The organism is Clostridium sp. MCC345, from assembly GCF_018785345.1.
Taxonomy (GTDB): Bacteria; Bacillota; Clostridia; order Lachnospirales; family Anaerotignaceae; genus Anaerotignum_A; species Anaerotignum_A faecicola.
Genome location: NZ_WQPP01000064.1, coordinates 57,336 through 112,444, shown reverse-complemented (window position 1 = coordinate 112,444; position 55,109 = coordinate 57,336). Strand labels below are relative to the sequence as shown.

At 48.1% G+C, this 55,109-nt stretch carries 61 protein-coding genes and 1 other annotated feature (2 of these 62 cut by a window edge); of the genes, 46 read left to right on the top strand and 15 right to left on the bottom strand.

Features of this window, described 5'->3' with window-relative positions:
* Together GPK49_RS11665 and GPK49_RS11660 are read right to left on the bottom strand one after the other, a co-directional pair.
* Positions 1–870, bottom strand: the 5' portion of a protein-coding gene (locus GPK49_RS11665) for a mechanosensitive ion channel family protein (protein WP_016407555.1). Its footprint begins 45 nt before the window's first position; the window shows 870 of its 915 coding nt (coding positions 1–870); it begins with the start codon at positions 868–870; its stop codon lies beyond the left edge, outside the window.
* Positions 871–875: 5 nt separating this feature from the next.
* Positions 876–1,580, bottom strand: coding sequence for a gamma-glutamyl-gamma-aminobutyrate hydrolase family protein (locus GPK49_RS11660; protein ID WP_215678066.1), 705 nt, complete (start codon positions 1,578–1,580; stop codon positions 876–878).
* Between the two features lie 199 nt (positions 1,581–1,779).
* Here GPK49_RS11660 and GPK49_RS11655 point away from each other — a divergent pair, with 199 nt between their 5' ends.
* From GPK49_RS11655 to GPK49_RS11605, 11 genes are all read left to right on the top strand, one after another.
* On the top strand, positions 1,780–2,481 hold the full coding sequence (locus tag GPK49_RS11655) for a 5'-methylthioadenosine/adenosylhomocysteine nucleosidase (protein ID WP_215678063.1): 702 nt from the start codon (positions 1,780–1,782) through the stop codon (positions 2,479–2,481).
* 160 nt (positions 2,482–2,641) lie between these two features.
* Entirely contained in the window at positions 2,642–3,103 is a 462-nt protein-coding gene (locus tag GPK49_RS11650) for a hypothetical protein (protein WP_016407552.1), read from the top strand.
* A 601-nt stretch (positions 3,104–3,704) separates the two neighbouring features.
* The gene (locus GPK49_RS11645; RefSeq protein ID WP_215678061.1) at positions 3,705–4,256 is read left to right on the top strand and encodes a hypothetical protein; all 552 of its coding nucleotides are present in this window, start codon (positions 3,705–3,707) and stop codon (positions 4,254–4,256) included.
* A gap of 60 nt (positions 4,257–4,316) precedes the next feature.
* Positions 4,317–5,615 (top strand): tRNA (N(6)-L-threonylcarbamoyladenosine(37)-C(2))-methylthiotransferase MtaB, encoded by a 1,299-nt coding sequence (gene mtaB / locus GPK49_RS11640; RefSeq protein WP_215678058.1) that lies wholly within the window; start codon positions 4,317–4,319, stop codon positions 5,613–5,615.
* A gap of 163 nt (positions 5,616–5,778) precedes the next feature.
* Positions 5,779–6,039, top strand: a complete 261-nt coding sequence (locus tag GPK49_RS11635) for an IreB family regulatory phosphoprotein (RefSeq protein ID WP_016407549.1) — start codon at positions 5,779–5,781, stop codon at positions 6,037–6,039.
* A 27-nt stretch (positions 6,040–6,066) separates the two neighbouring features.
* On the top strand, positions 6,067–6,495 hold the full coding sequence (ruvX, locus tag GPK49_RS11630; RefSeq protein ID WP_215678055.1) for a Holliday junction resolvase RuvX: 429 nt from the start codon (positions 6,067–6,069) through the stop codon (positions 6,493–6,495).
* 17 nt (positions 6,496–6,512) lie between these two features.
* Positions 6,513–6,818, top strand: coding sequence for a DUF1292 domain-containing protein (locus GPK49_RS11625; protein WP_016407547.1), 306 nt, complete (start codon positions 6,513–6,515; stop codon positions 6,816–6,818).
* A 415-nt stretch (positions 6,819–7,233) separates the two neighbouring features.
* Positions 7,234–8,955 (top strand): ribonuclease J, encoded by a 1,722-nt coding sequence (locus tag GPK49_RS11620; RefSeq protein WP_412207672.1) that lies wholly within the window; start codon positions 7,234–7,236, stop codon positions 8,953–8,955.
* Between the two features lie 508 nt (positions 8,956–9,463).
* Complete coding sequence (locus GPK49_RS11615) at positions 9,464–10,348, top strand: LysR family transcriptional regulator (RefSeq protein ID WP_215678040.1); 885 nt, start codon at positions 9,464–9,466, stop codon at positions 10,346–10,348.
* A gap of 68 nt (positions 10,349–10,416) precedes the next feature.
* Positions 10,417–11,415: an aldo/keto reductase gene (locus GPK49_RS11610; protein WP_215678037.1), complete on the top strand. Its 999-nt coding sequence runs from the start codon at positions 10,417–10,419 to the stop codon at positions 11,413–11,415.
* A gap of 135 nt (positions 11,416–11,550) precedes the next feature.
* Positions 11,551–12,378 carry an alpha/beta fold hydrolase gene (locus tag GPK49_RS11605; protein WP_215678034.1) on the top strand — a complete coding sequence of 276 codons (828 nt, stop codon included), beginning with the start codon at positions 11,551–11,553 and terminating at the stop codon, positions 12,376–12,378.
* A gap of 67 nt (positions 12,379–12,445) precedes the next feature.
* On the opposite strand, the gene GPK49_RS11600 is transcribed toward GPK49_RS11605, so the two are convergent.
* On the bottom strand, positions 12,446–13,315 hold the full coding sequence (locus GPK49_RS11600; RefSeq protein WP_118579875.1) for a methionyl aminopeptidase: 870 nt from the start codon (positions 13,313–13,315) through the stop codon (positions 12,446–12,448).
* A 271-nt stretch (positions 13,316–13,586) separates the two neighbouring features.
* On the opposite strand from GPK49_RS11600, the gene cysK reads away from it, so the two are divergent.
* The 3 genes from cysK (at position 13,587) to GPK49_RS11585 (ending at position 15,873) form a co-directional block, all read left to right on the top strand.
* On the top strand, positions 13,587–14,513 hold the full coding sequence (cysK, locus tag GPK49_RS11595; protein ID WP_215678030.1) for a cysteine synthase A: 927 nt from the start codon (positions 13,587–13,589) through the stop codon (positions 14,511–14,513).
* Entirely contained in the window at positions 14,513–15,148 is a 636-nt protein-coding gene (locus GPK49_RS11590; protein ID WP_215678028.1) for a TraX family protein, read from the top strand. Before cysK ends, GPK49_RS11590 begins: the two co-directional genes overlap by 1 nt.
* A 71-nt stretch (positions 15,149–15,219) precedes the next feature.
* Positions 15,220–15,873, top strand: a complete 654-nt coding sequence (locus tag GPK49_RS11585; protein WP_215678025.1) for a hypothetical protein — start codon at positions 15,220–15,222, stop codon at positions 15,871–15,873.
* A 64-nt stretch (positions 15,874–15,937) separates the two neighbouring features.
* Here GPK49_RS11585 and ytvI read toward each other — a convergent pair whose 3' ends face one another.
* Positions 15,938–17,005, bottom strand: a complete 1,068-nt coding sequence (gene ytvI, locus GPK49_RS11580; protein WP_215678022.1) for a sporulation integral membrane protein YtvI — start codon at positions 17,003–17,005, stop codon at positions 15,938–15,940.
* Between the two features lie 221 nt (positions 17,006–17,226).
* On the opposite strand from ytvI, the gene ispE reads away from it, so the two are divergent.
* The 4 genes from ispE (at position 17,227) to GPK49_RS11560 (ending at position 21,527) form a co-directional block, all read left to right on the top strand.
* Positions 17,227–18,156 (top strand): 4-(cytidine 5'-diphospho)-2-C-methyl-D-erythritol kinase, encoded by a 930-nt coding sequence (ispE, locus tag GPK49_RS11575; protein ID WP_118579864.1) that lies wholly within the window; start codon positions 17,227–17,229, stop codon positions 18,154–18,156.
* Positions 18,122–18,796, top strand: coding sequence for a GntR family transcriptional regulator (locus tag GPK49_RS11570; RefSeq protein WP_016407536.1), 675 nt, complete (start codon positions 18,122–18,124; stop codon positions 18,794–18,796). Before ispE ends, GPK49_RS11570 begins: the two co-directional genes overlap by 35 nt.
* 181 nt (positions 18,797–18,977) lie before the next feature.
* A complete protein-coding gene (locus GPK49_RS11565) occupies positions 18,978–20,084 on the top strand; it encodes a G5 domain-containing protein (protein ID WP_215678019.1) in 1,107 nt (368 codons plus the stop codon).
* 114 nt (positions 20,085–20,198) lie between these two features.
* Positions 20,199–21,527, top strand: coding sequence for a glucose-6-phosphate isomerase (locus GPK49_RS11560; RefSeq protein WP_215678017.1), 1,329 nt, complete (start codon positions 20,199–20,201; stop codon positions 21,525–21,527).
* Positions 21,528–21,586: 59 nt separating this feature from the next.
* Here GPK49_RS11560 and GPK49_RS11555 read toward each other — a convergent pair whose 3' ends face one another.
* Positions 21,587–21,847, bottom strand: a complete 261-nt coding sequence (locus GPK49_RS11555; RefSeq protein WP_016407533.1) for a hypothetical protein — start codon at positions 21,845–21,847, stop codon at positions 21,587–21,589.
* Between the two features lie 184 nt (positions 21,848–22,031).
* Here GPK49_RS11555 and yycF point away from each other — a divergent pair, with 184 nt between their 5' ends.
* From yycF to yycI, 5 genes are all read left to right on the top strand, one after another.
* The gene (gene yycF, locus GPK49_RS11550) at positions 22,032–22,727 is read left to right on the top strand and encodes a response regulator YycF (RefSeq protein WP_215678014.1); all 696 of its coding nucleotides are present in this window, start codon (positions 22,032–22,034) and stop codon (positions 22,725–22,727) included.
* 26 nt (positions 22,728–22,753) lie between these two features.
* The gene (locus GPK49_RS11545; RefSeq protein WP_318283914.1) at positions 22,754–24,544 is read left to right on the top strand and encodes an ATP-binding protein; all 1,791 of its coding nucleotides are present in this window, start codon (positions 22,754–22,756) and stop codon (positions 24,542–24,544) included.
* 215 nt (positions 24,545–24,759) lie between these two features.
* On the top strand, positions 24,760–25,188 hold the full coding sequence (locus GPK49_RS11540) for a hypothetical protein (protein ID WP_016407530.1): 429 nt from the start codon (positions 24,760–24,762) through the stop codon (positions 25,186–25,188).
* Positions 25,189–25,233: 45 nt separating this feature from the next.
* Positions 25,234–26,646, top strand: coding sequence for a hypothetical protein (locus GPK49_RS11535; RefSeq protein WP_215678009.1), 1,413 nt, complete (start codon positions 25,234–25,236; stop codon positions 26,644–26,646).
* Positions 26,647–26,697: 51 nt separating this feature from the next.
* Complete coding sequence (gene yycI, locus GPK49_RS11530) at positions 26,698–27,558, top strand: two-component system regulatory protein YycI (protein ID WP_215678007.1); 861 nt, start codon at positions 26,698–26,700, stop codon at positions 27,556–27,558.
* A gap of 47 nt (positions 27,559–27,605) precedes the next feature.
* Here yycI and GPK49_RS11525 read toward each other — a convergent pair whose 3' ends face one another.
* From GPK49_RS11525 to GPK49_RS11515, 3 genes are all read right to left on the bottom strand, one after another.
* Positions 27,606–28,835: a DUF2812 domain-containing protein gene (locus tag GPK49_RS11525; protein WP_215678004.1), complete on the bottom strand. Its 1,230-nt coding sequence runs from the start codon at positions 28,833–28,835 to the stop codon at positions 27,606–27,608.
* Between the two features lie 27 nt (positions 28,836–28,862).
* The gene (locus GPK49_RS11520; RefSeq protein ID WP_215678001.1) at positions 28,863–30,029 is read right to left on the bottom strand and encodes a DUF2812 domain-containing protein; all 1,167 of its coding nucleotides are present in this window, start codon (positions 30,027–30,029) and stop codon (positions 28,863–28,865) included.
* A gap of 151 nt (positions 30,030–30,180) precedes the next feature.
* Positions 30,181–30,594, bottom strand: a complete 414-nt coding sequence (locus GPK49_RS11515; RefSeq protein WP_215677999.1) for a Fur family transcriptional regulator — start codon at positions 30,592–30,594, stop codon at positions 30,181–30,183.
* Between the two features lie 182 nt (positions 30,595–30,776).
* Between GPK49_RS11515 and trmL the strand changes: the two genes are divergently transcribed.
* Positions 30,777–31,265 (top strand): tRNA (uridine(34)/cytosine(34)/5-carboxymethylaminomethyluridine(34)-2'-O)-methyltransferase TrmL, encoded by a 489-nt coding sequence (trmL, locus tag GPK49_RS11510; protein ID WP_215677996.1) that lies wholly within the window; start codon positions 30,777–30,779, stop codon positions 31,263–31,265.
* 44 nt (positions 31,266–31,309) lie between these two features.
* On the opposite strand, the gene GPK49_RS11505 is transcribed toward trmL, so the two are convergent.
* Both GPK49_RS11505 and GPK49_RS11500 read right to left on the bottom strand, forming a co-directional pair.
* On the bottom strand, positions 31,310–32,986 hold the full coding sequence (locus tag GPK49_RS11505) for a sensor histidine kinase (RefSeq protein ID WP_215677993.1): 1,677 nt from the start codon (positions 32,984–32,986) through the stop codon (positions 31,310–31,312).
* Entirely contained in the window at positions 32,983–33,681 is a 699-nt protein-coding gene (locus GPK49_RS11500) for a response regulator transcription factor (RefSeq protein WP_016407522.1), read from the bottom strand. Before GPK49_RS11500 ends, GPK49_RS11505 begins: the two co-directional genes overlap by 4 nt.
* Before the next feature lie 230 nt (positions 33,682–33,911).
* Between GPK49_RS11500 and GPK49_RS11495 the strand changes: the two genes are divergently transcribed.
* Positions 33,912–34,091: a hypothetical protein gene (locus tag GPK49_RS11495; protein ID WP_016407521.1), complete on the top strand. Its 180-nt coding sequence runs from the start codon at positions 33,912–33,914 to the stop codon at positions 34,089–34,091.
* Between the two features lie 34 nt (positions 34,092–34,125).
* Here the strand turns inward: GPK49_RS11495 and nrdG are convergent, their stop codons facing one another.
* Together nrdG and GPK49_RS11485 are read right to left on the bottom strand one after the other, a co-directional pair.
* Positions 34,126–34,635, bottom strand: a complete 510-nt coding sequence (gene nrdG / locus GPK49_RS11490; protein WP_215677989.1) for an anaerobic ribonucleoside-triphosphate reductase activating protein — start codon at positions 34,633–34,635, stop codon at positions 34,126–34,128.
* A gap of 7 nt (positions 34,636–34,642) precedes the next feature.
* A complete protein-coding gene (locus tag GPK49_RS11485) occupies positions 34,643–36,988 on the bottom strand; it encodes an anaerobic ribonucleoside triphosphate reductase (RefSeq protein ID WP_016407519.1) in 2,346 nt (781 codons plus the stop codon).
* A gap of 248 nt (positions 36,989–37,236) precedes the next feature.
* Between GPK49_RS11485 and GPK49_RS11480 the strand changes: the two genes are divergently transcribed.
* The 6 genes from GPK49_RS11480 to addA all read left to right on the top strand — a co-directional run bounded on the left by GPK49_RS11480 (position 37,237) and on the right by addA (position 43,035).
* The gene (locus tag GPK49_RS11480) at positions 37,237–37,506 is read left to right on the top strand and encodes a YlmC/YmxH family sporulation protein (RefSeq protein ID WP_215677985.1); all 270 of its coding nucleotides are present in this window, start codon (positions 37,237–37,239) and stop codon (positions 37,504–37,506) included.
* A gap of 86 nt (positions 37,507–37,592) precedes the next feature.
* Positions 37,593–38,057, top strand: a complete 465-nt coding sequence (gene nrdR, locus GPK49_RS11475; protein ID WP_118579822.1) for a transcriptional regulator NrdR — start codon at positions 37,593–37,595, stop codon at positions 38,055–38,057.
* A gap of 4 nt (positions 38,058–38,061) precedes the next feature.
* Positions 38,062–38,337, top strand: coding sequence for a hypothetical protein (locus GPK49_RS11470; protein ID WP_215677983.1), 276 nt, complete (start codon positions 38,062–38,064; stop codon positions 38,335–38,337).
* Positions 38,338–38,441: 104 nt separating this feature from the next.
* Complete coding sequence (locus GPK49_RS11465; RefSeq protein WP_016407515.1) at positions 38,442–38,624, top strand: hypothetical protein; 183 nt, start codon at positions 38,442–38,444, stop codon at positions 38,622–38,624.
* A 155-nt stretch (positions 38,625–38,779) separates the two neighbouring features.
* The gene (locus GPK49_RS11460) at positions 38,780–39,352 is read left to right on the top strand and encodes a hypothetical protein (protein WP_215677981.1); all 573 of its coding nucleotides are present in this window, start codon (positions 38,780–38,782) and stop codon (positions 39,350–39,352) included.
* A 29-nt stretch (positions 39,353–39,381) separates the two neighbouring features.
* Positions 39,382–43,035 carry a helicase-exonuclease AddAB subunit AddA gene (addA, locus tag GPK49_RS11455; protein ID WP_215677979.1) on the top strand — a complete coding sequence of 1,218 codons (3,654 nt, stop codon included), beginning with the start codon at positions 39,382–39,384 and terminating at the stop codon, positions 43,033–43,035.
* 111 nt (positions 43,036–43,146) lie between these two features.
* Here addA and GPK49_RS11450 read toward each other — a convergent pair whose 3' ends face one another.
* Both GPK49_RS11450 and GPK49_RS11445 read right to left on the bottom strand, forming a co-directional pair.
* Positions 43,147–43,317 carry a DUF362 domain-containing protein gene (locus tag GPK49_RS11450; protein WP_016407512.1) on the bottom strand — a complete coding sequence of 57 codons (171 nt, stop codon included), beginning with the start codon at positions 43,315–43,317 and terminating at the stop codon, positions 43,147–43,149.
* A 145-nt stretch (positions 43,318–43,462) separates the two neighbouring features.
* Positions 43,463–43,993, bottom strand: a complete 531-nt coding sequence (locus GPK49_RS11445) for a gamma carbonic anhydrase family protein (protein WP_215677977.1) — start codon at positions 43,991–43,993, stop codon at positions 43,463–43,465.
* A gap of 153 nt (positions 43,994–44,146) precedes the next feature.
* Between GPK49_RS11445 and GPK49_RS11440 the strand changes: the two genes are divergently transcribed.
* The 15 genes from GPK49_RS11440 to GPK49_RS11370 all read left to right on the top strand — a co-directional run bounded on the left by GPK49_RS11440 (position 44,147) and on the right by GPK49_RS11370 (position 54,784).
* Positions 44,147–45,100 carry a metal ABC transporter substrate-binding protein gene (locus tag GPK49_RS11440; protein ID WP_215677975.1) on the top strand — a complete coding sequence of 318 codons (954 nt, stop codon included), beginning with the start codon at positions 44,147–44,149 and terminating at the stop codon, positions 45,098–45,100.
* A complete protein-coding gene (locus GPK49_RS11435) occupies positions 45,097–45,846 on the top strand; it encodes a metal ABC transporter ATP-binding protein (protein WP_215677973.1) in 750 nt (249 codons plus the stop codon). Before GPK49_RS11440 ends, GPK49_RS11435 begins: the two co-directional genes overlap by 4 nt.
* A complete protein-coding gene (locus tag GPK49_RS11430; protein ID WP_215677971.1) occupies positions 45,843–46,664 on the top strand; it encodes a metal ABC transporter permease in 822 nt (273 codons plus the stop codon). The genes GPK49_RS11435 and GPK49_RS11430 overlap by 4 nt, the downstream gene beginning before the upstream one ends.
* Positions 46,665–46,727: 63 nt before the next feature.
* A complete protein-coding gene (locus GPK49_RS11425) occupies positions 46,728–46,979 on the top strand; it encodes a TIGR03905 family TSCPD domain-containing protein (protein ID WP_016407507.1) in 252 nt (83 codons plus the stop codon).
* A gap of 207 nt (positions 46,980–47,186) precedes the next feature.
* Complete coding sequence (rpmG, locus tag GPK49_RS11420) at positions 47,187–47,336, top strand: 50S ribosomal protein L33 (RefSeq protein WP_118579801.1); 150 nt, start codon at positions 47,187–47,189, stop codon at positions 47,334–47,336.
* A gap of 40 nt (positions 47,337–47,376) precedes the next feature.
* The gene (gene secE / locus GPK49_RS11415; protein ID WP_016407506.1) at positions 47,377–47,646 is read left to right on the top strand and encodes a preprotein translocase subunit SecE; all 270 of its coding nucleotides are present in this window, start codon (positions 47,377–47,379) and stop codon (positions 47,644–47,646) included.
* 105 nt (positions 47,647–47,751) lie between these two features.
* Positions 47,752–48,273 (top strand): transcription termination/antitermination protein NusG, encoded by a 522-nt coding sequence (gene nusG / locus GPK49_RS11410; RefSeq protein WP_118580461.1) that lies wholly within the window; start codon positions 47,752–47,754, stop codon positions 48,271–48,273.
* Positions 48,274–48,376: 103 nt separating this feature from the next.
* The gene (rplK, locus tag GPK49_RS11405) at positions 48,377–48,802 is read left to right on the top strand and encodes a 50S ribosomal protein L11 (RefSeq protein ID WP_016407504.1); all 426 of its coding nucleotides are present in this window, start codon (positions 48,377–48,379) and stop codon (positions 48,800–48,802) included.
* A gap of 82 nt (positions 48,803–48,884) precedes the next feature.
* A complete protein-coding gene (rplA, locus tag GPK49_RS11400; protein WP_016407503.1) occupies positions 48,885–49,580 on the top strand; it encodes a 50S ribosomal protein L1 in 696 nt (231 codons plus the stop codon).
* A gap of 57 nt (positions 49,581–49,637) precedes the next feature.
* Positions 49,638–49,761, top strand: a sequence feature (ribosomal protein L10 leader region).
* Positions 49,762–49,798: 37 nt separating this feature from the next.
* Positions 49,799–50,293 (top strand): 50S ribosomal protein L10, encoded by a 495-nt coding sequence (gene rplJ, locus GPK49_RS11395; protein WP_016407502.1) that lies wholly within the window; start codon positions 49,799–49,801, stop codon positions 50,291–50,293.
* 109 nt (positions 50,294–50,402) lie between these two features.
* Positions 50,403–50,768 carry a 50S ribosomal protein L7/L12 gene (rplL, locus tag GPK49_RS11390; RefSeq protein WP_174707771.1) on the top strand — a complete coding sequence of 122 codons (366 nt, stop codon included), beginning with the start codon at positions 50,403–50,405 and terminating at the stop codon, positions 50,766–50,768.
* Between the two features lie 309 nt (positions 50,769–51,077).
* Positions 51,078–51,461 (top strand): heavy-metal-associated domain-containing protein, encoded by a 384-nt coding sequence (locus GPK49_RS11385; RefSeq protein ID WP_215677969.1) that lies wholly within the window; start codon positions 51,078–51,080, stop codon positions 51,459–51,461.
* 197 nt (positions 51,462–51,658) lie between these two features.
* Complete coding sequence (locus GPK49_RS11380; RefSeq protein WP_288666775.1) at positions 51,659–52,132, top strand: Fur family transcriptional regulator; 474 nt, start codon at positions 51,659–51,661, stop codon at positions 52,130–52,132.
* A 195-nt stretch (positions 52,133–52,327) separates the two neighbouring features.
* The gene (locus GPK49_RS11375; RefSeq protein ID WP_016407498.1) at positions 52,328–52,642 is read left to right on the top strand and encodes a DUF6110 family protein; all 315 of its coding nucleotides are present in this window, start codon (positions 52,328–52,330) and stop codon (positions 52,640–52,642) included.
* A 57-nt stretch (positions 52,643–52,699) separates the two neighbouring features.
* The gene (locus tag GPK49_RS11370) at positions 52,700–54,784 is read left to right on the top strand and encodes a heavy metal translocating P-type ATPase (protein ID WP_215677967.1); all 2,085 of its coding nucleotides are present in this window, start codon (positions 52,700–52,702) and stop codon (positions 54,782–54,784) included.
* 115 nt (positions 54,785–54,899) lie between these two features.
* On the opposite strand, the gene GPK49_RS11365 is transcribed toward GPK49_RS11370, so the two are convergent.
* Positions 54,900–55,109, bottom strand: the 3' end of a protein-coding gene (locus tag GPK49_RS11365) for a hypothetical protein (RefSeq protein ID WP_215677965.1). The gene runs 687 nt beyond the window's last position; 210 of the gene's 897 nt are visible here — the last part of the coding sequence; the start codon falls outside the window, past its right edge; it ends in the stop codon at positions 54,900–54,902.

The window sequence follows — 55,109 nt, the reverse complement described above, 5'->3', positions numbered from 1 at the left end:
TTCAATGCCCTCTGCATCAAAGCGGTTTTTGATGCGGCGGCGCAGCTCCGCTTCCACAGCGTAATTCATTTTTACCTTGCATTTTGCAACAATTTTAATGGTAACGGCGGAATCATCCAGACCGATGACACCTGCAACGGTGGGGGTTTCCAGCACAGCCTCCATATCTGCGGTTTTCTGCATCTCATCCTGCAGAACGGCAATGGCGCGGTCGATGCTTTCGCCATAGGCAATGCCGACGGTGACAACGGCGTTGATAAATTCACGGCAGTTATTGGTGACCGTACCGATAGAGCCATTCGGGATGATATGCACAGCGCCGCCGAAATCGCGCAGCTTTGTGGAACGCAGGGTGACGCTTTCGACCGTACCCGTAATGCCCTGAATGGTGACGATATCCCCGACGGCGTAATGGTCCTCAAAGAGGATGAAGAAGCCCTCCATCATATCTCCTGCGATGCTCTGTGCGCCCAGACCAATGGCAACCGAGCCTGCGGAGGCAATGACAACGAGGGATTCTGAGGAAACACCCAGCTGCTTTAAAATAGACATCAGCCCGATGAAATAAATCACATATTTCAGGATGCTGCCTGTGACGGTGCTGAGAGTTTTTGCTTTTCTTTCGGACATGGAAAGCTTTTCGCGCTGTACCTGTGTCCGCAGGAATTTATTGACCAGCTTACTGGAAATGCGAATCATGAGCCAGCAAAGAAAGAGCGTGAACAGAATTTCCAGAAGCTTGATGCCCAAATTGACGGCACCATTGATGGCTGTGGATTTGGCAAGGAAGCCAAGCCCTAAATCCTTCGCAAGCTCCGTGCTGTTTAAATCAGAGGAAAGAGACGAGGTTAGATCATTGATAACATCCATGCTTCTTACCTCCTTGCCTGTTGATATTCTGCCGCCGCCTTCAAGAAGGCAGAGAACAGCAGCCCCATTTCCTCTGTTTTCATTGCCTCGGGATGCCACTGCACGCCGACGGCGAAGCGGTTATCCTTATGCTCAATGGCTTCAATCAGACCATCCGCACTGCGGGCAGAGACAATAAAGCCCTCCCCAAGCGTGGAGCAGGACTGATGATGCAGGGAATTGACAACGGTGCGTTTATTTTCCCAGAGGTCGGTTAAGAGGGTGTTGTCCTCGACAAAAATGCTGTGTGTGCCATAGGAACGGGGTGCCTGCTGGATATGCTTGAGGGTTGTGCCTGCCTGCACGCCGATATCCTGATAGATGCCGCCGCCCTTGACGATATTCATGACCTGCATGCCGCGGCAGATGCCGAGCATGGGCAAATCCTTTTCCAGCGCAGTCTCGCAGATGCGCATTTCACAGGCATCACGGAGGGGGTTAATTTCGCCGCTCTGGCAAAGGGGCTCCTCTCCGAACAGGAGCGGATCGATATCACCGCCGCCGGTCAGCAGAAGTCCGTCCAGAAAGAGGGGCAATGCCTGATGGGGCAGGAGCACGATGGGACAGCCGCCTGCCTTTTCGATGGCAAGGACATAATCCTCACTGAGGGTATATTCCTTTTTTTCGTAAGAATAATTCGGCGCAATGCCGATAATCGGTTTTGTGTTCATTGGTTACACCTCTTACTTTCTTTTTCTCTCCTCAGTATACAGAAGATGCTCTTTTTTTGCAACGGAAGGATGGGAAAATCGGCTTCGACTTGCAGAGTGTATACAGTTTGTGGTATAATTCGTATGCGAGATAAAAACCAAACGGCTGAAGTATGCGGACAGATATCCGCGAGACAACAGAAACGGAGATGACAACGAAATGAAAACCATTGGCATCATTGGTGCAATGTCGGAGGAAATCACATATTTAAAAGAGAAAATCGAGATTGTGACGACAAAAAATATCATCGGGCTGGATTTCCATGTGGGGAAATATTGCGGCAACAGCATTGTGCTGGTCATCAGCGGCATCGGCAAGGTGAATGCGGCTGTCTGCACACAGGTGCTGATTGACCATTTCGGTGTGGATTATATCATCAATACAGGCTGTGCGGGGGCAATTCACCCCGAACTGGGCATTGGAGATATCCTCATTTCCACGGACGCGGTACAGCATGACATGGATGTTTCTGCGCTGGGCGACCCAATCGGGACAATTCCCCGCCTGGCGGAAAGCTATTTCAGAGCGGATGAGATGCTGGTGAAGCTGGCGCAGGAGGCTGCGGCGGAAACGGCGGAAAATTATCATGTGATTCTCGGCAGAGTTGCCAGTGGGGATAAATTCATCGGCACAAAGGAAGGCAAGGAGCATATCAAAAAGTATGTGCAGGGGGACTGTGCGGAAATGGAGGGTGCGGCGATTGCCCATGCCTGTTGGCTGAACCGAATTCCCTTTGTTATCATTCGTGCCATCAGCGACAGCGCGGATGAACAGGCGAATATGTCCTATGAGCAGTTTGTGCTTCTGGCGGCAAAGCGCAGCAGTGAGCTGGTGGAAAAAATGCTGGAAAAGCTGGCGTAAAACTGCCTAAAAAAGAGGCGGAAAATTTGGCTTTCCATGGAAGGTATTGCTCTTGTAAAGGGGATTTTCTTCCTGTATAATGCAATCAGAATCAAAAACAATTTGTACGCAAAATATTGATGCGGAAATGATGAAAGTAGGAAAAAAGGAGGCCTTTCAAATGACGGCAAAAACGCATGGGTACATTACAAAAGAGATTGAACTGGAGCAGATTTATCAGTTTATTTTGAAATTTTTTGACCCCGAGGCAAAGGTAAACCGTTACGAGAATCGTTTTGGTGAAAGCAATGAAATGGCTGTATATTTTACCTATAAGGGAGAGGAAAGACGTTTGTTTACAATGGTTTACAAGAGCCGTAAATTCTCCAAAAACGGCGAGAAGAACAGACTGGTTTTCCTGGATTTGGATTATTGGGGGCACAGCGTGGAAATTATGCGTTCCATTCTGTCCTATTTCAGCGGCTGGTTGGATGAAAACGACTGCGATAAGGAGGAAGCATACTTTATCGAGGAGCAGCCGGACGGCGTGACACCCAATATCATAAAGATTACAAGAAAAGAGCTGAACAGAAGACTGGGTGGCATGGTTGTAATCATTGAGGATGACGAAGAAGAAAAATAAGCGGAAAGATAAGAGAGCCGTATTACCTATAGGGGATGCGGCTTTTTTGTTGCTTGTCGAAAAAAGAAAAATGTGATATGGTATAAACGAGGATTATCGCTCGGCGGTTCAGTCACTTCCTGTAAAGGGGGTGATGTTTATGGTTACATACGCTGAATTGTTTCAATATAGCTTAGTAATCATTGGAATTATCACCTTATGCTTTTTGCATAAGAAATGATAAGAAAAAGACCGCCTAACAGAAGTTAGACGGTCAACCACATTATTACGGACTGACCGCCCTTCCACAAGCGGTAATCCTTTTTCATAGCTCTTATCGCCCTGCGTGAAACAGGAAATAAATAAAAAGTGACAGCCTAACAGAAGTTAGACGGTCATTCACAACTATTACGGACTGACCGCCCTTCCACAAGCGGTAATCCTTTCTTACTGCTATGATAGCATAAAGGAAGGGAAAAATCAATCGGAATCGGGCGTTCTTTTGCAGTGTTTTTGCGATTTTTGCGAAAAAACGGTTTTAACGGGGCGGGCTTCTTGCCAGAGCCCCTGTTTTTATGCTATACTAAAAGATAATTTAAATGCAGAAGGGGCGGTGGAGGATATGCCGGAGGAAAAGGATATACGAACCATGATTGACGAGGATATTGACCGCGTGGAACGTGTTTGGGAGGCATCCTCCTATGACAGCGATGCCTTGGAGGAGCTGTTCCGCCTGCTTCTGGAGCATTATGCCGAAAGAATCGAAGGCTTCACGAAAAGGCTAAAGGTCATTCAGCCGTATGAGGATATCGCGGATATGGCGGAGAATTATCGGGAGAACGTGCGGACATTACTGGAGCGGATGAAGCTGTTTCGGGAAAATGGATACAGCAACGAAGGCTTAATCGAATATTCCATTGCCAAGGAGCGGGAGGAGCTGAATTTTAATGCGGATTTTACAACGGTGCGGCTGGAAATCGGCATGATGCAGGGGCTTTCCCTTGCGGAGCGGGAGGATATCATGGTGCATCTGGATGCCATGGAGACCATCTGCGCGCAGGTTACGCCAAAAAAGGAACGCTGGGAAATGCTCAGAGAGCATCTGGTCTGGCTTTCCGGGAAGGATGTAACGGTAGCAATGAAGATATTACCGTTGTTTTTCAGAATAAATTGATGAATAATAGAGAGCGGCAGAGTGAAAGGAAATTTTTCTGCCGCGAAGGAGCGTTTTAATATGAAGAAAGCAGCAAGTTTTGCATTGGGCTGCAAGGTAAATCAGTATGAAAGCGAAGCCATTGCGGAGTTGTTCGCAGAAAAGGGCTATGAAATTGTGGGGATTGATGAAGAAGCGGATGTGTATGTCATCAATACCTGCACGGTGACGAATTTCGGGGACAAGAAATCCCGTCAGCTGATTCGTAAGGTAAAGCGGCAGAATGAAAATGCCATTGTGGCGGTTGTCGGCTGCTATGCGCAGACCGCACCCAAGGAGCTGATGGAGATTGCAGGCGTGAACCTGGTCATCGGAACGAAGGACAGAGCGCAGATTGTGGAAATGGTGGAGCAGTATGACAGGGCAAACGGCGTGGAAAACCACGTTTCCGATATTATGAAGGAGCGTGTATTTGAGCCGCTTTCCATTCAAAAGCTGGCAAACAGAACAAGAGCCTATCTGAAAATTCAGGATGGGTGTAGCCAGTATTGCTCCTACTGCATCATTCCCTATGCGAGAGGCCCTATCCGCAGCAGAGAGCCGCAGGAGGTTGTGGCTGAGGTAAAGCGTCTGGCGGAGAACGGCTTTAAAGAGGTTGTGCTGACGGGCATCCATGTGGCAAGCTACGGCAAGGACAGAAGGGATACCTCTCTGCTGGATATTCTCAAGCAGGTGCATGAGGTGGAAGGAATTGAGCGGATTCGCTTCAGCTCCATTGAGCCGAATGTGGTGACGGAGGAATTTGCACAGACCATGGCGGCACTGCCAAAGGTCTGCGACCATTTCCATCTTTCCCTGCAGAGTGGCTGCGATAAAACCCTAAAGGAAATGAACCGCAAATATGATACGGAGAAATATCGGCAGGCGGCAGCAACGCTCAGGAAATATCTGCCGAAGGTTGCGCTGACAACGGATATCATTGTCGGCTTCCCCGGAGAAACCGAGGAGGATTTCAGGGAAAGCTATGCCTTTGCGGAGGAAATCGGCTTTGCGAAGATTCATGTATTCCCTTATTCGCCCAAGCGCGGCACACCTGCGGCGGCAAGGAAGGATCAGCTGCTGAATGCGGTGAAATCCGAGAGAAGCCATACGCTCATTCAGCTGAGCGACAGGATGGCGGCAGACTTTCTGGCGGATGCCGTTGGGACGGATGCGGAGGTACTGTATGAAAGAGCCGTCGGAGAGGGCATCTATGAAGGGCATACCACGAACTACATGAAGGTGCATGGCAGAAGCGAAGCCGACCTGACAAACCGCATTGCGAAAACCCACATCACAAGGGCGGAGGGCGAAATGCTTTTCGGGGATGTTGAGGTATAAGAAAAGGAATTTGTAATAATTATGTAAAGAGAATATGGTTGCAATCGAATTACATTTCGGGTATCATAAAGATAACTGATTTTACAGATAACAGGAAATTTTCCTGTGAATATATTTGGGATATAAGGGGGGCGGCAATGCCGCAGAATGGAGAGTGAAAAATATGGCAAATTTACATGAAACACAATATTTCGGCAGATTGGAAAAAGAACCCGAAAACGAAGCAAAGCGAATCCTGATGGCAGTGAGCAATGCCTTGCGGGAAAAGGGCTATAATCCTGTCAACCAGATTGTAGGCTATATCCTTTCCGGTGATCCGACTTATATCACAAGCTATCAGAATGCCCGTGTGCTGATTCGCAAGCTGGAACGGGATGAGCTTCTGGAGGAGCTGGTAAAGGATTATTTAGACCGTAACGAGTAATCGTCGGGAAAAGAAAGAGGAACCGAATTGCGTATTTTAGGTTTGGATTTTGGTGACAAAACCATTGGTGTGGCGGTCAGCGATCCCTTCGGCTGGACGGCACAGGGCGTGGAGATTATCCGCAGGGAAAATCCCATGGAATTTAAGAAATGTATGCGTAGACTGGCAGATCTGGTGGAACAATACCAGGCAGAGACAATCGTTTTGGGCTATCCGAAAAATCTGGACGGCTCCGAAGGGGACAGATGTGTCAAAACAAAAGATTTCTGCGAATGCGTGAAAAGAAGATTTCCCAAGGCAGAGGTTCTGCTCTGGGACGAAAGATTCAGCACCATTGCGGCGGAGCGTTCTCTGCGCGAGGTGGGGCTGAACCATAATCAGAGAAAAAGCGTCATTGACAAGATGGCGGCGGTGCATATTTTGCAGGGCTATCTTGACAGCAAGGCGAAAGGATAAGAATAGAGGAGAATTTTATGGCGGATATTTATGACGAAATCAATGATCTGGAATTTGAAGTGGTTACTATGACAGATGAAAATGGTGATGCAGTGGAGTTTTCCATCATTGATAATGTTGCCTGCGGCGGCGAACGCTACCTTTTGGTAGTGGAAACAGAATTGATGGATGATGATGAAACAGATGCCATCATTCTGAAGGAGGTTTCCATCAATACGGATGATGTGACGTATGAATTGGTGGAGGATGACGCGGAATTTGACCGCGTGGCGGATTTGTTTGCCCAGAAGGCAGAGGATTATACCGTAGAAACGGATGACTGATTGACGAATGTATTAGGGTGATTTTTTGCGGTCTGCAAAGGTCCCTTTTTATACAAAAATGAGCGGAAAAAGAAACAGCAGAATACGGAAGGAAAAACAGCAGCACTCATCGGATTGGAAAAACGGAGCGGAAATGTTTTTGTAATCGTTGAGTATCGACTGCTCTTTTTCTGTTTGCCCTTTTTTGGAAAAGGGACGCTGATTCTGCCGTTTAAAGAGAACTTTTTTACGCCATACTATAAAGAAAATGACAGAGAAAACAAAAAAGGAGGTGTGTTTTTTGGCAGAGAAAAAATCCGCGAAGGAGACAAACGGAAAGGATTCCACGAAGGAAACCAAAACGAGAACAGCAAAGACAAAGGCGGACAGCAGGGCAAAGACAGAGCCGAAGGCGAAAAAGGAGCCGACTGCGAAGATGACGGCGAAACCGGCGGCAAAGCCGAAGCAGCGCACAAAGAGCCGCGCAAAGGCAAAGCCTAAGATGAACCTGAAGGTGATCGCGCTGGGCGGTCTGGATGAAATCGGTAAAAATATGACGGTTCTGGAATATGGCGATGATATTATCATCATCGACTGCGGTCTGGCCTTCCCTGAGGATGATATGCTGGGGATCGATCTGGTTATCCCTGACGTGACTTATTTGACAAAAAACATCGACAAAATCAAAGGGATTGTATTAACACACGGACACGAGGATCATATCGGCGCATTGCCCTATATCCTCAAGCAGATTAACGTACCCGTATTCGGGACACTGCTGACACTGGGGCTTCTGGAAAATAAGCTGAGAGAGCATAAAATGCTGGATTCCACAACAAGGCATACGGTTGTACCCGGCGAAAAGGTAAAGCTGGGACAGATGGTTGTGGAATTTATCCATACGAACCACTCTATCGCAGACGCGGTCGCACTGGCAATCCATACACCTGTGGGCGTTGTGGTGCATACGGGCGACTTTAAGGTGGACTATACGCCCATTGACGGTGATGTGATTGATCTACAGCGGTTTGCTGCACTGGGCAAGGAGGGCGTTCTCCTGCTGATGAGCGACAGCACCAATGCAGAGAGAAGGGGCTTCACGATGTCCGAAAAGAACGTGGGGAAGGTGTTCGAGAAGATTTTCGAGGAAACACCGAAGAACCGTATCATGGTTGCGACCTTCTCCTCAAACATCCATCGTATTCAGCAGGTTATCAATGCGGCATATATGTACGGCAGAAAGGTTGCCATTATCGGTCGCAGTATGGTCAATGCGGTGAAAACGGCATCCGAGCTGGATTATCTCTGGATTCCGCCCAGAACGCTGATTGATATTAACGAAACAAGAAATTATCGGGATGATCAGCTGGTTATCATTACGACAGGCAGCCAAGGGGAGACAATGTCCGCCCTGTCCCGTATCGCATCCGGCGAGCATAAGCAGATTAACGTAAAGCCTGATGATAAAATTATCATCAGTGCATCTGCCATTCCGGGGAATGAAAAAAGCATTTCTCGTGTGGTGAATGAGCTGCTGAAAAAGGGCGCAAACGTGGTTTATGGAGATATTGAGGATATCCACGTTTCCGGTCACGCCCGTCAGGAGGAGCTGAAGCTGATGCTGGCGCTGACAAAGCCGAAGTTCTTCATGCCTGTGCATGGGGAATTCATGCACCTTTCCTGTCACAAGAATTTGGCGATTTCCATGGGGATGGATAAAAATGACATCTTCGTGATGAAGCTGGGTGAGGTGCTGGAGGTCAACAAAAATGAGGCGAAGGTTACCGGAACTGTGCCTGTGGGACAGATTATGGTAGACGGCTTGGGCGTTGGCGATGTCGGCAATATCGTTCTGCGTGACAGAAAGCATTTGTCACAGGATGGACTGATGGTGGTTGTGGTTTCCATGGACCGAGAAATGGGGACGATTGTTTCCGGCCCCGATATTATTTCCAGAGGGTTTGTATATGTCCGCGAGGCAGAAAATCTGATGGATGAGGCGCGCGCCTGCGTGTTGGATGCGCTGCTGAAATGCGAGGAAAAGAATGTTACAAGCTGGAATTATATCAAGGGTGTCATTAAGGATACGCTGAAAAATTATATTTGGCAGAAGACAAAGAGAAGTCCGATGATTCTGCCGATTATTATGGAAGTATAAAAGAAAAAGAGCCGATTTCATGTGCACAGTGAAATCAGGCTCTTTTTTTACTTGCAACGGAAGCCTAGTGGGATTCCTCGCCGAAGCGTCCTCCATTATCTAGGAATCATTCCGTTGCCTCTGCCTGCAGAATAGCGTATTTCCGAGATGCCGCAAATGCTTCGGCTATGCCCGAAGGGCAGGAAGGCGTATTCTGCGTCAATCCTTATTCCCAATCCTATTTCCGCAAGGTTTCCCTAAATAGCGGGGTACAATTCCCCGAATCGTTCCGCCAAGCGGTATCCGTTCAAGAAAGACTATCAAGTGCCGATATGCAAAGCCCACCGGCCTACGCCCGAAACGCTGCTTAAGTTTATCCTTCTTCATTCTACTATACCGCAGCGGGCGGAGAAAAGCAATACGGCTGATGGAGAAAGAAAAAAATCAAGACAGATTCTATCTTGATTTTTTGCTGCATTTCGGATAGAGTGAGAGAAAGAATGTTGAAGGATGGGAAAAAGGAGCAGTTATGGATATCAAAAATCTGGTTACTTTCATACATGTAGCGGAGTTGCGCAGCTTCACAAAGGCAGGGGATAAGCTGGGCTATTCCCAATCAACGGTTTCTTTCCAGATTCGTCAGCTGGAAAATGAATTGGGGGTGCCCTTATTTGAGAGAATCAACCGCACGGTTACGCTGACAGAGCATGGGATTCGTCTGCTGCGCTCTGCTTACAAAATCAATGAGCTTTTGGAAAGCTTTCAGGAGGAAACGAAAGCGGAAACGAAGGTGCATGGGCGTGTGCGTCTGGCGATTGCGGATTCCCTGAGCAGTGAGGTGATTCGGCGCATTTTCCCGGAGCTGCATCGCAAATATCCCGACATTATGCTGGAGTGTATTTCCGCAGGCACGCAGGAGATGTTTCGCCTTTTAAACCAGAATGAAGCGGATATTGTGTATACGCTGGATAACCATATTTACGATACGAATTATGTGATACAGCAGGAGAGCCGCATTGGGGTGCATTTTGTCTGCGCGTCGGAAAATGTGCTTGCCGCGCGGGATGCCATTGCTTTGACAGAATTGGTGAAGCAGCCGTTTCTGCTGACGGAAAAGGGTATGAGCTACCGCCGGATGCTGGATGAGAAGCTTGCGGCACATTCCCTGGAGATTCAGCCTGTTTTTGTCAGCGGGAATGCAGGGCTGATTGCATCTCTGGTGGAGCAGAATGCAGGGCTTGCGCTTCTGCCTGATTATATCACGAAGCCGTATATCGAAAAGGGGGCACTGTGCTATCTGAATGTGCCTGAAATGGAAATTGAAATCTGGACACAGCTGCTGCACCATCGGGAAAAATGGGTTTCCGAGCCGATGCGGATTGTGATTGACCATCTGCGGCGGTGTATGCTGTGATGCGGTGCCCATTTCGATACTTATATGGTATACTGTAAGCAGTTTTCAAAGCAAACGGAGGGATAACAATGAGATATCAGAAGCTTGGCAATACGGATATTGATGTTTCCGTGATTGCATTAGGCACATGGGGACTTGGCGGCGGCAGTGTCTGGACGGACAGAGATTCTACGGTAGAGGATACCGGAAATCTGTTGGACATCTGTCGGGAATATGGCGTAAATTATATTGATACCGCGCCGGTTTACGGCACAGGTGCAAGCGAGAAGCTGCTCGGCAAGGCATTGAAGGGCAGAAGACAGGACTTTATCCTGCAAAGCAAATGCTCCCTGAACTGGAGAAATGAGGGCGGTAATTTCCATTATGAACGCGATGGGTACACCGTCAACAATGACACCCGTGCGGCGGCAGTGAAAAAGGACGTGGAGGATTCTCTGCGCAGGATGCAGACGGATTATCTGGATTCCGTGATTGTGCATTATGTCTGCGGCAGCTTTCCTGTAGAGGAAACGGTCGGCGCGCTGGAGGATCTGGTCAGAGAAGGGAAAATCCGCACCTATGGGCTTTCCAACAGCCAGCCTGCGGATTTGGCGGCATATCGGAGGGTTGGCGGCAAGGTATCCGTTGTGCAGGAATTTTTCAGTATTCTTTCGCCCTTCCATGGCAGAGAATATTTTGAGATGTGCAGAAAAAACAATACTGTATTCCAGACCTACGGCGTATTGGAGGAGGGCTTTCTGACCTCTCCTGCATTTCTGGATAAGGAATTTGCGAAAACGGACATCCGTTCCAGACTGCCGTGGGTGGCACCCGAAAAGAAGGAAGGACTGCGCCGTGCATTTGCACTCTGGGCACCGATGTGCGAGGAATATCATTGCAGCTATGCGGCATTGGTGGAGGCTTGGGCGCTGTCTCAGTATGACAGAATGAGCCTTCTGGTTGGCATGCGTCGTGCATCGAGCGTAGAGGATACTGCGAAGTGTCTGGATATCAGGCTGAAGGCGGAGGATATCAAGCGCATGGAGGAGGCTGTAAAGGCAATTCAGGTTGCGGTTCTGGACAAATAGGTTTTGAAAAAGCATAACCACCGGTTTACCGGTGGTTATATTGATTTTTCGGCAGAAATTTTATTCTTGCAATTTTCTACAAAAATGCTATGATATAAAAAATATACGAAAGAAAAACCGAAGGAGGCGCATGCGATGGATTTGAAATATTTGACGAAGGAAGGCTCATGGGAGAAAAATCCCCCTGATTTACAGGCGGAGGTTTTGCAGGGAAAGCGTGGCAGGCTTCTGGTGACAATTTACCGCGCAGGCGGCGCAGGGCTGCATCCGACGGTTTTGCTGAGTCATGGCTTTCCGGGCATTGAAAAGAATTTTGACTTAGCGCAGGCGCTGCGGCGCATCGGCTTTCATGTGGTGCTGTATCATTACAGCGGCAGCTGGGGCAGTGATGGGGCGTATGCCTATGCGCATAATCTGGAGGATGCAGACACCCTTCTGGAATTTATCGAAACGAATACGACCTACGGCTTTGATCGGGAGCGACTGTTTGTGGCAGGGCATAGTGTAGGCGGCTTTGTGACGGCACAGCTTTTGGCGGCGCATCCGGAGCTGAAGGCGGCGGTTCTGCTTGCGCCCTGCGATTTAGGCGGCGTGATGGGCTTTGCGGATGATACGGAGCCGAAGCGGCTGCTGCTGGATATTTTTGAGGGTGGCCCGATTTGGCTGAGCGGAACCTCTCCTGCGGCATTATATGAGGAGGTTTTCGCCAATCAGGCAAGCTATCGCATTGGGGCATTGCTGGAACGCTTCGGAAAACGTCCGGTTTATTGCTTAGGTGCGGTGCAGGATGAGTGCTGTCCGCCTGCGGCGCATTGCCTGCCTTGGGTAGAGGAGCTGAAGAAAATGGGTGGAAATGTGGTTTATGAAGCATTGGACACCGACCATTCCTTCAGCGACACCAGATTGCAGATGATTGAGAAAACGGCAAAATTTCTGGCGGAACAGGCGCAGAAAGCAGAATAATGTTTATAAAAATAAACCCCCTTCATACACAGCGTACGGAGGGGGTTCGTTGTTTCATAAGCAAATTTTAGTGTGTGATAATTTCTACGCCGTCCTCGGTTACGGCAACGGTATATTCCCACTGGGCGGAAAGAGAACCGTCCTCGGTATAAACCGTCCATTCGTTTTCTTCATCTACGAAGAAATCCTCTTTGCCTTCATTTACCATGGGTTCAATCGTAAAGACCATGCCGGGCACAAGAAGCATCCCTGTTCCTCTCTTGCCGATATGGCAGACATACGGGTCCTCATGGAAATCATTGCCGACCCCATGACCGCCGATATCACGCAGAACAGTATAGCCATGCTGATGGACATATTCGCTGATGACTGCGCCGATATCGCCCAGTCTGCCCCAAGGCTTTACTTCCTTCAGGGCTAAATCAACAGATTCCTTTGTCACCTCAACCAGCTTTCTCGCTTCGTCGCAGACATTGCCAATCAGGAACATACGGGAGGCATCGGCATAATAGCCATCCAGAATGGTGGTAACGTCAACATTGATGATATCGCCATCCTGCAGGATTTGATTGGGATCGGGGATACCATGACAAATGGCATCGTTCACAGAGGTGCAGACGCTCTTGGGGAAGCCCTGATAGCCCAGAGGCGCAGGGATACCGCCATGCTCTACGGTGTAGTTATGCACCAGTGTATTGATATCGTCTGTGGACATGCCTGCCTTGATATTTTCCGCAACCATATCCAGAATTGCCGTATTCAGCTTGCCTGCCTTGCGGATGCCTTCTAGCTGTTCGGGGGTTTTAATCAGCTTATGATTGGGAACGGGAATATGCTTTAATTGATACGCCGCCAGCTTATCATCAAAAGCCGCGTGGCAGGATTTGTATTTTTTGCCGCTGCCGCACCAGCAGGGGTCATTTCTACCGATTTTCATAGTATTTCTCCTTTTTTCTGTATAGACTACTTACCAAAACAATGGTAGCACAAAAAAGAAGATGGTACAATAGAAGAAAATGAGAAAAAACGATTGACAAATAGAAAAAACAGGTGTATCCTCTTAAATCATAGTTAATCGATATGAAATAGGGAGTGATGTTATGCTTTTAAAAAGTACAATTTTTGGCTGTTGTTGCTGTCAGGCTTGCAAATTTATGTTACACTAATGAAATGCGGAAAACAGATTTTTTGAACGGAGGATAACAACTATGGCTAAGATTTATAAAAGTGTAGAAGAACTGATTGGCAACACACCCTTACTGGAGCTGACAAAGATTGAAAAGGAAACGGGCGCAACTCTGCTGGCAAAGGTAGAAGCGCTGAACCCCGGCGGCAGTGCGAAGGATCGTATTGCAAAGCGCATGGTGGAGGATGCGGAAAAGGCAGGCATCCTGAAGGAGGGCGCAACCATCATTGAGCCCACAAGCGGCAACACAGGCATTGGTCTGGCATTGATGGCGGCGGCAAGAGGCTATCGCGCAATCATCGTTATGCCTGACAGCATGAGCATGGAACGCAGACTGCTGATGACAGCCTTTGGTGCGGAGCTGGTGCTGACAGAGGGCAAGCAGGGTATGAAGGGTGCGGTGGAAAAGGCGGAGGAGCTGGCAAAGGAAATCCCCGATTCCTTCATTGCAGGGCAGTTTGTGAACCCCTCCAATCCGGCGGCGCATTATGAAACCACAGGCCCTGAGATCTGGGCAGATACCGATGGCAAGGTGGATATTTTCGTTGCAGGCATCGGTACAGGCGGCACAATCACAGGCGTAGGCAAATATCTGAAGGAAAAGAACCCTGCGGTGCAGATTGTCGCAGTAGAGCCGGCAGCCTCCCCCCTGCTGTCCAAGGGTGTTGCAGGCCCTCATGGGATTCAGGGGATTGGCGCAAACTTTGTACCCGATGTTCTGAATACAGAGATTTATGATGAAATTGTTACTGTAACGAATGAAGATGCGTATGCGGCAGGCAGAAGCCTTGCGAGAGAGGAAGGTCTGCTGTCCGGTATTTCCGCAGGTGCGGCGGTACATGCGGCGAAGGAGATTGCAAAGCGCCCCGAAAATGCAGGCAAAAACATTGTGGTATTCCTGCCGGATACGGGCGACAGATATCTCTCCACTCCTATGTTCCAGGAATAATGGGAAGGGAACAGCGGCAATTCATACAGTTTATTGCGGCACTGACCATGCTGATTGACCACATCGGCATGGTCTTTTTTCCGAGTGTCATCGGCTTTCGTGCCATCGGGCGGCTTTCGTTTCCGCTGTTTGCCTTCGGTATTGCCGAGGGGGTGCGCTATACGCATTGCTTTTGGCGGTATTTCGGGCGAATTCTTCTGACGGCGGTCCTTTCTCAGCCGATTTATATGCTTCTGTTCGGCATCACACAGGGCAATCCCTTATTCATGCTGGCATGGGGTGCGGCGGCGTTGTATTTCTTTCGGCAGAGGAAAAAGGCGGTTGCGGCGGTACTGCTTATCGGCTCTTATTTTGCTGACATGAGCTATGGCTGGTATGGTGTCTGGACGATTTTCTGCTTCGGGCTTTATGCGGAACGGGAAAGCCTCTGCTTTTACGGACAGCTGCTGCTGAATATTCTGTATGGCTTGAAAACAAGGGCATGGATTCAGCTATTGTCTCTCTTTTCCTTTGGCTTTTTGGATGAGAAATGGCGTGTGGCGGCGTTTTCAAAAAAACTGCCACGTTATTTCTTTTATGTGTTTTATCCCCTGCATCTACTGGTGCTTTGGGGCATCAAGGCAGGAATCTCATAGTACATTTTTTGCCGAAATTGTGGTATAATTTTACTTAACCCATTTACCCAAAAGACAAAGGAGAACGATTTATGAAAAAAATGAAACGAATTCTGGCGGCAGGGCTGATGATTCTTGCATTGGCAGGCTGCGGTGCTTCCGACAATCAGGCGGCGGAATATCCTGCCATGGAGCCGCTGGATATCAGCAAGATGGAGCTGGCGACAGTGGAAAACGGCACGGCAAAATATCAGTATGATGCGGATGTTTGGACAACGGAGGGCGAGGTTGTAAACAGTCTGGTGTTATATGCAAGGGATACCGTTGGGACAGAGAAGCCGGTTGCCATCAACGTACAGATTGCAGGGGAGAGAAAGAAAGCCCTTGACGAGGATCTGATGAATCAGGTGCTGGAGCAGCTGGAAAAGAATGCTTCTCTGACGGTTGAGAAATGTGAGCTGCGCAGCTTTGACGGCAATCCTGTCATCTATATGGAAAATTCCTTCACCTTCAACGATGCGGTTATTGATCAGATGATTGAAAATGAGCTTTGGACAGAGGAGTCCTTGGAGCAGGCGGGCGGCAGAGAAACGATTCTTGCTATTCCTGATTCCCATTCCATTGTTGTGTACGGAATTCTGGATGGCAATCTGGTGATTTATGGCGGCACCTATTATGAGGATGCACAGAAGCAGGAAGTGCTGGATGCTATCAATATTATGCTGCAGACAACAGAAATCGAATAAAAATCAAAAAAGAAAAAGGATAAATCCCGTTCTGAGATTTATCCTTTTTTGTATGCTGATAAAATTATAAAGGCTTCTGTAGCTCTCTGTTCTGCTTCCTTGCGTGGAAAAGTGCTTTCAGCACAACCGCAACGATAGGCCCTAAAATCAGCCCGAATACCCCGATGCACTTAAAGCCGAAATACATGGAGAACAGTGTCAGCAGGGGATGCAGCCCAATCTGCGTGCCAAGAATTTTCGGCTGTAGGATTTGCCGCGTTATTTGGATGATGCCATAAAGTGCCAGATAGCCGATGGCAAGGAAGGTATTTCCTCTGGTGAAGAAATAAATTGCGCCCGGCCAGAGGATGAACCCGCTGCCGAAGAAGGGCAGGGCATCGATAATGGCAATCAGAATACTCAGCAGCAGCGGATGAGGCGAATGCAGCACCAGCATCCCGATGAGAGTGACGATAAAAATAAAGCCCATCAGAATCAGCTGCGTTTTGAGATAGCCCAGGACAGAAGCCTTTAATTCTTGCTTTGTGGTATAGACGGAAAGCCCGAACAGCGGCGCAATATGAATTTCATACTGCCGGCGAAGCAGGTCTCTGTCCTTTGTGAAGAAATAGGCGGAAATCAGTGATACAAAAAACGCAATGAAAAAGCCGGAAACACCGCCAAGCTTGCCTGTTGCGCTGCCCTTGGGAACAAGGGAGAGCAGAAAGCCGGAGGAATCCGTTTGCAGGCTGGAGAAAAAGACCTGTAATGTCTTTGGCAGCCTCTGCGCAAGGGTATCAAACCGTGTCCAGAAATGTGCAAGCCCCGTTTCAAACAGGTTGATATAGTGCGGCAGATTTTCGGAAAGCTCCTTCAGCTTGGCAATCAGCCCTGTGCCGCTCCAGAAGCCGAGCAGTCCCAACAGGGCAAACAGCAGCAGAATCCCGATGATGGCACTGATGCCACGGGGAATATGAAATTTCTGCAGGCGGTCTGCCAGAGGGTTAAACAGCAGGCTCAACAGCCACCCGATGAGGAATGGCAGGAAAATCCGAAAAAGATAGCGAAAGAACAGACAGCAGCCGAGCACCGCCGCAAGCAGCAGGACAATATCATGAATGGCTTGTTTATTTTTTTCGTAAAATGTCCACATAAAGATACCCCCTTCAGGGAAGGAAAAATTTTTCTTTTCTTCATTATTATAGCACAAAAAAAGAATAGGAATTTCATCTTTACCGTTTTTTAAAAGAATGTTAACTTTTTCGACAAAAAATTCTTTTTTTGTGTAAGTTGATGGTTGCGTGTTTGTTTTATGTAGTGTACAATATCCATAATAAAAATGTATACAGTATAGAAAAAACGGGAGGCTACACCGTGAGAGAAATACGACTGAAGGCAAGAGCAAAAATCAATTTAACCCTGGATGTGACAGGCAAAAGGGAGGACGGCTATCATCTTCTGGAAACCATCATGCAGACGGTAGCACTGTATGACGGTATCTATATGAAGAAGCTGGAAAAGCCCGTAATCAAGCTGAAAACCAACCTGCCATGGCTGCCGACGGATGCGCGCAATCTGGCGTGGAAGGCGGCAAACCTGATGCGGGAGACCTTCGGCATAAAGGAGGGTGTGTTTATTGAGATTGATAAACGAATCCCCGTTGCGGCAGGGCTTGCCGGCGGCAGTACGGATTGTGCGGCTGTTCTGGTGGGCATGAACCGCCTGTTTGGTCTGGGGCTTTCCGAAGCACAGCTGGAGGAGGTGGCGGGCAGATTGGGTTCGGATATCCCTTACTGCATCCGTCGCGGCACAGTTTTGTGCGAGGGAGTCGGCGAGGTGATGACAAATGTCGCACATCCTTGTCCGGATTGCTATGTGGTATTGGCAAAGCTGCCCGTCAGCGTTTCCACAGCTTCTGTTTATAAGCAGCTGCGTTGGCAGGAAATCGAGCAGCACCCCGATACAAAAGCAATGCTCAAAGCCATGGAAGAGAAAGATGTGGCAAAGATGGGAAAGCTGCTTTCCAATGTTCTGGAAACCGTGACCATTGAGCTGCATCCAAGAATCGCAAAAATAAAAGCACGTTTGATGGAATTAGGGGCGGAGGGTGCCCTCATGAGCGGCAGCGGTCCAACGGTGTTTGCCCTGTTTACGGACAGAGCAAAGGCAAGAAAGGCGGCGGCTCTGGTGAAACGGGAGTTTGCCCTGAAGGATTGCTTGGCAACAAGAACCTATCGGGTACGAAGAGAGCTGAGAGGAGAACATAATAATGACCGAAACAAAATTCAACATCAATACAAATGAGTATTTACCGTTGCGAGATGTCGTATTTAACACACTGAGGGATGCGATTCTGACAGGCAAGCTGGTTCCCGGAGAAAGACTGATGGAAAATCAGCTGGCGGAAAAGCTTGGCGTAAGCCGTACTCCTGTCAGAGAGGCACTGCGTATGCTGGAGCTGGAAAATCTGGTAGAGCTGGTGCCCAGAAAGGGCGCGCAGGTGCTGGATATGACAGAAAAGGATATCGTAAATATTCTGGAAATCAGAAGCGCGCTGGAAGGGCTTGCAACCTCTCTGGCTTGTAAGAAGATGACAAAGGAATGTTTGCAGCAGCTGAAAAATATGGAAGTGGATTTTGAACGCGCGGTTGCGGAAAATGATGTAGAGCGTTTTGTGGATATTGACGAAGATTTCCATGATGTGATCTTTCAGGCAACAGAAAACGATAAGCTGATTCAGATGTTCCGAAACCTGAGAATCCAGCTGTATCGTTACAGAATGGCACAGGCGAAGAACGATAATTCCATGTCCACCATCGTGGCACACCACAGAAGTATTCTGCGTGCGCTGGAAAATCATGACAGCGAGGAAGGCGCAGCAGTGGCACAGGGTCATATCAAATACCAGACAGAATCCATTCTGCGTTTTATCAAAAATAAATAAGACAATATAAGCCTCCCTTGCGGAGGCTTTTTTTGATGCAAACGAGCTTCTGCGGAAGGGCTTATCTTACAGTTTCGTTACAGAAAAACGGAATTTTTGCCTTTTGCTTGCAATCTTCCTGTGGATATCATAAAATAAAAGCATCAGTTGTCAGAATTTGAAGAAATAAGGGGGAAAACCCATGGCGGATACATTGTTCCCGAAACGGGAGGAGCGTGTGCCCTATGGCAGCGGAACACCTGCCGGACGGGACAGAAAAAATACAAAAGGCAAAAAAACAGGCAGAACGAACCGCAATAAGCCCGCAGAAAAAAAGCGCGGCAAAAAGGACGGCAAAAAGCTGAACCGCAATGCACTTTATCTGATTGGGATTATAGTGATTTTATTCATCGTGTTTCTCTTTGTGCGCAAAAACGGCTCTGCGGTTTATATCGCGGATGAGCAGGTCGGGATTCTGGAAACCAGAAAGGTAACGGCAAAGGAGCTGACTGCCACACTGGAAAGTCAGCTGGAGGGTATTGTCGGCTCGAAGGTGCAGATTAACGAGAAAATCAAGGTAGAGGGCATCCATATCGGCTCCAAGGAGAAGAAGGATGTCTGCACGATGGAGCATTTGCTGCCGAAAATGCGCAGCAAGGTGACGTATAAGGTGGAAGCGGCGATTATTACAGTGGATAGTGAAAAGGTTGCCATCCTTGCAAATGAAAAAGCGGCGAATGCCGTGCTCAAGCAGGTGCAGACCGACCTCATGCCCAAGGAGGGCGTTGCGGAGGATGCGGAAATCAGCTGGCAGGAGGATGTTGAGGTTGTGAAGGAATTTGTGGATTCCACGCAGATTCTGGAGCAGGAGAATGCCGTGAAGGTATTGGAATCCACTACAGAGGCAACCCAGAGCTATACCGTTCAGTCCGGCGATGCGCCGTATCTGATTGCAAATGAATTTAAAACAACGGTTGAAAAGCTGAATCAGCTGAATGAAGGCGCAAATCTTACCGGCGGGATTCGTGTGGGGCAGGTCATCAATGTGCCGGTACAGAAGCCGAAGATTTCCGTAAAAACAGTGGAAACACAGGTGCTGACGGCAGTGGAGCCAAAGACCTACCAAACGCAGTATGATGATACCAAGCCTTCGAGCTATCAGAAGGTCATCCAGCAGGGCAAGGCAGGGCAGAAGAAAAGCACCATCCGCATTACGCGTATCAACGGCGAGGTGACGGAGGAAAAGGAAGTGGATAAGGAGATTATCCAGGAGGCTGTGCCTGAAATCATCGTCAAGGGAACACAATAAAAAAATAGCGAAAAAAAGAGGGTCGTTCCGCAGATTTCTGCTGCGGAACGGCTTTTTTGTGGTAATATATTGATATCGGAATTGTACTTATGAAAAAAAGGAGGGGGATTTCCTATGGGTATTTCTTTTTCTCTGAAAGGAGATTTTATCAAAAAGGACGAGGTTTTTGCACTGCAAAAGGAGGTGGAGCGCTGCCATTATGCGCTTCATGAAAAAACAGGCAAGGGCAATGACTTTTTAGGCTGGGTGGATTTGCCCGTAAATTACGATAAGGAAGAATTTGACCGCATCAAAAAGGCGGCGGCACGCATACAGGCAAACAGCGAGGTGCTGATTGTCATTGGTATCGGCGGCTCCTATCTGGGGGCGAGAACGGCGCTCGATTTCATCAAGACCCCGTTTTATAATGAACGAAAAAAAGACACCCCCGATATTTATTTCGTAGGGAATAACATCAGCTCTGCCTATCTGAATGATGTTCTGGCAATTCTGGGAGACAGGGACTTTTCCGTCAACGTCATTTCCAAATCCGGCACGACCACAGAGCCTGCGATTGCCTTTCGCATTTTCAAGCAGCTTCTGGAGAAAAAATACGGAAAGGCAGAAGCCGCAAAGCGTATTTTTGCCACAACCGACCGCGCAAAGGGCGCGCTGAAGGGCATGTGCGACAGAGAGGGCTACGAAACCTTTGTCATCCCCGATGATGTCGGCGGACGCTTTTCCGTACTGACCCCTGTCGGGCTTTTACCGATGGCAGCTGCCGGCGTGGAGCTTAATGCTGTGATGCAGGGCGCGGCGGATGCAAGAGAAAAATACAGTAACCCTGATTTAAGGGAAAATGACTGCTATCAGTATGCCGCACTGCGCCATTTGTTCTATCAGCAGGGCAAAACGGTTGAAATTCTGGCAAATTATGAGCCGCATTTGACCTCCTTCGGGGAATGGTTCAAGCAGCTTTTCGCCGAAAGCGAGGGGAAGGAGCATAAGGGCATTTTCCCTGTGGCGGCGAATTTCTCAACGGATTTGCACTCCATCGGGCAGTATATTCAGGATGGTCTTAGGTGCTTCTTTGAAACGGTGCTTTGGGTGAAAACGCCGAAATCTGCCGCAGTGGTGCCATTTGATGCACAGGATGAGGATGGGCTGAATTTCCTTGCGGAAAAGGAAATCCATTTCGTCAACAGCAAGGCATTTGCAGGCACAATGCTCGCCCACATGGATGGCGGCGTACCCAATCTGGTGATTGCGCTGGATAAGATGGACGCTTATCATTTTGGGGCGTTGGTTTATTTCTTTGAAAAGGCAGTCGGCATCAGCGGCTATCTTCTGGATGTAAACCCCTTTGACCAGCCGGGGGTTGAGGCGTATAAGAAAAATATGTTTGCGCTTCTGGGAAAACCGGGCTACGAGGACAGAAAAGCTGAATTGGAAGCAAGACTTTAAGACAAAAAAAGAACTTCTCAACATAAAAATGAGAAGTTCTTTTTGATTGCCGAAAATGGTTAAAACAGCTGCGCCAGTAAGGCGGTGCAAAGTGCATCATCCAATTCGAGCAGGCTTTTCCTTCCGTCCGCAAAGGTAACGGAGATTTTATGATTGCCCTTGACCTCGCTTTCGATTTTGTGGGCGGCAACCATTTTTTTGTTGAGAATAATCATATTGCCGAGGTTGATGGATAAAACCACCTTGCCGCCGGAATGCATAATTTTGCCGCCGATATAGTCGCCTGCGATAACCTTATTTTTTGCGCCTAGGATACCCATGAAACACCCTCCTTGATTTTTTTCGCTTTTTTCTTACAAAATAGCATTTTTGGTGAAACTTGGCAAGCAAAAGCTTCGTCAAATATTGGATGCCAAGCGGTTTTGTTTACTTTTGCGGCACTTTCTAGTATAATCGAAGAAGAATAGAATGAAGAATAAGACTTTCCGAGGGGGAGAGGACACTATGGACAGAAAAATTCTGATTGTCGATGATGAGAAAAACATCGTCGATATCATTGCGTTTAACTTGAAAAAGGAGGGCTATACCGTCATCACGGCGGCAGATGGGGAGGAAGGCGTACAGAAAGCCATGGAGGAAAATCCGGATCTGATTCTGCTGGATATCATGATGCCGAAGCTGGATGGCTATGAAGTCTGCAAAAAAATCAGAGAAAAGAAAAATACCCCGATTATCATGCTGACGGCAAGAGCCGAGGAGCTGGATAAGGTGCTGGGGCTGGAGCTGGGAGCGGATGATTATGTGACCAAGCCCTTTGGTGTCAGAGAGCTGATGGCAAGGGTGAAGGCGAACCTCAGAAAATCCGTTGTGCGCGAGGAGACTCCCGAACAGGCACCTGCCGGTAAGGGGAATTTTGGCAAGCTGGATATCAACCCCGATCGGTATGAGGTGCGGAAGGATGGGAGAATCATTGATCTGACTGTCAGAGAATTTGAGCTTCTGAAATACCTTTCCGCGCAGAAGGGACAGGTTTTTTCCAGAGAAACGCTTCTGGAGAAGGTCTGGGGCTATGAATATTTCGGTGATGTGCGGACAGTGGATGTCACCATTCGCCGTTTGCGTGAAAAAATCGAGGATGACCCCGGCAAGCCGGTTTATATCCTCACAAAAAGAGGCGTAGGGTATTATTTTGACTGCTGAGAAAAGCGAGGGATTAGCTTTTGCGAATGCGAAGTATTAAATGGAAGTTAATTATCATGTATCTGGGGCTGGTGCTGATTGTGATGATTGTCAGCGGCACCTATATCCTGCTCAGCCTGCGAAATATCGAGATTGATAAATCCAGACAGGAGCTGGCAACCTATGCGGAGAGAATCAATGAACAGGTGATTGAGGGCGGCAAGGATGAGGAATTTCAGGAGAAGCTCTTAAAAACCGTATCAAATGCCGTCGGCATACAGGGCAATATCCTCAATACGGATGGGGAGACGATTGCCTCCACCACCGTAACGGAGGCACCCTATCCGGTTTATACGGATCAGGCAATTATTGCGGCAATGAACGGCATGACCTCCTTTTCCACACAGAAAAAAAGCACCGATTCCTTCGGGCTTCTGCGTGAATGGATGAGCTATGCCACACCTGTGCAGACGAGCGGGACAACCCCCTCCTATATCATCTATACCAGATTGGACGCAAGCGATATGCAGACCAGTCTGGATAAAACCACGCAGACGATTGTTGCGGCGGTTATGATTGCGCTGTTTCTGGCGGCAGTAATGGGCTATGTTTTTGCGCAGACACTGACGGGCCCGATTCTTGCGCTGACAACGGGTGCGAAAAATCTGGCGGAAGGGAATATGGATCAGAGCCTAACGGTGCGCAGCAATGATGAAATCGGCCAGCTGACCAGCAGCTTTAACAACATGGCGGCGGAGCTTTCCAAGAATATGTCGGAAATTTCAAGAGAGAAAAACCGTCTGGAAATTCTCCTGCATAACATGAGTGACGGCGTGATTTCCTTCAGTAAGGACGGCGAGCTGATGCTTGCCAATGCGGCGGCAGAGGGGATGCTTGGTCTGGAAAAAATAGAAATGAATTTTACGGAATTTATCCGTGCGTATGATATCAGCTCCTCTGTCTATCTGGATATGGGAAATGAACCCTCTAAGAAGGTTATTTTCCCTGTCGGCAAGCAGTTTATCAATGCGAATTTCTCTCCTTATTACGATAAAAGGGGCGAGGTCGAAGGCGTAGTTGTTGTTTTGCAGGATATCACAGAGCAGAAAAAGCTGGACGATATGCGAAAGGAATTTGTGGCGAATGTGTCGCATGAGCTGCGAACACCGCTGACAACCGTAAAAAGCTATACGGAAACCCTTCTGGACGGTGCTATGGAGGATGCGGAGATTGCGCAGGAGTTCCTTGGCATCATTAACAGCGAGGCAGACCGTATGGCATTTCTGGTGCGTGATTTGCTGCAGCTGACGCGTTTTGATAATAAGCAGGTGCGTTTGGATATTACGAAAATCGAAATGAATGAATTTCTCAGCATGACTGTTCGCCAGAACAAAATCCATGCGGAAGCCAAGCATCAGACGCTGACCTTTGAGCCGTATGAGCATGAGGTTGTTGTTTTCGGCGACAGAGACCGTGTGGGGCAGGTGGTGAATAATATTGTGACCAATGCCATCAAGTACAGCTTAGAGCAGGCGAGCATCCGCATCTTCATTACGGAGGAGGAGCAGTTCTATAAGATTCATGTGAAGGATACGGGCATGGGCATCACAAGAGAGGATTTACCCCGTATTTTTGAGCGCTTCTATCGTGTGGATAAGGCGCGCAGCCGTGCCATGGGCGGCACAGGTCTGGGGCTTGCCATTGCAAAGGAAATTATGGAAAGCCACGGCGGTAAGCTGACGGCAGAAAGCGAATATGGCAAGGGAACAACGATGATTATATGGTTCCCGAAGGAACGCCCGATTCTGGAATATGAAAGGGAGGAACAGAAAGCATAATATTACGCCGAAATACAGACGAAAACAGCACCTCAGACAAATGGCTTAACCGCGGCGTGCTTGTCTGAGCAGATTGTTATAGAACTGTAAGGGCGTTGTAACATAATTGTAATCTTCGTGCGATATAATCATAGTAGACAGAAAGCAGAAATTTCCATACAATAGAATGGAAAGGCTTTTCCGAATATGACGAGATTGCAGAGGAGGTGACAGGAATGAAAGCATATAGAAAAAAACTCATTGGTCTGGCTTTGGCGGCAGTGTTTTCTTTTTCTCCTGTCAGTGTATTTGCTTCCTCGGTGAATATTACAAGTGGGCTGCAAATCGGCGGCGATGAGGTGGAATGTACCTTTGACAGTAGCCGAATCCTCTATGGGGAAGCGAAGCCCGGCACGGATATTACTTTTACGGTATCCAAAATGGATCGTTTCGGCAATATGGTCGAAACCCACAGAGAAACCGTAACTGTCGGCTCTATGGGGCTGTTCAGCGAAACCCTGCCCCTGAGCAGAGGGAATAACTATATTTCCTTTGCAGCAGAGGGAGAAGCTAAGACCACAACGGTCATCAAGCAGGTGCCCCAACAGGTAAAAAGTCAGCTGCAACGGATGATTGCGCTGCCCGGCATGGGTGCGAAAAAATAAAAAATCAGATGAAAATAAATTGAATAGAAAAAGCGGTGAGATCAAATGAAAGTATACAGGATTACAAATTTTATCATTGTTGCTTTGGTCATAACTGCGATTTATCAGACAGGAGAGTTATGGCTGGAAGGAACAAGCGGCCATAACTTTTTTTATGCCCTGGCGAAGCAGCTGAGCTTCGGCAAGGAGGAGGCGGATGGGGATGTCCTTCTTGCTACCCGTTATGCGGTTGGGGAGGGCGAAGGTACCTTTTCGGTCTATTATCCCGATAATGTGGGGAATAGTACGCTTCTGGAAACGGCGAATAAGGCTCTGGGGGAGATTCTGTCCCAAAGCGGCGCATTCCCTCAGAAAACAACCGCTGATTGGAAAAAAATTTTGGCGGCGCGCTGCATTGTCATGCAGTATGATTTTATGATTGCTTCGGAGGAATATCTGGAAAATTATAAGGATCTGAAAACAGACCAGAAGCTGGAGCAGTTCGATTATATCACGATTGTGCCTGCCAGAAGGAGCGGCGAGGAAAGCTACGCCTATTTCGTCAATTCCGATACGAATGAATGTGTCGCGTTTCATTGCGAGGGCGGCGGCGCGTCTGTCGCGCTCTATGATTCTCTGATGGCGGATAACGGCGATATGCGCTATATCTCCACAGGGCAGCGCACCAGTGCATCGGTGCTGTGGCGCAATATGTTTTTGCCCCAGTGGGCATATCTGCCCTATGAATATCCGGCTCTGGAGCAGGAGTTTGCCTTTGAAAAGGATGGCGAGCCGAGCCGTGCTACATTGGAAAATACGGTGAAAAATTTCTTCCGCAATTTCTCTGTGGACTGGAGCGAGCGTGACGAGGACGGCACCTATACCTTCAGTGACAGCGAAACGGTTGTCAAATACTATCCGGATGTGCGGATTCTGGAGTATTACAGCTATGAAAACTACGCCGGCAATGACAGAACAGGCCTGCTTGAGGGTTATCAGATTTGCTGTAATTTCCTGAAAAATGATGATTCCCTGCAAACGGATATTTATCTGGCGGATATCGAGCGTACCATCAATAATGAGGTTGTGTATTATTTTGATTATGCAGTGGATAACCTGCCGGTGAATCTTTCGCAGAATGTGAAGGATCGTATCGGTGCATCCCATGCCATTAAAGTAACGCTGCGAAATCAGGCGGTCAAGGAATACCGCCGCTATGCGGTCAATTTCAGCGAAGCCGCAGAGAAAAATCAGAAGATTAACGTCCAGTTCATCGATGCACTGGATGATGCAAATAAGACCTATAAGTCCGTTGTCGAGGATAAGGATATCACCGATGTTAAGAATATTGCATTGGGCTATCATGTGGATTTGACGGGCGATATCCGCCTGAAATGGTTCGTTACCCTCTATGAGTATACCTTCGTGGTGGATACGGAGCAGGAAAAGGATTTAACGGGCGTAACGGCAGGAGAATAAGCGATAAGGGAAATATGCAGAAGAAACTATGCAGAAGAAAGGAGGAAGGGCATGGAATGGAGCAATGCAAAAAAGTTTGTGATTGTTTTGCTGGTACTGCTGAATGTACTTCTGGCAGGGCTGAATTATAAACAAAATCGGGAAAACACCATGACGGCGACACAGGAGCGCTCCATCTTTGAGGTGCTTTCGCGAAACGGCATCACCATGTATACCGACCTTCTGACGGAGCATCCGCCCATGTCCCGTCTGGCGGTGGAGCTGCCCTCCTATAATAAGGAAACGCTGGAGCGGCTGTTTTTCGGCAGTGCGCGCACAACCGCTTCTACAAAGGGCGGCGAAACGGTCTATCAGGGGAAACAGAGCAGCCTGACCATGAGCGGTGCGCGCGGTGTCTGGGAAACGAAAGCAGTGAAAAGCGGCAAGGGCGAGATGACCAAGACGGAAGCCCTCAGAGAAGCGCAGAAATTCATTGATAATACGGAGCATTTCTTCGGCAGCTATGGCGATGCTATTATTGTGGAGGAGAGCGAGGGCTTTCGGGTGAATTTCTTCGGGCAGTATAAACGGGAGAAGGTTTTTGCGAATTATTTCTCCTTTTTCGTCACCGCCGATGGAATTCAGAAAATCACCTTCAATTATTACCCTGTGCGCGGCTATACGGGCGAAAAGCAGGATTTAAGCTATGCGGATGAAGCCCTGCTTGCCTTCATGCGCGAATGGAAAAAGGGCGAGCATGCGGAGGAAGCAACCATTGATCGCATGGAGCTTGGCTATGCGCGGATGGAAAGCAATACTGCGGCGGATGGCGTTGCCTCGATCAATCTGGAGCCATGCTACCGCATTTATCTGATGGATGAGGAAAAGCCGTATCTCATCAATGCGTACACCTGTCAGATTTTAAATCAGTAAAACGAAAGGCAGTGAACCAACCCAAATGGGACGTTCACTGCCTTATCTTATTTTTTCTGCATTTCCTTCACTGCCTTTTCATACAGGTCATAATGCTTTGTCAAATCCGCATCACCATAGTAATAATGCAGTTCCAGAAGCGTCTGCCCCGAAACCAGATATAGCCTTGTATGATTTTTACCCTTTGCCAGAAGGGCGTAATCAAACGGTGTATCCTCCAAAGCCGTAGTTTCATAGGTTTCATAAGCACGACCCAGATATTCCTTAATATATTCCTTCGGGGAAAGGAAGAACGCAAGCCTGCGATATTCCACCCAAAGCACCGATTCATACGGTTCGCCTAACGCATCTGTTTGATTCGGAATCCGCCCTGCCTGATTATAGGCAAGGTCAACAGGAGAGCCGAAGGTCGGATAGGAGTTGACCAGATTTGCCTCCCGCTCCCACCAGTCCTCCTTGGCATTGCCGTCCCGCTGATAATAGCTGTCCACAGCGTAAAAATCAGGATCGTTTTCCAGTTCCGCCAGAGAAATCATCGGCAGGGGCTTTTTCACCTCTGCAATCGGTCGGTCGGAAAAGGAAAATACATTGGGCAGAAACGGCAGGAGGACGAATGCAATCATCCCGGCAACGCAGACATAATATAGCCGATGCTTCCGCCGCAGGTGGGGTGCCTGCCAATCGGTCGGCTGATGGTGCGGCTCGCCTGCCGCAAGAGAGCTTTGCAGCTTGATGGTACCGCGGTTGCGCTGTCCGGCAAATATGGCAAAAACTAAAATAAGAGGATTACAGAAGGGGTTGGCGAAACCCTCTACCCAGTCGTATGTGGTCTGTCTGTGCAGAACGAAAATATAAGCCGCAATCAGCACAACAATAATCAGTATTTCTGCATAGATGCTGTTGAAGAATTTGTTTCCCTTCAAATTGTCGGGATAATATGCACCTTCTTCCTCCGGTGTGGCAAAGTAATCCGCTGTACCTTCTTCTGCGGCATAGACATAGAAACGGTTTAATCCGCAGACAAAGCTCCAACCCTTTTCCCTATGCTGCGCGTTCCGTTCCTCCGCCTTGCTTTCATCCAGAGCAGGGAAAATACCGTCCTGCTTCGGCTCCATGCGGAAAAGCAGACGCTTTTTCTCGCCCTCTATGAAGGTCGCAAAGAGGGCATTTGCCTTCTGCACATGCAGTCCCTCTGCGGAAAGGTCGGAAAACCAACTTTCCAGTGCATCAATTTCGTATGGCTCTGCGGGGAGCAGCTTTCTTTTGCATTTCGTCATGGAATGTCCTCCTTTTGATGTTTTCGGTTATTCCTGTATAGTGTAGTCCTGCTCTAATAGGGGCAGAAAGGCGCTCAGAGAATCGACCAGTCTGTTCTCGCCGCGGTAGCGCACAATCAGAAGGCGATTGCCCTTGCGAAGCGTCAGCATCTGGCGGCGCATCTCGCTTGTTTCCTGATAAAAATACCCCTCGTCAAAGGAATCGGAGGAAAGCACCAACGCCTGCTCTGCCGTTGAGGGAAGGAAGGCATCGGGAAATGTGCCGTTTGCCCCTAAGGTCAGAAACGCCTGCTCCGTCAGGAAGGAGGGGCGCACCTCTAAGAGCATGGTATCCATTGAGTTGGAATCGCCCATCTCGAACGTTTGGAAAAGCAGGGGTGCAAAGAGTGTCGGCTCGGAATAGAGGCTGATTTCGGTATCGGAGGCACTTTTTGTGATTTCTTCCATCGGCACATAAGGCAGAGGAGAAACCGAAACGGCAGCCTTCTCCTGTGTTTCGTCCGGTCTAAAAGCAGAATAGATGTCCGAGAGGGGTGGCAGGAGAAGTGTGATACCCAGAATCGCGTAAATGAGATTGCTGATTCTTTTGAGCTGCAGCTTTTTGGTGTAATCCTTCTCATGCGAGATGGGAAGTCCTTGCTCCAAGCTTGTTTTCAGCCTTTTGAGCAGACGCAGCTCATAGAAATTGAAAACAGCGAGAAGGAGGAAGAGGATTGGCCCATAAAACTCCAAAACCCAATTCGGGTCTATGATATTTCGACCTAAATAATGCCATGTAAGCAGCCCTAAGCCGACGAAAAACAGAGTGCCGAGAACCATGCCTGCAAGATAAAGATAGCGTTCCTCTTGATAAAGCTCCTCAATGTTTTTCTTCTGTACGGCAGGGTCTGTGTAAGGCTCTTGGGGATGCTCCGTGATATTCGCCAGAAGATAGCCCTTGCAGCGGTAGGTACAGATAAATTCCCAACCAAGCTGATGATATTCCTCCAGCTGCTTTGCGGTAGGTTGGGTATCGAAATAGCGCGGAATGGCAATGCGGTAGCTTCTTTTTTGCGGTTCTGCCTGCTGAAATTTTACCTTTTCGCCCCGAAAGTCAACAGGAATCCACCCGTCCTCCGCCATATCAGACAGCCATGTTTCCATGGCGGCAAAATCAAAGGTCGTTGCAGGTGCCAGCTTTCGTTTATATTTCATTCGTTTGCCCCCTTTTACCGAAAAATGTTCTTTTTTCCAGTATAGCAAAGGCGAAAAACGGATGTCAACAAGACGCGAACATTGTAAGAAAGTCTTAAGAATTGCAAAGAAAAAAGAGTATCCTCTAAGCGAAAGATACTCTTTTTGGCGGTTATTTTTCCTGACATTCCTTGCAGACCCCGTAGAGGATGAGCTGCTCACATTCCACATCAAAATCCAAATCCGGCACAAGCTTTCTTGCAACCTCTGTTAATGCGTCCATGTGCAAATCATCCACTCTGCCGCAGATACGGCAAACCGTATGCGGATGACACCGCACCACGGCATCATAACGAGAGCTTGACTCGCCCACGTTCAATTCCTGCACCAGACCAAGCTGCTTGAAAAAATCAAGCGTTTTATAGACCGTAGCAAGGCTCATGGTGGGGTTAGTCGGTTCCAGTGTTTTATAAATCATTTCCGCATTCGGATGCGCGGTGGTACCCAAAAGCATATTATAAACGGCAATACGCTGTGGGGTGACCTTCAGCCCTTTTTCTCGCAAAAGCTGCGCAGTTTCTTTCATACAAATACACCCCTCTTATAAATGATAACTATTGTTATTTAATAATAATACGGGTTCTTATTTATGTCAATAGAAAATATACCAAAATACAAGGAGTTCTGCAAATTTCCGCCGAAAACCGAGAGTTGTTTTTTGCAAACGGGTATGCTATGCTAATTTGCAGAAGAAAGGAATGATTTTTTATGCACATTGTTTTGTTGGAGCCGGAAATTCCCCAGAACGCAGGCAATATCGCGCGTACCTGCGCAGTGACAAATTCCGTCCTGCATCTGATTAAGCCTCTGGGCTTTTCCGTTGAGGATAAGTATCTCAAGCGCGCAGGTCTGGATTACTGGAAGCTTCTGGATATCCGCTATTATGAAAATTTCGAGGACTTCTGCGAAAGGAATCCCAATGCGAAAATCTGGATGGCATCCACAAAGGCGCGTCATATTTACGCTGATGTGACCTACGGCGAAAATGATTACATCATGTTTGGGAAGGAAAGCGCGGGCATCCCCGAAGAAATTCTTATGGCGCATGAAGCAAATACCATTCGCATCCCTATGCTCGAAGCGGCAAGAAGCCTGAATCTTTCCAATTCCGTTGCCATTATTATTTATGAGGCCATGCGGCAGCAGGGCTTCCCCGGCATGCTGATGGAGGGGCAGCTGCACCATCATAAATGGTAAGAATGAAAAAAACGACCCGAAATTTTTTTTCGAGTCGCTTTTTTTTATTCGCCTTTTTCCGTTTCCTCTTGCATTTCTTCTATCGGCATATCCTCCATTGGCATTGCATCCGTTGGCATTTCCTTCTCCGGCATTTCCTCCGCAGGGGGCGCAGGAGGCTCGGTTGCAGGGAATGCGACAAATGCCTTGAACAAATCACCTTCGATTTCCAGAGAGAAGGTTCCTTTCTGCAAGCCGACAAGAGATTGTGCGATATTCAGCCCCAAGCCGCTTCCCTCTGTGTGACGGGAGCTGTCTCCGCGCACAAACCGCTCCATCAATTCCTCCGCAGGAATATTGAGCGCATCTCTGCTGATATTCTTCATGGAAAGAATCACGGTATCCTTCTCTTTTTTGATATCGATATACACTCTTGTGTGCGGCTGCGAATATTTGCAGGCGTTGCTCAGAAGGTTGCTCAGCACGCGCCAGGTCAGATTGCCGTCCACCATGGCAAACAGGGGGGTATCTCCGCCGTTGATGACTGCCTCCAGATGGGCGTTTTCCAACTTTTCCTCATATTCTGCAACTGCCTGTGCCGCCAGCTCGCCCATATCCGTCGGGGCAAGCTGTACCTTGAGGTTGCCTGTCGAAGCCTTGGAGGCCTCAACCAAGTCCTCGGTCAGCTTTTTCAGCCTGCGGGATTGTCTGTCCAGAACCTCAATATATTCCGCCGCCTGCCCCTCCAGATTTTCCTTTTTCAGCAGATCCACATAGTTGATGATAGAGGTCAGCGGCGTTTTGATATCATGGGAAACATTTGTGATGAGTTCCGTTTTCAGATGCTCGCTTTTCATTTTCTGCTCTAATGCGATGGAAAAGCCCTTGGAAATGCTGTTCAGGTTTTTTCCATGCGCGCGAAAGAGGGGGAACATCCGCTGTGTGTTGATTTTGTAGTTCAGGTTGCCCTTTGCCAGCTCCTCGCCGCCGTTTTTCAGCTCCTGCATCTGTGATGCCATGGAGCAGAATACCAGCAGCAGTGCAAAGCTGAGCACAATCGCCCCAAAGCCGCCCATGGTATAAAATGCGGAAATCACAAGCCATGCCACTGCAATCTTCCATGTAGTGGAAATGGATTTTACAGCATCCGCAATCGTCGAGCAGACTGCCGCAAGCATTTTCCAGCAGAAGCGAATGACCTGATAGGCAATCGTGTGCTGATAAAAATATCTTCCCAGCTTCAGACGGGTCACACAGGTCAGAAGCGTCGCCAGTCCCAAAATGGCGAGAATGATCGAACCAATTACTACAAAGGAAAGCGCCCCCGTATCGGCAAGGGGATTGCGGCCTTCCAGAATAAGGAACAGAATTGCCAGCGAAATCGGGCAGACGATGGCAAAATACAGATCCAGAGGGATTTTATCCTGCAAATTTGGAACGATTTCATCCGTATCCGGCCGATGCCCTGCCGCGCACAGAAGATAAATCACCGAAATGGCAAACAGAAGCAGGCTGATCACCAGAATCGGCAGAAGTGAGCCGCGCATTCCGTAAAGCTTCGTCAGCATCCCTGTATCAAGATAAGGATGGGCCAGCTTCAGTTCTGCAAGGCTGCTGCTGTAAAAGTCGTAGCTGTTTGCCAGAAAGATACCAATACCGTCGAAAAAGGCGGTGATGCCCGAAAGCACTGCGATAAAGCAGGCAAACACCTTCATGCCGAGGGTATAGGAAAGCTTTGTCATTGTTTCGCCTCCTTCTCGATTTTGTACCCCAGACCCCAGACTACCTTGAGATAACGGGGGTTCGAGGGGTCAATCTCAATTTTTTCACGCAGATGGCGGATATGTACAGCAACCACGCTGCCGGAGCCGCAGGCATCCTCATTCCAGATGCGTTCATAGATTTGCGTGGAGGAAAAAACTCTGCCGGGGTTTTCCATCAGCAGCTTGAGAATGTTGTATTCACTTGGCGTTAAGCTGACAACCTCGCCGTCCACTGTCACGATTTTCGATTCATCATCCATTTCAATGCCGCCGTTTGTCAGGTGGGAAGCTTTCTTCGCCATGCCGCCCAGAGAGGTATAGCGGCGCAGCTGCGAACGCACCCTTGCCAGCACCTCAATCGGGTTGAAGGGCTTCGTGATGTAGTCATCCGCCCCGATATTCAGCCCCAGAATCTTGTCGCTGTCCTCACTCTTTGCGGTCAGCAGGATAATGGGGATGTTCGAGGTTTCTCTCAGCTTCACCGTAGCGGCAATCCCGTCCATCTGGGGCATCATGATATCCATCAGAATCAGATGAATGTCATGCTTGGCAACGATATCCAAGGCCTCCTGCCCGGTATAGGCGGTGAAAATGTTGTAGTTTTCTGTGGATAAATAAATCGATAGAGCGGATACGATATCCTTTTCGTCATCGCAAATCAAAATGTTGTACATGGTGCACCTCCGTCATACTGTGATTCTATCTTACCGAAACGATTTTAAGAAAATCGCAGGGAAATGTTTAAGTTTTCCTTAATCCTTGCGGATTCTTTAAGGAAAGTGTAACACATTTCGCGCCTTTTGGGGAGAAGAAGTAGAAATCGTAAGATTTTCTTAAATATTTTCGGGGATTGTTGTCAGACCTTGGGTTTTCTGCTATGCTGAAAAGAAAAGGGGGACGCATTATGGAATATTCGATTGCAATTCCGATTTTTGTATTTGTGTTTTATGGCATGATTTTTCTGGTGCAGAAATTTCTGGAAAAAGTTGATCCTTCGATTGAAGAAATAGATATGAGCAGAGTCATCCCGTATCTCGTGATATCGGCAGTGATTATCGCAATAAAATATTTTACATCAAAATAAAAATGGGAGTCGGCAGACTCCCTTATTTTTTATCTTAAAAATAGCTCGGTTCCTCCCAGAGCACAACCTTGCCCTCTGCAAGGGATTTTTTTACATCAATCAACCGCTGGTTGCGGCTGCCGCAAAATTGCAGCTCCAACGAGCGTTCTGCCAGAAGAAAAGGCCCGTCCACAAGCACATCCGTTTCCTTTAAAAGTGCCAGCTTGTCGGCATCGTTTTCCTCCCAAAGCGCCTCCCATGTATAGCCGGTATAGGTCCATACATTCAAGCCGATTTTATGCGCACCCTCCGCCAAGGCAAGGCAGGGGACAGGCTGTAAAAAGGGGTCGCCGCCCGAAAGGGTAATCCCGTCCAGCAGGGGATTTTCTGCCGCCGCCGCAAGAATATCATCGGTATCCGCCCAGGAGCCGCCATCGGGGTCGTGCGTCTGTGGGTTGTGGCAGCCGGGGCAGTGGTGCAGGCAACCCTGCGTAAATATGGTTAGGCGCAGTCCGGGGCCATCCACAATGGAATCCCCGGTTACGCCGCTCAGACTGATTCTCATGCCTCTATCAATCCTTTGCTTCTAATTTTACTTCCGTTACAATAGAATGTTTCACTCTGTCGCGTACCTCTGCACGCTTTGCGTTGTTGAAGCGGTCAAGCGTACCTACCAGATAGCCTGTGATTCTGCGGATGCGCTGGAATCCGTATTCTCCGTCGGTTTCACTTCTGCCGCATTTCGGGCAGGTGTCCCCGATGATGCCGTTGTAGCCGCAGACGGGGTCGCGGTCAACGGGATGGTTGATGGAGCCGTAGCCGATGCCCTGTGCCTTCATGTAGCGGATGACCTTTTCAAAGGCATCCAGATTTGTGCTGGGGTCGCCGTCCAGTTCGATATAGGTGATATGTCCTGCATTTGTCAGCTCGTGATAAGGTGCTTCCAGCTGAATCTTCTTATACGCGCTGATGGGGTAATATACAGGAATATGGAAGCTGTTTGTGTAATATTCTCTGTCTGTGACACCCTCGATGGAGCCGAAGCGTTCTCTGTCCATGCGGACAAAACGGCCGGACAGCCCTTCCGCAGGTGTTGCCAGCAGGCTAAAGTTCAGATGTGTTTCTGCGGACAGGTCATCCATGCGTTTTCTCATGTGCCCGATGATATCCAGACCAAGGTTCTGTGCGATTTCGCTTTCGCCGTGGTGTACGCCAAGCAGTGCCTTCAGTGCCTCTGCCAGACCGATAAACCCGACGGAAAGTGTGCCGTGCTTGAGCACCTCTCTTACCTCGTCATCATAATTCAGCTTTTCGCTGTCAATCCAGACACCCTCGCCCATCAGGAAGGGGTAGTTGTGTACCTTTTTCTTTGCCTGAATTTCAAAGCGCTCCAGCAGCTGTTCTACGACCAAGTCAATCTTTCTGTCCAGCTCGGAGAAGAACCAGTCGATGTTTTTGTTTGCCAGAATTGCGATACGGGGCAGGTTGATGGAGGTGAAGCTTAAATTCCCTCTGCCGTAGGTGATTTCCCGTTCGGGATCGTTCACATTGCCGATAACGCGGGTACGGCAGCCCATGTATGCGATTTCCGTTTCGGGATGGCCTTCTTTATAATATTGCAGGTTAAAGGGTGCATCCTGGAAGGAAAAATTCGGGAACAGACGCTTTGCACTCACGCGGCAGGAAAGCTTGAACAGGTCATAGTTGGGTTCGCCGGGGTTGAAGTTTACGCCATCCTTCACACGGAAAATCTGGATGGGGAAGATAGCGGTTTCGCCGTTGCCCAGCCCTGCCTCTGTTACCAGAAGCATATTTTTCATAACCATGCGCCCTTCTGTGGAGGTATCCATGCCGTAGTTGATGGAGGAGAAGGGGGTCTGCGCGCCTGCACGGCTGTGCATGGTGTTGAGGTTATGCAGCAGTGCCTCCATTGCCTGATAGGTTGCCTTATCGGTTTCCTCGGTTGCCTTTTTCGCGGAGAAGGACTGAATCTTGTCCAGAATTTCTTCGGGTACGCCTGCCTCCAGAAGCAGCTCCTTTTCTCTTTCGGTGTATGCCTGAGAGCCATCCAGTGTAGGGATCAGATTTTCTGCGGTCAGTGTTTGGAAGATTTCCTTTGTTTTTTTCGCATGCGCGGCGCAGTCCATCACTTCAATTAAGGAGGTCAGGTTGGAGCGATAGCGTTTTTTGTAGGTTTTTGCAACGCCGGGAGCCAGACCATAATCAAAGTTTGCGATAGACTGACCGCCGTGCTGGTCATTCTGGTTGGACTGGATAGCAATACAAGCCAGAGAAGCATAGCTTGCGATATCGTTGGGCTCTCTCAGTACACCATGCCCTGTGGAAAAGCCGTCATGGAACAGCTTGATTAAGTCAATCTGGCAGCAGGTGGTTGTCAGTGTATAGAAGTCCAAATCATGAATATGAATATCCCCGTTTCTGTGCGCCTCGGAATGGGCAGGGTTCAGCACATAGCTTTCATAGAAATGCTTTGCACCCTCGGAGCCGTATTTCAGCATAGAACCCATGGCGGTGTTGCCGTCGATATTCGCGTTTTCGCGCTTGATATCGCTGTCGGTTGCATCCTTGTAGGTGATGTCCTCGAAGGTTTTCATCAGTCTGTCGTTCATGTTTCTGACTCTGGTACGTTCTGCACGATAGAGGATATACGCCTTTGCGGTGCGTACATGCCCGTGGTTAATCAGTACGCGCTCTACGGTATCCTGAATCTGCTCTACCGTAGGGGAGTCAATTTGTTTTTCTTCAAAAATATCGGAAACCTCCTGTGCAAGTGCAAGGCAGATTGCGTAATCCTTTTTGCCGATGGTTGCTGCAAAGGCTTTTTCAATGGCACTGGCGATTTTGTTGATATCAAAATGCACAGTGCGCCCGTCTCTTTTGGTGATGGTTGTAATCATAATCATTCCCTCTTTTCGATTTTTCCTTTTTTTCTAGTTCCATCCAAATGAAATTTTATCTCAAATAAACCACAAGATGTGGGTGTTGTTTAAAATAGCAAGCATATATATTGTATGGTATTCAAAGAAGCTCGTCAAGGGGAACAGTGTGAAAAATATGAATTTAAACAGATTGCCGAAAGTGAGCCTTCGGACAGACTTTTTTCGCATAAAATTAAAAAAGATTACCAAAAATGGGGGAGAGAAAAATGAAATGGGAACGGTTTTCCTGCTTACAGGAGAAGGAGGTCATCAATATCTGCGACGGAAGGCGGTTGGGGTGCGTCTGCGATTTGGAGCTGGATGCGATTTCCGGAAAAATCTGCACACTGATTATTCCGGAATGTGGCAGTAAGTGGAATTTCTTTGGAAAGGAACGGGCATTTTTCGTGCCTTGGCGGTGTATTCGCCGCATCGGTGACGATATCATTCTTGTGGAGGTGGATGGAGAGGAAATCCTAAGAACAGATGGGGACTGACGGGTGTTGACCTGCGGCAGAATCTCCTTTATACTGAAGGATAGATTTTTATGCTGTTTATATGCTATTTAAAGGAGGAAATGGCTTTGAAATGCCCTTTTTGCAATTATAATGATACAAAGGTAATCGATTCCCGCGGACAGGAGGATAACTCAGTCATTCGCCGCCGCCGCCTTTGCGAAAGCTGCGGCAAACGCTTCACTACATACGAGCGGATTGATATGATTCCGATTACGGTGATTAAAAATGATGGTACAAGAGAAATTTTCGACAAAACCAAGATTATCAACGGTGTAATGAAATCCTGCAACAAGCGTCCCGTTACGGCACAGCAGATTCAGGAGCTGGCGGATGATATTGAAAATACGCTGATGGGTCTGGGAGAGAGAGAAGTAGAAAGCAAGCAGATTGGCAATATGGTGATGGATCGTCTGAAAGAGGTGGACGAGGTGGCGTATGTGCGCTTTGCATCGGTTTATCGCCAGTTCAAGGATATCAATACCTTTATTGACGAGCTGGAAAAGCTGCTTGTGGAAAAGAAGAAGGGATGATTTTATGGCAGAGGTGCAGACAAAGGCGCTTTTCACCTGTACAGAGGCAGGCTATGATGCCGCATTATCCATCATGGAGCTTTATCGCAAAAACGGGATGCAGGCATTTTTCTACGGCATTGCGGAGGAAGCAGATCTGGTTTCTCTGGGGGAAATAAATAAAATGACACATGTACTGCATTTTGTGGATGAAGAAAGCATCAGGCTAGTCAGCATTGCGGATGAAATGGGCGGCTTTACGGTGGACATCAGCATCAATGATTTGATTCTGCCGAAGTGATTTTTTTCGCAGGAAAACGAAAGCAAGACAGGCAAGAAATTCCAAAATACCTCATAGGATAGGAGTGTAACAAGAATGCTTTTATCTTAAGGAGGTATTTTATTATGTGTGGATTTGGTTGTGGGAACGAAAACATCATCTGGATCTTGCTTCTGTTGTGCTGCTGCGGCAATAATGATGGCTGCGGCAGCTGGGGCGACAGCGGCTCCTGGCTGTGGATTCTGATTTTGCTGTGCTGCTGCGGCAACAACAAGAGCAACAGCATCGGCAACACCTGCGGGTGCTGATAACCCGACAGAAAGGCTGTTTCAACAAGTCGAAAGCCTGTTTTCGACTTAATATTCTGCGGCTCCCGTATTTTGCGGGAGCCTGTCTGATTTTGCGGAGAAAAAACAGGAAACGCCACACCTTTCCTTTTACAATAAAGGGGAGGTGATTTTTTATGTGGGAAAAAAGAAAGAAGGAAGAACGGCTGGGGCTTTGGATTGAGGCGGAACGGGAGCGGCTTTCGGCGCGGGCGTATGCGCTGGAGGATGCGTTTTTGCGGGCATTTTTCGCGCAGTGCGTGGAAAGCACGGCGGCAGATGCGTATGAGGTTTTTCTGGAAACGCCGCTTGCGTATAACTATTTTCGGGAAAATCTGGGGCGAATGGATGAAAAAACGCTTGCTCGGTTTTTTAAGCTGGCAGCAATTTATCATACGATTCGCACAGTCCGCCGTAGGAAAAGTGGACTGGACTGGACACGCATGTGGACAGGGTTGACAGCGGTTTTTTCGCTGAGTGGACAGGAGAGGAAGATGACAGATCTTCTGCACCGCTGTGCGGAGCTGTATCAGAGCGGCTTTCAGGAGCTATTTCATAAAACAACTGCGAGGTATTTATTTGGTGACAAAACCCTGAGTGGTTTTTCCTTCGCATTCATCGGGAATTTCTGGTATAATTCCTATAGTAGTTTTATGAGCTCCTTTACGGGCTATGTTCCCTTTCACATCCGCTTGAAACGGGCGCAGTAAGCCGAGGGGCAGTGTGGGGAGGAACGGCGATGGCAAACAGATGGACGAAGGAGCAGAAACAGGCGATTGATGCGAGGGGCAGCGATTTGCTGATTGCGGCGGCGGCAGGCAGCGGCAAAACGGCGGTTCTCGTGGAGCGCATTATCACGAAGCTTTTGCGGGAGGGGCAGGAAATAGACAGACTGCTTGTGGTGACGTTTACGAATGCGGCGGCATCCGAAATGCGGCAGAGGATTGGCGTGGCGATTGCGAAGCAGCTGGAGGAAACGCCCGAAGATATCCATTTGCAAAACCAGATGGCGTTTTTGCCAAGGGCAGATATCAAGACCATCCATGCCTTCTGCTTGCAGGTGATTCGGGAATATTATCATTTGTTGGAGCTTGACCCGAAGGTGCGCACTGCCGACCCTGCGGAAATCAAGCTGCTGCAGAAGGAGGTGCTGGAGGAGTTATTCGAGACGCTTTATGCGGCAGAGGACAGCCAGTGGTTTTTTGACCTGTTGGAAACCTTTTCCTCCTCTACGAAGGATACGCCCTTGCAGGATTTGGTTTTGCAGCTGTATACCTTTGCGGAGGGCAGCCCGAACCCGAAACGGCAGTTAGAGCAGCTGGCGGAGAGCCTTTTCCTTGCGGAGGGGGAAACGGTAGATGCCTGCGGCTGGTTTTTGCTGATTCGGCAGAGTGTGGAGACTGCTTTGGACTATGCGCGCTATCAGCTGAAAAAGGCATGGCAGATGGCAGATGAGGGCGAATTTGGCGGCTATCATAAGCTTCTGACGAACGAGGTCGCGATGGTGGAGAACTTTGCGGCGGCATTGCAGAAAAAGTATGCCGACTGGCGGCTGGCGTATCTTGCGATTGATTTTGCGCGCCTGCCTGCCTACCGCGGCGAGGAAAAGGAAACGGCGGAGCGCATTAAGGCATTGCGAAACGAAGCGAAGGATATGATTAAAAAATTGCAGGAGACGATTTTTGCTTATAGCCCCGAAATGCAGGCAGACCTGGTGCGGCGGATGTATCCCGTTGCGCAGGGGCTTGCGCGGCTGACGAAGCTGTTTCTGGATGCCTTTGCGGCGGCAAAGCGAGAGAAAAATATGATAGATTTTCATGATTATGAGCATTTTGCACTGGAGATTCTTGTGAACGAGGACGGCACGCCGACAGAAGCGGCGGCGGAGCTGCGGCAGCGGTATGATGAAATCATGATTGACGAATATCAGGACAGTAACTTAGTGCAGGAAACGATTCTGGCGGCAGTTTCGGGCGAAAGCATCGGCGAGAATAATCGGTTTATGGTGGGTGATGTGAAGCAGAGCATTTATCGCTTCCGTCAGGCGATGCCCGAATTATTCAATGAGAAATATCAGCGGTATCCTGCGGAGGAGGGACGGAAGGAACGGAAAATCGTGCTTTCCAAGAACTTCCGCAGCCGTAAAAATATATTGGATGGCGTGAATTTTATTTTTCGCCAGATCATGCAGAAGGAATTTGGAGAGATTGCATATGATGATGCGGCGGCGTTATATGCAGGAATGACGTTCCCCGACTGCGCAGAGCCGCACGGCGGCGAGAATGAGATTCTTCTGATTGCGACAGCGGAGGCAGAGGATTCCGAGCTTTCGGAGGAGCTGAAAGAGCTGGACAGACGGCAGGTGGAGGCGACCGCGATTGTCGCAAGGATTCGCGCGCTGATGGAAAGCAGCTATCAGGTTGTGGATAAGAAAACAGGCGCATATCGCCCCCTGCGGTATGGGGATATTGCGATTCTGCTGCGCTCCATGAAGAATTGGAGCAGTGTGCTGGATGATGTATTCGGCAAGGCAGGGATGCCCTATTATGCGGAAACGGCGGAGGGCTATTTTGAGGTGCCGGAGGTAGAAACCATGCTGCATTTGCTGCGGCTGCTGGATAACCCCAGACAGGATATTCCCCTGCTTTCGATTTTACACTCGCCCATTTATGATTTTTCTGCGGATGCGCTGATGCAGATTCGGTTGCAGGGCGGCAAGGGATTGTATTATGACTGCCTGCGGCGTTATTTGCAGGAGGGCGAGGATGCGGCACTGCGCGCGCGGATTTCTGCTTTTCTTGCAGATTTAACACATTGGCGGAACGAGGTGCGGAATTTTTCTCTGCATGAGCTGCTGCGGCTGCTGTACCGGGAAACGGGGTATTATGATTATCTGAGTGTGACGGCAGGGGGGACGCTCAGGCAGGCGAATCTGCGGCTTTTGCTGGAAAAGGCGGAGCAATACGAGAAGGGCAGCCATAGGGGACTGTTTTATTTCATCCGCTATGTGGAGGATATGAAAACGGCGGAGGCGGAAACATCTTCCGCAAAGCTGCCGACCGAGGGCGAGGATCGGATGCAGGTGATGACGATTCACAAGAGCAAGGGTCTGGAATTTCCTGTGGTTTTCGTGGCGGATATGGGGAAAAGCTTTAATGAGCTGGATATCCGCAGTGCGGTGCTGCTGCACCAGAAATGGGGCTGCGGTATGGATTATACGGATATCGAAAAACGGGTTTCCTACCGCACACTGGCAAAGCGTGCGCTGGCAGAGGCAATCAGAGAGGAAAACCTTGCAGAGGAGCTGCGCGTGCTTTATGTGGCGCTGACGCGTGCAAAGGAAAAGCTGATTCTGACGGGAACGGTGAAGGATTTTGAAAAGGCGTTTCTGAAATGGGGCAGTACGGCGGACTGCGATACGGAGATTCTGCCTGCATCCCGTCTGCGGCGCGCGAAAAGCTATCTGGACTGGGTGATGCCTGCCTATCTGCGGCACCCTGCGAGAGAGCGGCTTGCGGCAGAATGGGAGGACGGATTGCCGAAGCAGTGTGTTTTTTCTGCGGAGGAATCGGCATGGAGGCTTTCCTGCATGACAAAGGACGAGGCCTTGCAGGAAACGGCGCAGGAGCAGAAGACTGCCGAGGAACAGCGGGATTTTTTTGCGGCATGGGAAAGCCCTGCGGAAATGACGGAGGAGCGGCAGGCGGTTTTCCGCATTTTAAGCTGGCAATATCCCCATGGGAAGGAAACAAGGCTGCCTGCGAAGCTTTCCATTTCGGAAATCAAGCGGAAATATCAGGAGGAAATGACAGGCGAAATCATTATGCCTGCACATCAGGAAATCAGACTGCCCGATTTTGCGGAAAAGCGGAAGCTGAGCAGTGCCGAGATGGGTACGGCGATGCATACCTTTATGGAAGAAGCGGATTTTCGGAAGAAATATACGAGGGAGGAAATTGACAGCTTGACGGCGGAGCTGGTGCAGAGAGGCAGACTGACGGAGGAAGAAGGAAAATATCTTCGGAGAAGGGAGCTTCTGCAATTTTTCGAGTCCGAACTGGCGGAACGGCTGCGTGGGGCTGAGAGGATAGAGAAGGAACGCCCGTTTTCTGTGCTGATGCAGCCGAAGGAATTATTCTTCGGGGAGGAATATCGAGAGGTGACGGACGAAATTCTGGTAAACGGGATTATTGACTGCTACTTTACGGAAAAAGATGTCGGGATTCTGATTGACTATAAGAGTGACCGCATTTACGATGAAGAAGATCTGAAGGCGCGATACCGCATCCAGCTGGAGTTGTACCGGACGGCGCTGGAGAGAGCAATGGGGATTTCCATTCGGGAGACCTATCTTTATTCCTTTGCGATGGGGAAGGCAATTCTTTTGACATAAGAGGAAAAGGAAGCATACTCAATTAAGACAAAAACAGATTTTTGACTTATTCAGACAAAAAAAGACAAAAAAAGTGAGCCTGACGGCTCACTTTTTCGCTTTAAGTAAAAATTATTCAGCTTTGATTGCGCCTGTGGGACAGTTGCCTGCACAAGTACCGCAGTCGATGCATTCAGCAGCGTTGATAACGTAAACACCGCCGTCTTCATGGATGCAACCTGTAGGGCAGCCGCCTGCGCAAGCGCCACAACCGATGCATTCGGGACCGATTTTATGAGCCATTGGAAACACCTCCTTCATCTTTTTACATGCCTATTTTATCGCAGAACAATGTAATTTGCAAGGTGTATTTCATGTTTTTATGAGAAAAAGCTATTAAAAGGCAGAAAGTCATGGGTTTTTTGAAAAAGAAAAGGAGGGTTTCTTCTTACAGAAGGCTGTCATTTTCCTGCTCCTGTCTTTCGTATTCTGCCTTATATTCCTGATATTCCTGCGTGGAAATGCGGATTTCATCATATTCCGCCTGCGTGATGGGGCGGACGATGCGACAGGGAATGCCATACGCCATGTGCCCCTTGGGGATGCGCATACCGCGTTTGACGATTGCGCCTGCGCCGATGAAGCAGTTTTCCTCGATGACTGCGCCCTCCTGAATGATTGCGCCCATGCCGACGAGGACGTTATCATGAATGGTGCAGCCATGGATGATGGCGTTATGCCCGATGGTGACACCTGCGCCGACATGGATATCGTAACCCGTTTCTACATGGAAGGTGACGTTTTCCTGTAAATTTGTTTTGTCGCCGATGGTGATTTTTCCATAGCCTGCGCGCACAACTGTACCGGGATAGACAATGACATCCTCGCCCAGCTCCACACTGCCGATGATTTCTGCGGTAGGGAAAATGAAACAGCTTGCGGGAACTTTTGGAATCAGGTTTTTATATTTACGAATCATGGGTGAGCTCCTTTCAAAAGAAAAAATAAATGCTATTCTCATCATATCGGGAAAGCGGACGCTTGACAAGAGAAAGATGATTGTATACAATGCTATCATATCTAATTGCAAATGATTTGCAATAAGAAATTCAGGCGAAATGGCGGAGAGAATATGAAAAAAAAGGGACTTGTGCTGTTTTTGCTGTCAGCCTTGCTTTTTACGGCATGCGGCACGGAAAAAAATAAAACCGAAGAAACAGATAAATTGACGGTCGTGACTAGCTTTTACCCTGTTTATCTGCTGGCGCAGGAGATTGTGCAGGGAGCAGAGGGAATCAGATTGGAAAATATGGCACAGCCGCAGACGGGCTGTCTGCATGATTATGAATTATCCATTTCGGATATGAAGCTGTTGGAAACGGCGGATATATTCATCATTAATGGTGGCGGTATGGAAAGCTTTTTGGAGCAGGCGCTGGAACGATATCCCGAACTGACGGTGGTAGATACCTCCGAGGGGATTGCTTTGTTAGAGGAAGAAGAACATCATCACCATGATGAGGAGGAAGAATCGGAAGCGCATGAACACGAGCAGGAGCATGAACATGAGGGCAATTCCCACATTTGGCTTTCCCCTGCAAGGGCGGCGCAGCAGGCAGAAAACATTGCGGCGGCATTAAGCGAGATGGATCAGGCGGACGCGGCTGTTTTTGCGGAAAATGCGGCGAGGTTCAAGGCGGAAACGGATGCGCTTTTGCAGGAGGCGGCGCAGCTGAATTTGCCGGAAGGCACGGAAGCAGAGGTATTCCATGAGGGCTTTGCATACTTTGCGGAGCTGTTTGGGATGGAAATTGCAAGCGGTATTTTTGTGGACGAATACCAGGTACCTTCTGCGAAGGAGCTGACCGAAGCGGCAGATGAAGCGAGGGAACATAAGATACAATTCTTTCTGACGGCGGCAGATGACGGCAGGATTTATGCCGAAACACTGGCGCAGGAAACGGGCGAAACGATTACGCTCTTAGACCCACTGACAACGGCGGCAGAAGGAAACCCCTCTTATACTGAGCGAATGAGAAGAAATATACAGGCTGTTGCACAGCATTGGAAGGAGGCGGCGGCATGAGCAACCATAACAGTTGCGGACTTTGCAGCATTGAAATGAAAAATATCAGCGTGACGAGCGGCGAGGATATATTGCTTGACAACATCAATCTGACGTTTCACTGCGGTGAGCTGACAGCCCTAATCGGGAAAAACGGCGCAGGGAAAACCACGCTGCTGCGTACCCTTCTGGGAGAACGGCAGTATAAAGGAAGTATCTCCTTTACAGACCATCATGGTGTTGTGATGCCGGTTCCTCGGATTGGCTATGTGCCACAGCATTTGGATTTTGACAAGAGTATGCCCATTTCCGTTTCGGATTTTATTGCGGCGGCGAAGGGCGGCAGTCCTGTCTGGTTTGGCAAGCAGAAAAAAATGCAGGCGCATATCCGAGAGATTCTGGAGGACATGGAATGTGGGTATTTGGCGGAGCGCAGACTGGGGGCACTGAGCGGCGGTGAACTGCAGCGGGTGCTTCTGGCACTGGCAACCGATCCGGTTCCTGATTTACTGGTTTTGGACGAGCCTGTTTCCGGTGTGGATATGGCAGGGCTTGACCTGTTTTACAAAAGAGTGACAGAGCTGAGGGATAAGCAGCACATGGCAATCCTTCTGGTTTCGCACGACTTGGGATTGATTCGCAAATATGCCGACCGTGTGGTGCTGCTGGATAAAACCGTTGTGGCACAGGGCGATGCGAACAAGGTTTTTGCAACAGACGCATTTCGGGAAGCGTTTGGGTTTTCCTTTGAGGAGGTGGCGAAATGATGCAGCTTTTGACGATATTTCCGATGCTTCAATATGACTTTATGAGGCACGCCTTTCTGGCGGCGGTTCTGATTGCGCCGCTATTTGCCCTGCTTGGGACGATGGCGGTTAACAACAAAATGGCGTTTTTCTCGGATGCACTGGGGCATAGTGCCTTTACGGGCATAGGGCTTGGGGTTTTGCTGGGGATGCAGGAGCCTCTGCTTGCGATGCTTGCCTTCGGGATTTTTCTTGGTCTGGTGATTACAAAGGTGAAATCCGCAAATATGGTTTCCTCGGATACGGTCATCAGTGTATTTTCCTCGGCGGCAATGGCGTTGGGGATTGTGATTCTTTCCGCCAGCGGCGGCTTTGCAAAATATTCCTCCTATTTGATTGGGGATATTCTGACGGTCGGGCGGAAGGATTTATGGACGATAGGGATTGTGCTTGTTGCGGCGTATGTGCTGTGGGCATTGCTGTATAATCAGCTGCTGCTGCTGAGTGTGAACCGCTCTCTGGCGGCAAGCCGCGGTGTGCGCGTGATGCTGGTGGAAAATATATTTGTGATAATGGTTGCGGTTGCGGTTATGGTTTCCATCCGCTGGGTGGGGATACTGATGATTAACTCGCTTCTGATTCTGCCGGCGGCGGCAGCAAGAAATATTACTTCCTCTGCCGGAAGCTATCATTGGACTGCGACTGTGTTTGGCTTGCTTTCTTCCGTTGTGGGCTTATGGGTTTCCTATTCCTGCGGCACCTCTGCGGGGGCAACGATGGTGCTGACGGCGGCGGTACTGTTCTTTCTTACCTATCTGATTGGGAAAAGCCGAAAATAAAGTTGAAATCAGGCGGAAAATGTGGTATTTTCTTTTGGATAAGAGAGAAGGAGGAAGAAAGAGATGCATGTAAAATATAACACAAAGGGCACCTGCGCGGTTCGCATTGAATTTGATGTGGAGGACGGCGTAGTGAAAAATGTTGCATTTTTAGGCGGCTGTGACGGCAACCACAAGGGCATTGCGGCACTTGTAGAGGGACAGAAGCCTGAGGAGGTGGCAAAGAAGCTGAAGGGCATTACCTGCGGCAGAAGAACCACAAGCTGCCCCGACCAGCTGGCGCTGGCACTGGAGGATTTTATGAAAAATCAGTAAAAAATTCCCGAAAAACGATAAATCAGACCGGAAAAAACAGTAAAAAGCCTGAAAATAACGGGCTTTTCCGGATTTTCGGTTGACAAGAGGAGGACCTTGTGCTATTCTTTATGAGAAGACGCAGGTCTTTTTTTTGTGTGCTGAGAAAATTTTCGGCAGACAGAATTTTAAGCAAACAACACATCATCAGAGACGGAGGTGAAAACCTTGAGAACAAGAATTACCTTGGCTTGCACAGAGTGCAAACAGAGAAACTACAGCACAACAAAGGACAAAAAAGTTATGCCTGACAGAATGGAAATCAAAAAGTATTGTAAATTCTGCAAATCTCACACACTGCACAAAGAAACAAAATAATTGAGGTGTGGAGACATTCCGTAGTTAAGGAGTGAACGTATTGGAAGAAAAAAACATCACAAACCAAACGAACGAAGTGAAGCAAACAAAGCCAGCTCCTCAGGCAAAAGCAAAAAAGAAAGACAATGACAAAGATACTTTTGCGGATTACAAAGCAGAGTTCAAAAAGATCGTGTGGCCTACACGCATTGAAGTTGTGAAGAAAACAGCAACTGTTATTGTCACATCCTTTATCATTGGCGTTATTATTTTCTGCATGGACACGGTGTTTACAGCCGGCTACAGTGCAATCATCGGTCTTTTAGGTTAATAAGGAAAACAAATAGAAAAAGGATGGTTTAGAATGTCTGAAGAAATCAATAAAGCAGAGGAAACAAAAGTCGAAGAAGAAAGCCTTGCAGCAGAAGAAACCAGAATGATTTCCGATGAGGCAAGATGGTATGTTGTGCATACCTACAGCGGCTACGAAAACAAGGTTAAGGCCAACATCGAAAAGACAGTGGAAAACAGAGGGATGCAGGATCAGATTTTCGAGGTCAGCGTACCCCTGCAGGACGTTGTTGAGATGAAGGATGGCCGTAAGAAAACCGTACAGCGTAAAGTTTTCCCCGGTTATGTACTGCTGAATATGATCATGAATGACGAGACATGGTATGTCGTTCGTAACACAAGAGGCGTAACAAGCTTCGTTGGTCCGGGCTCCAAACCCGTGCCCCTGACAGACGCGGAAGTGCGTGCAATGGGCATCGGCGGCGAGGTGGAAAATCTGGATGTAGAAGTTGGCGACACTGTTCGCGTTGCTACAGGTCCTTTTGCGGAATCTGTTGGCCAGATCCAGGAGATCAATGCCAATAAGAAGACATTGGTCGTAAGTCTTTCCATCTTTGGCAGAGAGACACCGGTAGAGCTTGATTTCGCTCAGATTGATAAGCTGTAACAGCTTACACATTTTTTAGTTAATTGTTTGTTAAACGGCAGAAAATTCTGCCGAGTGGGAGGGAAAATCCCCGCTAATTACCACATTTATAGGAGGTGCCATCATGGCAAAGAAAGTAACAGGTTATATTAAATTACAGATCCCCGCAGCGAAGGCAACACCCGCTCCTCCTGTTGGTCCCGCACTGGGTCAGCATGGTGTGAACATCATGGGCTTCTGCAAGGAATTCAATGAAAAAACAGCATCTCAGGCTGGTCTGATCATCCCTGTAGTTATTACAGTATATCAGGACAGAAGCTATTCTTTCGTTACAAAAACACCCCCCGCAGCAGTTCTGCTGAAAAAGGCAGCCGGCATTGAAGCAGCTTCCGGCACACCTAACAAAACAAAGGTTGCAAAACTGCCCAAGGCAAAAGTAATGGAAATTGCTGAAATGAAAATGCCCGACCTGAACGCAGCTAACGTTGAAGCAGCTTACAGCATGATCTGTGGCACAGCTAGAAGCATGGGTATCGTTGTTGAAGAATAAGCCGAATTTTTAAACAGATAAATTACGGCGTATAGAGTGGGAGGGAATTCTCCCGATACTACCACATAAGGAGGTCACGAAAGTGAAAAGAGGTAAAAAATATAGCGAGGCAGCTAAGCTCGTAGATAGCACAATGCTGTATGATGCAGCAGATGCAATCGATCTGGTACAGAAAACATCTACTACAAAATTTGACGCTACAGTAGAAGCACATATTCGTTTGGGTGTTGACAGCAGACATGCTGATCAGCAGGTTCGTGGTGCCGTAGTTCTTCCTCACGGTACAGGTAAAACAGTTCGTGTATTGGTATTCGCAAAGGGTGCAAAGGCTGAAGAAGCACTTGCAGCAGGTGCGGATTTCGTAGGCGCAGAGGATCTGATTCCTAAGATTCAGAATGAAAACTGGTTCGGTTTCGACGTTGCAGTAGCAACTCCCGATATGATGGGCGTTGTTGGCCGTCTGGGTCGTGTGCTGGGTCCTAAAGGCCTGATGCCCAACCCCAAGGCAGGCACAGTAACCATGGATGTTACAAAAGCAATCAATGACATCAAAGCAGGTAAGATCGAATACCGTCTGGATAAGACAAACATCATTCATGTGCCTGTAGGCAAGGTATCTTTCGGTTCCGAAAAACTGGCAGAAAACTTCCAGACTCTGATGAGTGCAATTATAAAAGCAAAACCCCAGGCTGCAAAGGGTCAGTACATGAAGAGCGTTGTACTGACAACCACAATGGGCCCCGGCGTAAAAGTAAACCCTGCAAAAATTTCCGAATAATCTTTGGAAAATTCCTTGACAGGCGCTTGTTTATAGGGTAAAATGAACAAGTTGAATGAAAAAACTGAATCATTGCCGTAGACAGCAGGTGCGGTTTGCCGCGTAAATCCTGCCGAGGAAAAATTGCTATGAGCGTTTCAGCCTCTTTGTCTATGTGCAAAGAGGCTTTTTCAATGACAGGAAACAAAAGTAGGATTCCGAGGAGGTGTAAGGAAACAATGGCAAAAGTTGAACAGAAACAGGTAGTTGTAAACGAAATCAAAGAAAAGCTGGAAAAGGCAGCATCCGTAGTTATGGTTGATGCAAGAGGCTTGACTGTAGAACAGGACACAGCACTGAGAAAACAGCTCAGAGATGCAGGTGTTGATTATAAAGTTTACAAAAATACAATGATGCATTTTGCAATCCAGGGCACAGAATTTGAAGGCCTGGACGAATATCTGGCAGGTCCCAGCGCATTCGCATTCTCTTATGAAGATGCAACAGCAGGCGCAAGCATCCTGAACAAGGTAGCAAAGGATGTAAAAGAGCTGGAATTCAAAGCAGGTGTGGTTGAAGGCGTTGTTTATGACGCAGAAGGCATGAAGAAGATTGCAGATATCCCTTCCAGAGAGGTTCTGCTCTCCAAACTGCTGGGCAGCTTCAAATCCCCCCTGTCCTCTTTCGCACGCGTTATCGATCAGATCGCAAAGAAAGACGCAGCAGCGGAATAATCTTAGAAAGAAAACCGCATAAGCAAAGAAGATGTGCATAGGCACGGCGATTTGCAAAACAAAGAAAACTTGAAAAAAATATTATCGGAGGTGCTTTACAATGGCAAAACTGACAATCGAAGAAATCATCGCAGCAGTAAAAGAACTGACAGTACTGGAACTGAATGATCTGGTAAAAGCAGCAGAAGAAGAATTCGGCGTATCCGCAGCAGCAGGCGTAGCAGTAGTAGCTGGCCCCGCAGCAGGCGATGCAGCAGCTGAAAAGACAGAATTTGACGTTGAACTGACAGAAGTTGGTTCCGAAAAGATTAAAGTAATCAAGGTTGTTCGTGAAGTAACAGGTCTGGGTCTGAAAGAAGCTAAGGAAGCTGTAGACAACGCTCCCAAGGTTCTGAAAGAACAGGCTTCCAAAGAAGATGCAGAAGCAATCAAGGCTAAACTGGAAGAAGTTGGCGCTAAAGTAACACTGAAGTAATCTTCTGAAATCCTAAGAATCCTTAACATCCGCAGGAATTTTCCTGCGGATGTTTTTTTGTGCAGCTATTGTGTAGAAATAAATTATTGATAGAAATAAATCAAAAAGGAATGAAAAAACCAGTTGACAGGTAGGAAAAACAGTGCTACAATAAATCCATAAGTTAGTCAAAGCTAACAGTAAAAATTATCACTCATCCGATCGAGCCAATCGGAAAATACATCAAAAAAATCTTTTTACATACGAAGGATGGATATTTTGTCCATCTTTTTGTATGTGGAAAAGCAGGAGAGAAAGAGAGGGATTTTTATGCTGCTTAACAGTATCGTGGCAGTTGTGATTATTGTGATTGCGATTTTTACGGTGAAAAAATATAAAATGAGTATGAAATACGGCTGCTGTGGCTCTGCGGACAGCGGAGAGGGCAGAAGGGTTGAGGTAGCGGACAAGAATCCGGAGGATTACCCCTATACTGCCGTTCTGGATATCAAGGGGATGACCTGCGAAAACTGCGTGCGGTATGTGGAAAATGCACTGAATGAGCAGGGAGACATTTGGGCCGTGGCAGATTTGAAAAGAAATTCCGCTTTTGTGCGGATGAAAAAGGAATATACCGATGAGCAGTTTAAAATGATTTTGCGTCCAACGGGGTATACGCTGGTGGGCGTAAGAGACAGAAACAAGAATAAATAGGGCATTTCTTTTTCTACATAAATATAGGAAAAAATATAAAAATGTGATGGGGAGCTTTTTCTGTCACATTTTTAATTTATAAAAACGGGATTTTTCGAACGGATATACCATGCAGTTATTGACAACTAACTAATATTAGTCTATACTAATCACAAAATCAGTTTTTATCAGATATAAAAAGGATTGGAGGCGCAGGGGTGAGACAGTTTACAAAAATCGAAAAGGAAGCGCCAATAGATTTTGAAAATTTTCGTATTCACATGCAGAGAGAGATGATTTTACGAAAGCTGAAGGAAGGCGGCTACCGCATCACAAAGCAGCGTATTGCGGTGATTGATATTATTCTGGAAAATGATTGCGGCAGCTGCAAGGAAATCTTATATAAAACATCGAAAATCAACAAGAAAATCGGTACGGCAACGGTATACCGCACGCTGAATATGCTGGAGGAAATCGGTGCCATCAACCGCAGAAATCTCTATAAATTTTCGGAAATGACAGAGCCTGCGGAGGCCAGAGTCATAACTGTGATGCTGGAGGACGGTGGAAAGCTGCATTTGGATGCGGCAGAGTGGAACAGGGTGTTGCAGACGGGTCTGCGAGACTGTGGTTACCTGAAGGACGAAAGGGTGCTTTCTGTAAAAAATGCCTATAAAACAGATGTAATTTGAAAAAAAATATCAATAAAGGATGTTATGCTTGGCTAATCTTACAAAAAAGTGCTATTATTAGACAGAAAACAACAGATGAGGAGGTTTTGTATGAAAAATCATAAAACATGGGCATGGCTTTGCGTGTTTTGTTTCTTCATGACCATGCTCACCGGTTACAAGAGAAAATGATAAGATTTAAAGGAGGTTTTTGATATGCTTAAAAAATGTCTGGATTGTGTAAAAAATATTAAGTTGGATAAGGTTGCTGTTTTTGCAGGTGGTGTGCTGTTCGGTACAGCAGGGCTGAAGGTTCTGGGCAGCAAGGATGCGAAGAAGGTTTACACACAGGGTACTGCTGCAGTGCTGCGTGCAAAGGATTGCGTGATGAAAACAACAAATGTTGTACAGGAAAACGCAGAGGATATTTTGGCTGAAGCAAAGCAGATCAACGAGAAACGCTACGAAAAGGAGAACTCCGTAGAGGAAGCAGAAGAAGCTGAAGAAACAACAGAAGCAACAGAAGCATAAGGAACGAGAGTTCTGATAACGGGGCCTATGGCTCCGTTTTTCTTTGGAGGTGTAAACATGAGATTTCAAATTAAGCATGAAATAGAGGGCAGACTTCGTGTGCACATGATGCAGAACAGAATGACCTTTGCTGAGGCGGATACCCTGCAATACTATCTGGAGGGGCTGCCCGGCGTGGCACACGCTAAGGTATATGAAAAGACCTGTGATGCCGTTGTTACATACACTGCGGAGCGTGCAGACATCATTACTGCATTGAAGCAGTTCTGCTATGACAGGGTGGAGCTGCCTACGGCAATTTCCGGACATTCTTCCAGAGAGATGAATGCGGAATATCAGAGCAGGCTGGTTGGACAGACATTGATACATTTCGGGAAAAAGCTGTTCCTGCCTTATCCCGTTCGCGCGGCAATTACGGCTGTGAAATCCGCAAAATATCTGTATCAAGGGGCGCATTGCCTGCTGCAGCGCAAAATTGAGGTCAGCGTACTGGATGCGGTTGCTATCGGCGTTTCCGTATTCCGCGGCGAAATGAACACAGCAGCATCTGTTATGTATTTGTTAGGGATCGGCGAAACATTGGAGGAATGGACACATAAGAAGTCCGTTGACGATCTGGCAAGGAGCATGTCTTTGAATGTCAGCAAGGTATGGCTGCTGCAGGACGGACAGGAAATTCTGGTTTCGGCGAAGGAGGTTGCGCTTGGTGACAGCGTTGTTGTTCGCATGGGCAATGTCATTCCCTTCGACGGGGTCATTCGTCAGGGCGAAGCAATGGTCAATCAGGCATCCATGACGGGTGAATCCCTGCCCGTCAGAAAGGAAGTCGGTACATACGTCTACGCAGGTACGGTTGTGGAGGAAGGCGAAATCGTTTTACAGGTCAGAGAAATGAGCGGCTCCACACGGTTTGAAAAAATCGTAACCATGATTGAGGATTCCGAAAAGCTGAAATCCACAGTGGAAAGCAGAGCAGAGCATCTGGCGGACAGACTGGTTCCGTATACCCTGCTGGGGACAGGATTGGTTTATGCGCTGACAAGAAATGTGACGAAGGCACTGGCTGTACTGATGGTTGACTTCTCCTGCGCATTGAAGCTTTCTATGCCTATCTCCGTGCTTTCTGCAATCCGCGAAGCCGGTTCTTATCATATCACCGTAAAGGGCGGCAAATATCTGGAAGCAGTTGCGGAAGCAAATACCATCGTATTCGATAAAACAGGCACACTGACAAAGGCAAAGCCTGCGGTTCGCAGGGTTTACACCTTCTGCGACAAGGAGGAAGACGAGCTGCTGTGTCTGGCGGCCTGTCTGGAGGAGCATTTCCCTCATTCTATGGCAAAGGCGGTTGTTTCTGCGGCGGCAGAAAAAGGTCTGGAGCACGAAGAAACCCATTCCAAGGTGGAATATATCGTTGCACACGGCATTGCATCTTCCGTAGAAGGGCAGAAGGTTGTGATTGGCAGCTACCATTTTGTATTTGAAGATGAGGCATGCACGATTGACCCTGCGGAGCAGGAAAAATTCGATGCACTGCCGAAGGAGTATTCTCACCTGTATCTGGCAATTGACGGCAGGCTGGCGGCGGTTATCTGCATTGAAGACCCCCTGCGTGCAGAGGCGGCAGAGGTAATCAGCAATTTGAGAGCGCTTGGTCTGAAAAGAATCGTAATGATGACGGGGGATAACGAGCACACCGCGGCAGCAATCGCAAAAAAGGTCGGCATTGAGGAATACTTTTCCGAGGTTCTGCCGGAGGATAAGGCGGAATTTGTACGCAAGGAAACAGAAAAGGGCAACAAGGTTATTATGATTGGTGACGGTATCAATGATTCTCCTGCGTTGTCTGCGGCAAATGTCGGCATTGCTATCAGCGATGGCGCAGAGATTGCCCGCGAAATCGCAGATATCACGATTGCGGCGGACGATTTGCATGAGCTGGTAAAGCTGAAACGGCTCAGTAATCTGCTGATGAAGAGAATTCACAGAAATTATCGTGCAATCGTCGGCATCAATGCAGGGCTAATCGCGTTTGGCGTAGCCGGCGTATTTATGCCTGCAACATCTGCATTGCTGCATAATATTTCTACGTTGGTTATCAGCTTGCAGGATATGCGGAATCTGCTGGATGACGCAGAATAAGAAAATCCTTCGGAAATTTCCGAGAACTTTATAAAACAGCATAATAAAAGACCGATGCTGCAAAGCAATTTCAGTTTACAGTATCGGTCTTTTTTGTTATCTATGAAGTGAACGATTACAGCCACTGCCTGATTCTGCCGGGCATAATGCGTTTATGCCCATATATAAAGTCAATTAGCGCTTTTCTGTCAATGATATCCATTCCGGCTGTGTTTTTATATTCTCCCTCAACGGTAAACAGGAAAACCTTATCTCCGTTGGCTGTTAATTCCTTATAATGACTGCCGTCAAGAGGCGTTTTTCCTGTCTTGACCTGCGGATATGC

What these genes read in the sequence shown, in the direction of transcription:
- GPK49_RS11620 (WP_412207672.1), top strand. Translation starts at nt 7,234, where the DNA reads ATGACGGCGAAACCGGCGGCAAAGCCGAAGCAGCGCACAAAGAGCCGC.
- GPK49_RS11555 (WP_016407533.1), bottom strand. Translation starts at nt 21,847, where the DNA reads ATGGGTATCCTAGGCGCAAAAAATAAGGTTATCGCAGGCGACTATATC.
- addA (WP_215677979.1), top strand. Translation starts at nt 39,382, where the DNA reads ATGGCAAACAGATGGACGAAGGAGCAGAAACAGGCGATTGATGCGAGG.
- GPK49_RS11485 (WP_016407519.1), bottom strand. Translation starts at nt 36,988, where the DNA reads ATGATTACAACCATCACCAAAAGAGACGGGCGCACTGTGCATTTTGAT.
- GPK49_RS11460 (WP_215677981.1), top strand. Translation starts at nt 38,780, where the DNA reads ATGTGGGAAAAAAGAAAGAAGGAAGAACGGCTGGGGCTTTGGATTGAG.
- yycI (WP_215678007.1), top strand. Translation starts at nt 26,698, where the DNA reads ATGGAATGGAGCAATGCAAAAAAGTTTGTGATTGTTTTGCTGGTACTG.
- GPK49_RS11375 (WP_016407498.1), top strand. Translation starts at nt 52,328, where the DNA reads ATGCTTAAAAAATGTCTGGATTGTGTAAAAAATATTAAGTTGGATAAG.
- trmL (WP_215677996.1), top strand. Translation starts at nt 30,777, where the DNA reads ATGCACATTGTTTTGTTGGAGCCGGAAATTCCCCAGAACGCAGGCAAT.
- GPK49_RS11430 (WP_215677971.1), top strand. Translation starts at nt 45,843, where the DNA reads ATGATGCAGCTTTTGACGATATTTCCGATGCTTCAATATGACTTTATG.
- GPK49_RS11535 (WP_215678009.1), top strand. Translation starts at nt 25,234, where the DNA reads ATGAAAGTATACAGGATTACAAATTTTATCATTGTTGCTTTGGTCATA.
- GPK49_RS11450 (WP_016407512.1), bottom strand. Translation starts at nt 43,317, where the DNA reads ATGGCTCATAAAATCGGTCCCGAATGCATCGGTTGTGGCGCTTGCGCA.
- GPK49_RS11525 (WP_215678004.1), bottom strand. Translation starts at nt 28,835, where the DNA reads ATGACGAAATGCAAAAGAAAGCTGCTCCCCGCAGAGCCATACGAAATT.
- GPK49_RS11650 (WP_016407552.1), top strand. Translation starts at nt 2,642, where the DNA reads ATGACGGCAAAAACGCATGGGTACATTACAAAAGAGATTGAACTGGAG.
- GPK49_RS11425 (WP_016407507.1), top strand. Translation starts at nt 46,728, where the DNA reads ATGCATGTAAAATATAACACAAAGGGCACCTGCGCGGTTCGCATTGAA.
- nrdG (WP_215677989.1), bottom strand. Translation starts at nt 34,635, where the DNA reads ATGAGAATCAGTCTGAGCGGCGTAACCGGGGATTCCATTGTGGATGGC.
- GPK49_RS11495 (WP_016407521.1), top strand. Translation starts at nt 33,912, where the DNA reads ATGGAATATTCGATTGCAATTCCGATTTTTGTATTTGTGTTTTATGGC.
- yycF (WP_215678014.1), top strand. Translation starts at nt 22,032, where the DNA reads ATGGACAGAAAAATTCTGATTGTCGATGATGAGAAAAACATCGTCGAT.
- GPK49_RS11560 (WP_215678017.1), top strand. Translation starts at nt 20,199, where the DNA reads ATGGGTATTTCTTTTTCTCTGAAAGGAGATTTTATCAAAAAGGACGAG.
- GPK49_RS11645 (WP_215678061.1), top strand. Translation starts at nt 3,705, where the DNA reads ATGCCGGAGGAAAAGGATATACGAACCATGATTGACGAGGATATTGAC.
- GPK49_RS11540 (WP_016407530.1), top strand. Translation starts at nt 24,760, where the DNA reads ATGAAAGCATATAGAAAAAAACTCATTGGTCTGGCTTTGGCGGCAGTG.
- GPK49_RS11520 (WP_215678001.1), bottom strand. Translation starts at nt 30,029, where the DNA reads ATGAAATATAAACGAAAGCTGGCACCTGCAACGACCTTTGATTTTGCC.
- GPK49_RS11440 (WP_215677975.1), top strand. Translation starts at nt 44,147, where the DNA reads ATGAAAAAAAAGGGACTTGTGCTGTTTTTGCTGTCAGCCTTGCTTTTT.
- GPK49_RS11655 (WP_215678063.1), top strand. Translation starts at nt 1,780, where the DNA reads ATGAAAACCATTGGCATCATTGGTGCAATGTCGGAGGAAATCACATAT.
- cysK (WP_215678030.1), top strand. Translation starts at nt 13,587, where the DNA reads ATGGCTAAGATTTATAAAAGTGTAGAAGAACTGATTGGCAACACACCC.
- GPK49_RS11385 (WP_215677969.1), top strand. Translation starts at nt 51,078, where the DNA reads ATGCTGCTTAACAGTATCGTGGCAGTTGTGATTATTGTGATTGCGATT.
- GPK49_RS11660 (WP_215678066.1), bottom strand. Translation starts at nt 1,580, where the DNA reads ATGAACACAAAACCGATTATCGGCATTGCGCCGAATTATTCTTACGAA.
- ytvI (WP_215678022.1), bottom strand. Translation starts at nt 17,005, where the DNA reads ATGTGGACATTTTACGAAAAAAATAAACAAGCCATTCATGATATTGTC.
- GPK49_RS11445 (WP_215677977.1), bottom strand. Translation starts at nt 43,993, where the DNA reads ATGATTCGTAAATATAAAAACCTGATTCCAAAAGTTCCCGCAAGCTGT.
- GPK49_RS11565 (WP_215678019.1), top strand. Translation starts at nt 18,978, where the DNA reads ATGGCGGATACATTGTTCCCGAAACGGGAGGAGCGTGTGCCCTATGGC.
- GPK49_RS11480 (WP_215677985.1), top strand. Translation starts at nt 37,237, where the DNA reads ATGAAATGGGAACGGTTTTCCTGCTTACAGGAGAAGGAGGTCATCAAT.
- GPK49_RS11515 (WP_215677999.1), bottom strand. Translation starts at nt 30,594, where the DNA reads ATGAAAGAAACTGCGCAGCTTTTGCGAGAAAAAGGGCTGAAGGTCACC.
- rplK (WP_016407504.1), top strand. Translation starts at nt 48,377, where the DNA reads ATGGCAAAGAAAGTAACAGGTTATATTAAATTACAGATCCCCGCAGCG.
- mtaB (WP_215678058.1), top strand. Translation starts at nt 4,317, where the DNA reads ATGAAGAAAGCAGCAAGTTTTGCATTGGGCTGCAAGGTAAATCAGTAT.
- GPK49_RS11590 (WP_215678028.1), top strand. Translation starts at nt 14,513, where the DNA reads ATGGGAAGGGAACAGCGGCAATTCATACAGTTTATTGCGGCACTGACC.
- GPK49_RS11505 (WP_215677993.1), bottom strand. Translation starts at nt 32,986, where the DNA reads ATGACAAAGCTTTCCTATACCCTCGGCATGAAGGTGTTTGCCTGCTTT.
- GPK49_RS11610 (WP_215678037.1), top strand. Translation starts at nt 10,417, where the DNA reads ATGAGATATCAGAAGCTTGGCAATACGGATATTGATGTTTCCGTGATT.
- GPK49_RS11435 (WP_215677973.1), top strand. Translation starts at nt 45,097, where the DNA reads ATGAGCAACCATAACAGTTGCGGACTTTGCAGCATTGAAATGAAAAAT.
- GPK49_RS11470 (WP_215677983.1), top strand. Translation starts at nt 38,062, where the DNA reads ATGGCAGAGGTGCAGACAAAGGCGCTTTTCACCTGTACAGAGGCAGGC.
- GPK49_RS11625 (WP_016407547.1), top strand. Translation starts at nt 6,513, where the DNA reads ATGGCGGATATTTATGACGAAATCAATGATCTGGAATTTGAAGTGGTT.
- rplJ (WP_016407502.1), top strand. Translation starts at nt 49,799, where the DNA reads ATGGCAAAAGTTGAACAGAAACAGGTAGTTGTAAACGAAATCAAAGAA.
- GPK49_RS11615 (WP_215678040.1), top strand. Translation starts at nt 9,464, where the DNA reads ATGGATATCAAAAATCTGGTTACTTTCATACATGTAGCGGAGTTGCGC.
- GPK49_RS11635 (WP_016407549.1), top strand. Translation starts at nt 5,779, where the DNA reads ATGGCAAATTTACATGAAACACAATATTTCGGCAGATTGGAAAAAGAA.
- nusG (WP_118580461.1), top strand. Translation starts at nt 47,752, where the DNA reads ATGATTTCCGATGAGGCAAGATGGTATGTTGTGCATACCTACAGCGGC.
- GPK49_RS11370 (WP_215677967.1), top strand. Translation starts at nt 52,700, where the DNA reads ATGAGATTTCAAATTAAGCATGAAATAGAGGGCAGACTTCGTGTGCAC.
- GPK49_RS11605 (WP_215678034.1), top strand. Translation starts at nt 11,551, where the DNA reads ATGGATTTGAAATATTTGACGAAGGAAGGCTCATGGGAGAAAAATCCC.
- GPK49_RS11570 (WP_016407536.1), top strand. Translation starts at nt 18,122, where the DNA reads ATGACCGAAACAAAATTCAACATCAATACAAATGAGTATTTACCGTTG.
- GPK49_RS11545 (WP_318283914.1), top strand. Translation starts at nt 22,754, where the DNA reads ATGCGAAGTATTAAATGGAAGTTAATTATCATGTATCTGGGGCTGGTG.
- GPK49_RS11500 (WP_016407522.1), bottom strand. Translation starts at nt 33,681, where the DNA reads ATGTACAACATTTTGATTTGCGATGACGAAAAGGATATCGTATCCGCT.
- GPK49_RS11600 (WP_118579875.1), bottom strand. Translation starts at nt 13,315, where the DNA reads ATGAAAATCGGTAGAAATGACCCCTGCTGGTGCGGCAGCGGCAAAAAA.
- GPK49_RS11585 (WP_215678025.1), top strand. Translation starts at nt 15,220, where the DNA reads ATGAAAAAAATGAAACGAATTCTGGCGGCAGGGCTGATGATTCTTGCA.
- GPK49_RS11465 (WP_016407515.1), top strand. Translation starts at nt 38,442, where the DNA reads ATGTGTGGATTTGGTTGTGGGAACGAAAACATCATCTGGATCTTGCTT.